This window comes from Streptomyces minutiscleroticus (genome assembly GCF_014650875.1).
GTDB classification, from domain to species: Bacteria; Actinomycetota; Actinomycetes; order Streptomycetales; family Streptomycetaceae; genus Streptomyces; species Streptomyces minutiscleroticus.
Map to the genome: position 1 here is coordinate 1 of NZ_BMVU01000055.1, position 42572 is coordinate 42572.

52 protein-coding genes and 2 pseudogenes are annotated in these 42572 nt (G+C 70.5%); 42 read left to right on the forward strand and 12 right to left on the reverse strand.

Translation table 11 applies throughout. From position 1 onward, the window contains the following. Positions 1-798 precede the first annotated feature (798 nt). From IE271_RS33160 to IE271_RS42520, 29 genes and pseudogenes are all read left to right on the forward strand, one after another. Positions 799-1170, forward strand: a complete 372-nt coding sequence (locus IE271_RS33160) for a hypothetical protein (protein ID WP_190194197.1) — start codon at positions 799-801, stop codon at positions 1168-1170. Between the two features lie 69 nt (positions 1171-1239). Beyond that, complete coding sequence (locus tag IE271_RS33165) at positions 1240-1815, forward strand: hypothetical protein (RefSeq protein ID WP_190194198.1); 576 nt, start codon at positions 1240-1242, stop codon at positions 1813-1815. Between the two features lie 170 nt (positions 1816-1985). Then, complete coding sequence (locus tag IE271_RS33170; RefSeq protein ID WP_190194199.1) at positions 1986-3164, forward strand: DUF932 domain-containing protein; 1179 nt, start codon at positions 1986-1988, stop codon at positions 3162-3164. Positions 3165-3440: 276 nt separating this feature from the next. Beyond that, positions 3441-3734, forward strand: coding sequence for a hypothetical protein (locus IE271_RS33175; RefSeq protein WP_190194200.1), 294 nt, complete (start codon positions 3441-3443; stop codon positions 3732-3734). 28 nt (positions 3735-3762) lie between these two features. Then, the gene (locus IE271_RS33180) at positions 3763-4248 is read left to right on the forward strand and encodes a hypothetical protein (protein WP_190194201.1); all 486 of its coding nucleotides are present in this window, start codon (positions 3763-3765) and stop codon (positions 4246-4248) included. Then, the gene (locus IE271_RS33185; protein ID WP_190194202.1) at positions 4241-4453 is read left to right on the forward strand and encodes a hypothetical protein; all 213 of its coding nucleotides are present in this window, start codon (positions 4241-4243) and stop codon (positions 4451-4453) included. The genes IE271_RS33180 and IE271_RS33185 overlap by 8 nt, the downstream gene beginning before the upstream one ends. Positions 4454-4630: 177 nt before the next feature. Further along, the gene (locus tag IE271_RS33190) at positions 4631-5452 is read left to right on the forward strand and encodes a hypothetical protein (RefSeq protein ID WP_190194203.1); all 822 of its coding nucleotides are present in this window, start codon (positions 4631-4633) and stop codon (positions 5450-5452) included. 420 nt (positions 5453-5872) lie between these two features. Next, positions 5873-6190 (forward strand): hypothetical protein, encoded by a 318-nt coding sequence (locus tag IE271_RS33195; protein ID WP_190194204.1) that lies wholly within the window; start codon positions 5873-5875, stop codon positions 6188-6190. Between the two features lie 46 nt (positions 6191-6236). Continuing rightward, entirely contained in the window at positions 6237-6827 is a 591-nt protein-coding gene (locus tag IE271_RS33200; protein WP_190194205.1) for a hypothetical protein, read from the forward strand. 57 nt (positions 6828-6884) lie between these two features. Further along, positions 6885-7175, forward strand: coding sequence for a hypothetical protein (locus IE271_RS33205; RefSeq protein WP_190194206.1), 291 nt, complete (start codon positions 6885-6887; stop codon positions 7173-7175). 226 nt (positions 7176-7401) lie between these two features. Next, positions 7402-8031: a hypothetical protein gene (locus tag IE271_RS33210; RefSeq protein WP_190194207.1), complete on the forward strand. Its 630-nt coding sequence runs from the start codon at positions 7402-7404 to the stop codon at positions 8029-8031. A 215-nt stretch (positions 8032-8246) separates the two neighbouring features. Beyond that, positions 8247-8579 (forward strand): hypothetical protein, encoded by a 333-nt coding sequence (locus IE271_RS33215; RefSeq protein ID WP_190194208.1) that lies wholly within the window; start codon positions 8247-8249, stop codon positions 8577-8579. Positions 8580-8599: 20 nt separating this feature from the next. Further along, the gene (locus IE271_RS33220) at positions 8600-8869 is read left to right on the forward strand and encodes a hypothetical protein (protein ID WP_190194209.1); all 270 of its coding nucleotides are present in this window, start codon (positions 8600-8602) and stop codon (positions 8867-8869) included. Positions 8870-8958: 89 nt separating this feature from the next. Continuing rightward, positions 8959-9687 carry a hypothetical protein gene (locus tag IE271_RS33225; protein WP_190194210.1) on the forward strand — a complete coding sequence of 243 codons (729 nt, stop codon included), beginning with the start codon at positions 8959-8961 and terminating at the stop codon, positions 9685-9687. A gap of 392 nt (positions 9688-10079) precedes the next feature. Continuing rightward, positions 10080-10250, forward strand: coding sequence for a hypothetical protein (locus IE271_RS42505; RefSeq protein ID WP_229919716.1), 171 nt, complete (start codon positions 10080-10082; stop codon positions 10248-10250). A 54-nt stretch (positions 10251-10304) separates the two neighbouring features. Continuing rightward, on the forward strand, positions 10305-10799 hold the full coding sequence (locus tag IE271_RS33235) for a hypothetical protein (RefSeq protein WP_190194242.1): 495 nt from the start codon (positions 10305-10307) through the stop codon (positions 10797-10799). Positions 10800-10838: 39 nt separating this feature from the next. Beyond that, complete coding sequence (locus IE271_RS33240; RefSeq protein WP_190194211.1) at positions 10839-11180, forward strand: hypothetical protein; 342 nt, start codon at positions 10839-10841, stop codon at positions 11178-11180. 212 nt (positions 11181-11392) lie between these two features. Further along, positions 11393-12877: a ParB/RepB/Spo0J family partition protein gene (locus IE271_RS33245; RefSeq protein WP_190194212.1), complete on the forward strand. Its 1485-nt coding sequence runs from the start codon at positions 11393-11395 to the stop codon at positions 12875-12877. Between the two features lie 86 nt (positions 12878-12963). Further along, positions 12964-13350, forward strand: coding sequence for a hypothetical protein (locus tag IE271_RS33250; RefSeq protein WP_190194213.1), 387 nt, complete (start codon positions 12964-12966; stop codon positions 13348-13350). 131 nt (positions 13351-13481) lie between these two features. Further along, positions 13482-14138: a hypothetical protein gene (locus tag IE271_RS33255; protein WP_229919717.1), complete on the forward strand. Its 657-nt coding sequence runs from the start codon at positions 13482-13484 to the stop codon at positions 14136-14138. Positions 14139-14156: 18 nt separating this feature from the next. Next, the gene (locus tag IE271_RS33260; protein ID WP_190194214.1) at positions 14157-14393 is read left to right on the forward strand and encodes a hypothetical protein; all 237 of its coding nucleotides are present in this window, start codon (positions 14157-14159) and stop codon (positions 14391-14393) included. 81 nt (positions 14394-14474) lie between these two features. Then, positions 14475-14816 (forward strand): hypothetical protein, encoded by a 342-nt coding sequence (locus IE271_RS33265; RefSeq protein WP_190194215.1) that lies wholly within the window; start codon positions 14475-14477, stop codon positions 14814-14816. A 111-nt stretch (positions 14817-14927) separates the two neighbouring features. Next, complete coding sequence (locus IE271_RS33270; RefSeq protein WP_229919718.1) at positions 14928-15368, forward strand: CpaE-like family protein; 441 nt, start codon at positions 14928-14930, stop codon at positions 15366-15368. Continuing rightward, a complete protein-coding gene (locus IE271_RS42510) occupies positions 15365-15538 on the forward strand; it encodes a hypothetical protein (protein WP_229919719.1) in 174 nt (57 codons plus the stop codon). The genes IE271_RS33270 and IE271_RS42510 overlap by 4 nt, the downstream gene beginning before the upstream one ends. 106 nt (positions 15539-15644) lie before the next feature. Beyond that, positions 15645-16034 (forward strand): hypothetical protein, encoded by a 390-nt coding sequence (locus IE271_RS42515; protein ID WP_229919720.1) that lies wholly within the window; start codon positions 15645-15647, stop codon positions 16032-16034. Beyond that, the gene (locus tag IE271_RS33280; RefSeq protein ID WP_190194216.1) at positions 16031-16768 is read left to right on the forward strand and encodes a hypothetical protein; all 738 of its coding nucleotides are present in this window, start codon (positions 16031-16033) and stop codon (positions 16766-16768) included. The genes IE271_RS42515 and IE271_RS33280 overlap by 4 nt, the downstream gene beginning before the upstream one ends. Further along, positions 16765-17367 carry a hypothetical protein gene (locus IE271_RS33285; RefSeq protein ID WP_190194217.1) on the forward strand — a complete coding sequence of 201 codons (603 nt, stop codon included), beginning with the start codon at positions 16765-16767 and terminating at the stop codon, positions 17365-17367. The genes IE271_RS33280 and IE271_RS33285 overlap by 4 nt, the downstream gene beginning before the upstream one ends. 57 nt (positions 17368-17424) lie before the next feature. Then, positions 17425-17973 carry a single-stranded DNA-binding protein gene (locus tag IE271_RS33290; RefSeq protein ID WP_190194218.1) on the forward strand — a complete coding sequence of 183 codons (549 nt, stop codon included), beginning with the start codon at positions 17425-17427 and terminating at the stop codon, positions 17971-17973. Positions 17974-18129: 156 nt separating this feature from the next. Beyond that, positions 18130-18837 (forward strand): annotated as a pseudogene (locus IE271_RS42520) (DNA-processing protein DprA); the annotation flags it as partial. A 27-nt stretch (positions 18838-18864) separates the two neighbouring features. On the opposite strand, the gene IE271_RS33295 reads toward IE271_RS42520, so the two are convergent. Both IE271_RS33295 and IE271_RS33300 read right to left on the reverse strand, forming a co-directional pair. Further along, positions 18865-19806 carry an alpha/beta hydrolase gene (locus tag IE271_RS33295; protein ID WP_190194219.1) on the reverse strand — a complete coding sequence of 314 codons (942 nt, stop codon included), beginning with the start codon at positions 19804-19806 and terminating at the stop codon, positions 18865-18867. A gap of 346 nt (positions 19807-20152) precedes the next feature. Next, positions 20153-21439, reverse strand: a complete 1287-nt coding sequence (locus IE271_RS33300; RefSeq protein ID WP_190194220.1) for a PucR family transcriptional regulator — start codon at positions 21437-21439, stop codon at positions 20153-20155. A gap of 268 nt (positions 21440-21707) precedes the next feature. On the opposite strand from IE271_RS33300, the gene IE271_RS33305 reads away from it, so the two are divergent. From IE271_RS33305 to IE271_RS33320, 4 genes are all read left to right on the forward strand, one after another. After that, positions 21708-23546: a DUF3556 domain-containing protein gene (locus IE271_RS33305; RefSeq protein ID WP_190194221.1), complete on the forward strand. Its 1839-nt coding sequence runs from the start codon at positions 21708-21710 to the stop codon at positions 23544-23546. Between the two features lie 41 nt (positions 23547-23587). After that, on the forward strand, positions 23588-25084 hold the full coding sequence (locus IE271_RS33310; RefSeq protein WP_190194222.1) for a class I adenylate-forming enzyme family protein: 1497 nt from the start codon (positions 23588-23590) through the stop codon (positions 25082-25084). Beyond that, positions 25081-26505: a phytoene desaturase family protein gene (locus tag IE271_RS33315; protein ID WP_190194223.1), complete on the forward strand. Its 1425-nt coding sequence runs from the start codon at positions 25081-25083 to the stop codon at positions 26503-26505. Before IE271_RS33310 ends, IE271_RS33315 begins: the two co-directional genes overlap by 4 nt. A gap of 595 nt (positions 26506-27100) precedes the next feature. After that, positions 27101-27274, forward strand: coding sequence for a hypothetical protein (locus IE271_RS33320; RefSeq protein WP_190194224.1), 174 nt, complete (start codon positions 27101-27103; stop codon positions 27272-27274). Positions 27275-27864: 590 nt separating this feature from the next. Here the strand turns inward: IE271_RS33320 and IE271_RS33325 are convergent. Beyond that, positions 27865-28335, reverse strand: coding sequence for a p23/wos2 family protein (locus IE271_RS33325; protein ID WP_190194225.1), 471 nt, complete (start codon positions 28333-28335; stop codon positions 27865-27867). A 272-nt stretch (positions 28336-28607) separates the two neighbouring features. Between IE271_RS33325 and IE271_RS33330 the strand changes: the two genes are divergently transcribed. Next, the gene (locus IE271_RS33330) at positions 28608-29477 is read left to right on the forward strand and encodes a site-specific integrase (RefSeq protein ID WP_190194226.1); all 870 of its coding nucleotides are present in this window, start codon (positions 28608-28610) and stop codon (positions 29475-29477) included. Positions 29478-29562: 85 nt separating this feature from the next. Here IE271_RS33330 and IE271_RS33335 read toward each other — a convergent pair whose 3' ends face one another. The 4 genes from IE271_RS33335 to IE271_RS33350 all read right to left on the reverse strand — a co-directional run bounded on the left by IE271_RS33335 (position 29563) and on the right by IE271_RS33350 (position 32237). Then, positions 29563-30330, reverse strand: coding sequence for a VOC family protein (locus IE271_RS33335; protein ID WP_190194227.1), 768 nt, complete (start codon positions 30328-30330; stop codon positions 29563-29565). Between the two features lie 327 nt (positions 30331-30657). Continuing rightward, positions 30658-31158 carry a thiol peroxidase gene (gene tpx, locus IE271_RS33340; RefSeq protein WP_190194228.1) on the reverse strand — a complete coding sequence of 167 codons (501 nt, stop codon included), beginning with the start codon at positions 31156-31158 and terminating at the stop codon, positions 30658-30660. Between the two features lie 198 nt (positions 31159-31356). Beyond that, positions 31357-31716, reverse strand: coding sequence for an ML domain-containing protein (locus IE271_RS33345; protein WP_190194229.1), 360 nt, complete (start codon positions 31714-31716; stop codon positions 31357-31359). Between the two features lie 47 nt (positions 31717-31763). Beyond that, positions 31764-32237 carry a hypothetical protein gene (locus tag IE271_RS33350; RefSeq protein WP_190194230.1) on the reverse strand — a complete coding sequence of 158 codons (474 nt, stop codon included), beginning with the start codon at positions 32235-32237 and terminating at the stop codon, positions 31764-31766. A gap of 383 nt (positions 32238-32620) precedes the next feature. Between IE271_RS33350 and IE271_RS33355 the strand changes: the two genes are divergently transcribed. Next, the gene (locus tag IE271_RS33355) at positions 32621-32803 is read left to right on the forward strand and encodes a hypothetical protein (protein WP_190194231.1); all 183 of its coding nucleotides are present in this window, start codon (positions 32621-32623) and stop codon (positions 32801-32803) included. A gap of 70 nt (positions 32804-32873) precedes the next feature. Here IE271_RS33355 and trxB read toward each other — a convergent pair whose 3' ends face one another. Further along, on the reverse strand, positions 32874-33848 hold the full coding sequence (gene trxB / locus IE271_RS33360) for a thioredoxin-disulfide reductase (RefSeq protein WP_190194232.1): 975 nt from the start codon (positions 33846-33848) through the stop codon (positions 32874-32876). After that, on the reverse strand, positions 33845-34279 hold the full coding sequence (locus tag IE271_RS33365; protein WP_190194233.1) for an arsenate reductase ArsC: 435 nt from the start codon (positions 34277-34279) through the stop codon (positions 33845-33847). Before IE271_RS33365 ends, trxB begins: the two co-directional genes overlap by 4 nt. Positions 34280-34370: 91 nt before the next feature. Between IE271_RS33365 and IE271_RS33370 the strand changes: the two genes are divergently transcribed. From IE271_RS33370 to IE271_RS33380, 3 genes are read left to right on the forward strand one after another with little or no spacing between them, the layout of a single operon-like run. After that, complete coding sequence (locus IE271_RS33370) at positions 34371-34679, forward strand: ArsR/SmtB family transcription factor (RefSeq protein ID WP_030931680.1); 309 nt, start codon at positions 34371-34373, stop codon at positions 34677-34679. After that, the gene (arsB, locus tag IE271_RS33375; RefSeq protein ID WP_190194234.1) at positions 34676-35794 is read left to right on the forward strand and encodes an ACR3 family arsenite efflux transporter; all 1119 of its coding nucleotides are present in this window, start codon (positions 34676-34678) and stop codon (positions 35792-35794) included. The genes IE271_RS33370 and arsB overlap by 4 nt, the downstream gene beginning before the upstream one ends. Continuing rightward, positions 35791-36849, forward strand: coding sequence for an ArsO family NAD(P)H-dependent flavin-containing monooxygenase (locus IE271_RS33380; RefSeq protein ID WP_190194235.1), 1059 nt, complete (start codon positions 35791-35793; stop codon positions 36847-36849). Before arsB ends, IE271_RS33380 begins: the two co-directional genes overlap by 4 nt. A gap of 4 nt (positions 36850-36853) precedes the next feature. Here IE271_RS33380 and IE271_RS33385 read toward each other — a convergent pair whose 3' ends face one another. From IE271_RS33385 to IE271_RS33395, 3 genes are read right to left on the reverse strand one after another with little or no spacing between them, the layout of a single operon-like run. Next, on the reverse strand, positions 36854-37363 hold the full coding sequence (locus IE271_RS33385; protein WP_229919721.1) for a GNAT family N-acetyltransferase: 510 nt from the start codon (positions 37361-37363) through the stop codon (positions 36854-36856). Positions 37364-37386: 23 nt separating this feature from the next. Then, positions 37387-37761: an ArsR/SmtB family transcription factor gene (locus IE271_RS33390; protein WP_085573763.1), complete on the reverse strand. Its 375-nt coding sequence runs from the start codon at positions 37759-37761 to the stop codon at positions 37387-37389. Positions 37762-37800: 39 nt separating this feature from the next. Then, positions 37801-38862 carry a flavin-containing monooxygenase gene (locus tag IE271_RS33395; protein WP_190194236.1) on the reverse strand — a complete coding sequence of 354 codons (1062 nt, stop codon included), beginning with the start codon at positions 38860-38862 and terminating at the stop codon, positions 37801-37803. Between the two features lie 109 nt (positions 38863-38971). On the opposite strand from IE271_RS33395, the gene IE271_RS33400 reads away from it, so the two are divergent. The 4 genes and pseudogenes from IE271_RS33400 to IE271_RS33415 all read left to right on the forward strand — a co-directional run. Continuing rightward, positions 38972-40363 carry an NAD(P)-binding domain-containing protein gene (locus tag IE271_RS33400; protein WP_190194237.1) on the forward strand — a complete coding sequence of 464 codons (1392 nt, stop codon included), beginning with the start codon at positions 38972-38974 and terminating at the stop codon, positions 40361-40363. Beyond that, on the forward strand, positions 40360-41607 hold the full coding sequence (locus tag IE271_RS33405) for an MFS transporter (RefSeq protein ID WP_190194238.1): 1248 nt from the start codon (positions 40360-40362) through the stop codon (positions 41605-41607). Before IE271_RS33400 ends, IE271_RS33405 begins: the two co-directional genes overlap by 4 nt. Positions 41608-41748: 141 nt before the next feature. Further along, positions 41749-42192: a DUF6884 domain-containing protein gene (locus IE271_RS33410; protein ID WP_190194239.1), complete on the forward strand. Its 444-nt coding sequence runs from the start codon at positions 41749-41751 to the stop codon at positions 42190-42192. 51 nt (positions 42193-42243) lie between these two features. Continuing rightward, a pseudogene (locus IE271_RS33415) lies at positions 42244-42572 on the forward strand (phosphoadenosine phosphosulfate reductase); the annotation flags it as partial.

Consider the following 42572-nt stretch of genomic DNA (forward strand, 5'->3'; position numbering starts at 1 on the left):
CGGTTCGCTGCGCTCACCGCCCGGCCCGGACTGCGTCCAGGCCGGTACTCCTACGCTGCGCGTAGGAGTACAAGTGCGGTGCTTCGCACCGCACTTGACAGCGCGTCCGCTGCGCTCCCGCACCTTGCCCGCTTACGCGGGCAGGCTGGCTACAGGGATGGCCGGTCGCCGTAGTGGCGGGGCGTGCTGGGTTGGCAGGCTTGATGCACTTCCGTGCGTGCTTCAAAAAGAGACTCAGACGGACTCTGGGATGAGTCACTCCCTGCGGTCCCGGATCACGTCTCCGTCTGATTCCTGCCCGGCATCCTCGATTTATCTGTCCGTCAAGCTGTGCGGTGAACCGGGAAAGCCGTCCGCAGAACGGCCAGGAGGCCGCCTAGCGCGTTTTTGTGGCGCCCCCCTGGAATCCCACGCCCGAGCGTCCCGCCGCCCCTCCAGTCAGCGCGCGGAGGCTTCGCCGACGCGCAAACAGCTATCAGTGCCGCCGATCCCCGAAGGCTCACTCCTGCCCGCCCGTCCCGCCATCCTTCCCACCACCCAGCACGGGCAGCAGGGGTCAGCCGAGGGGATGTCAGGATTCCAGGTGCGCCCGAAAACCCGGTCTGACCTGCTGTTTTGGCTGATCTGAGCACTAGGAGATCGCAACAGTAGTCGCAAGGCCGGGTGCAACACATGACGCAACAGAGATCGCAACAGAGATCGCAACAGGGGTTCCATATCTCACGGCTGGATACTATTATTGTAGATGCAGGGGGGAGGCGACCCCCGGCAAGCGCAATGATCAACGAAGGGGAGAAAGTGGAAATCAAGATTTCCGGCGGCATCGTTCGGCCCGCGCGCGCAAGTGAGGGTGTGCCCATGAGCGCTATGGCCATTCAGGCTCGCGCTATTGCCAACTTCCTGCCGCTTTCCTGCCGTCGAATCGGCGCGAAGGTCGTGCACAACACCGACGCGAATTACACCGGAATCCGGTTCGACACCAAGGTTGGCCCGGTCGTGCTGGAAATGCCGATGTATGACGAGCCGTACCGGGTGGTTCACGAGCTGATCGAGCCGGACAAGAAGGGGCGCACTGAGGTCGAGATGCGCCGTATCCCGCAGATCTACAAGCCGCAGGGCATCGCGCACATGACGGCTGAGTACCTGCGTTCGCGCGGGTTCCTGGGCTAGAGCCCGCCCGGGGGCGCCCGACCGGGCGCCCCCGGCCATCCGGCACCATACGGACCGAGAAGGGGAAGCATGGACGAGACGCGCATGGCAGGGCAGAACGAGGAGATCCGCGCGGCCGAGGAGACCGGCGCGCCGGTGACGCAGGCCGAGCGGGAGCAGTCCGGGCACGCGCTGTGGGAGCTGGCCTACGGCGAGGTGGGCCGGGCGCTGGGCATCCCGAGCGAGCACGTGGAGACGGCACGGCCGTTCTTCGAGCTGGGTTGGGCGATGGGGGTGCGCACCGGGCACGGTGCCCCCGCCGTGGCCGGGGTGCCGGTCGACCGCGCCGCCGTCGCGCGAGCGTTCGCCCTGCTGTCGCCGGAACAGGTGGCGGACGGCATGTTGCTGGCCGTGGCCCGGACCCTGGACCCCGAGCGCAACGGGCCGATCCTGTGGCAGAAGGTCGACTATCACGGCAGCCACACCGGCAAGCACGGCACCTACTGGGTAACCGCTATCCACGCGCACGCCGACCCGTTCGGCGACGGACCCGAAGTCCGCTACGACATCAGCGAGCAGCGCGGAGCCGCATTCGTGGTGAAGCTGCGGAGCGTACGGCGCGAGAGCATCACCCCGCTGCCCTACTTCCAACGCATCTTCGCCTAGGCCCGGAAGGGTATAAGCGCAGGTCAAGGGGTGGGTTTACGCATTCCCTTCCGATACTAGTATTGGAGTTGTTCGGGCGGCGGTGGCCCCGCCGCCCAGCCCGCAGAAATCAACACAAGGTCCGGGGGCGGTGGCCCCGCCCCCGGACCGCAGCGAAGGGGAAACACCGCATGACTCAGCAGTTCGCAGAGCGCGTCACCGCCGTTGCGCCCACCGGTGCCCGTAACGCCGGTGTCGAGGACCTGGCCCGCATCCTGGAGGACCAGCAGGGGCGGAAGCTGGACGTGATCGCCGCCGCCTCCGCCCTGAAGTTCCACGCGGGCAACCTGCACGTCGAGGGCGTGGAGCCGCTGTTCACCGAGGACGGCGTGACCACCGTGGACGGCATCTACCGGCCCACCGCCGTCGCCGACGAAGGCGTGGCCGACAAGCTGCGCATCCCGCTGGCCTACCTGCGCCGGATGCGCGCCGACAACGTCCCGCTGCTGGACGAGAACGTCAACGCGTGGCTCCGTCAGGAGCCCGAGCGCCGTTTCATGCTGCGTGCGTTCCGGGGCGACGGCGCCCCCGGCATGACGCCGGGTGAGGGCGTGGCCCGCGCGCTGCTGTCCGACAGCTACAAGCGCATGGACAACCTGGATCTGCTGTTCGCCGCGCTGGAGGGCGTGAAGGAGTCCGGCCACCCCGTGCGGATCACCGGCTGTGACCTGACCGACCGGCGCATGTACGTGCGCGTGGAGTCCGAGGCGGTCGCCGTGCAGGCGCGCGAGTTGCTGCGCGGCTACCGCTCCCCGTTCGACGAGCGCAGCGGGGACGAACTGCCGATGGTGTCGGCAGGGTTCGTCATCACCAACTCCGAGGTCGGGGCGGGTGCCTACACCCTCACGCCGCGCGCCGTCATCCGGGTGTGCTGCAACGGCCTGACCATGGCCAAGGACGTAATGCGCGCCGTGCACCTGGGAGGCAAGCAGGACGATGGCGTCATTTCCTGGTCGGCGGAGACGCAGCGCCGCATGTTGCAGGTGATCACGTCGAAGACCACCGACGCCGTGCGGCAGTTCCTCTCGCGTGAGTACCTGGGTGCGAAGGTGGCGGAGATGGAGGAGGCCGCCGGGAAGCGGATCGCCGACCCGACGAAGACCATCGAGCACGTGACCAAGACCCTCAGCATCGGTGCCGAGGCCCGGGAAAGCATCCTCGCGCACTTCGTGCGCGGCGGGCAGATGACGGCCGGTGGCGTCATGCAGGCCGTCACGTCGACCGCGCAGACGCTCGCCGACGCCGACCAGGCCGCCGCCCTGGAGGCCGCCGCGCTGCCCGCGCTCGCGGCCGCAGCCTCGCACGGCTGACAGACCCCCGTGCGGGCCGGGAACCCCGAGCCCGGCCCGCACGGGCCCCACACCCCGGCAGGGGCGGGGGCCGCACCCCGGCAAGGGGGTGCGGCCCCGGCCCCGCCGGCCGCCACGGCCGCCGCCAGACCGGCCGGCGCCGCGCCATGCCGTGCAGCAGACCGCCCGTCGACAGGACCGGCCGCAGCGGCCGGGATGCCCGCGCCCGATGAGGCGCGCCCCGGACCGCGCCGCCCACCGCCGCCGCCCACCGTCGTGGAGAGGACGTACCGCCCCATGCCCACCAGCTTCCTGCAACAGCCCGAAGAGCCCGTGTCCCCCTTCGAGGTCGCCAGGGCCGCCCTTGTTCTGCTGGGGGACCAGTGGGGCGTACTGCCGGGCCCCATGGGCACGACCGGGCACCTGCACAACGGCGACGGCACCCCGTTCACGGTCGGAGTCTGCGAGGCCGGACACCTCTACGTCCGCAACGACAGCCAGGGCGACGCCGCCCATCTGCCCGTGCCGCCTACGGCCGATCTGGCCGCGCTCGCCCACGCGGTCGCCCGCATCCTCCCCGAACTGTTCTGACCACCCCCACCGCCAAGGAGCACGCGTCATGACGTCCGAACTCCCGCGCCCCGACGACGTCGACGTTGTGGCCGCCGCGAGCCGCGCTGAGACGGCACTCGCGACCCTGGTGGCCGCCCTCGGTGAAGGCGCCCATCAGCTCAGCCTCGCGCTCGACCGCATCGACGGCGTGTTCCTGACCGCCGACGTCTCGCTCAAGCTCACCCCCGACGCCCTGTATCTGCCGGAGGAAGGGGGCGAGGACGAGTTCGTGAAGCTGCGCATGCTGCTGGTGTACGCGCTGGAGGGCAGCACCGCGCGCAGCGCCGTGCTGATAGCGACGACCCTTTCCGATCTGGTGCCGCGCGTGCGCGGCTGGAGTGCGCGGGATGGATGGCTGCACCCCATGGACCCCGCCGAGCTGAAGCGCTCGCAGGCTCCGTGCGCGGACGGCCCCGCGCCGCTGCGCCAGTTCGTCCCCGCCCCCGTCCTGGACCGCTACGCCGCTCTGCTGGAGGACAACCCCCATGGCTGACACTGCGACCGCCGTTGCCGCCAACGGCTACTGCACCAACACCGCGCCCGTACCCGGGTCGGTGCGCAGCACCAACACCACCGCGCTGGGCAGCAAGTTCGCCCGCCTGAACAACCGGCCCTACGCCGACTGCCCGTGCGGCCGGACCGGGGTCGGCGTGACCGCGCGCGGCAAGCTGCACCGCCACAAGCCGCCGCAGGAGTAGCACCCCCTAGCGTGCCGCATCCCGCCGTCTCCCCTTCCGGCGGGGTACGGCCGACCCGGCCATGTTCGCCGCTGGCCGCCGACCAGCCACCCCGAGCCCGCACCACCCCTTCGACGGGCGCGGGGCGCCGGTCCCCCCTTCTATCCGCCGTACAAGCCCGCCAGGGAGCAGCCCACCGTGACCACCAGCCCGGAACTGACCATCCCCACCCCGTCCGGCCCCGTGTTCGCCACCGCCCAGGACCACCAGGACGGCCGCGCCGTGCTGTACACACTGCGCGGTGCCGTGCGCGGGCAGGTCTGCGTGACCGGCACCCACGACCGCTATCACTGGGACCAGTTCACCGCGCTGCGCGTCAGCTTCGGATCGTGCGACGTCATGGCCGAGCTGGCGCCGCAGGAGAGCCTGCCGCACCTGCGCAGCGCCACCACCCGCTATGTGGGCAGCGTGATCCGCAGCACCGGCGAGGGCGAGCCGTACCAGCAGGTGCAGTCGCTGGAGTCGACCGCCGGCCGCGAGCCGTCGGAGAAGACCGCCCAGACGCTCACCGCCGTCCTGCACGCCTGCGGGGAGGACACCGCCTGCCGGCCGGACCTGCCGCGGCTGCTGGACGCCGCCCGCGAAGGCGACACCCCCGCCCTGCTCCGATTCCTCACCTCCGTACTCACCCAGTGCGAGAAGGACGCGGCCCGCTACGAGAAGGAAGCCGCGGAACACCTGCGCGACGGACGCGCGGCCGCTGCCCTGTGGTGGGCCCTGGCCCGCCAGCTCACCGCCGCCTACGCGCCCCTGCCCGTACTGGCATGGTGGCTTGCCGACTACACCGGCTCACAGGCCCGCCGCGCCCTGGTGGCCCCCGACCTGGCCCGCATCAGCCAGCAGGCCGCCGCCAACCAACGCCAGGACCACGCCCGCTTTACCGCCGAAGTGGCCTCACTGCGTGCCCAGCAGCGCACCCGCCGCCCCCGCTGGACGACACCGGCCGCCGAACGTCGGTAAAAGAGCAGGTCACAGGGTGGGTTCACACTTATCCCAAAGGGACTATTATTGGTGTTGTGCGAGGGGGCAAGCCCTCCAGTCCCCCCGGCCCCCTCGCGCACCCCCTGCCGCGCCGCCCACCGGACGCGAGCCCTGCGCCCAGCCGCGCCCGCCCCGCAACGTCCCCGCCCGGCATAAGAGGACGGCATGTTCCCGGAGACCGAACCGAATCACCTTCACTTGGACCCGCACCCCGCCTGTATCTGCACGCCGCTGCCCTGCGGCGCATACGCGCTGGCGCCCGGTTGCCCACAGCACGGCATGAACAGCGGCACCCGCGCCACGTGGCATTTCCCCAACCGCTGCCCCAGCCGCCAGCTCCGGCTCCGGCTCCGGCGCTGACCCAGGCACCCTCAAACCGCACAGAGGAGAAGTGACCGCGTGAGCGCCAAGCGCCCGTTTTTCGTCGTCGGCAGGTCCAACGGCAGCCAGTTCGACGTCTGGCACACCGAGGAAGCACCGGCCGACCCGATGGAGCGCAACGAGCTGCACGAGGAGTACCGGATCGACGCGCTGGAGGAGTCCGCCAGCGTCACCCTCGTGTACGCGCACAGCGAGGAGGAGGCGCGCCGCACCGTGCGGGCCGAGGTACGCGAGGCAGCGATCCGGGGCCACATCGACATCGCCGCCGGCCGCGCGGGGCGGGCGGCACGCCGCCGGATCCAGTCCCGCAGGACCGTGCAGCACTACCGCCGATAAGGCACCGCCCCGCCACCGACCGCCCCCACGCAGAAGGACATCCGCTATGGCTATAACCAGCCAGCCCGTGATTCCCGACAAGGCACGCGACCTGTGGGAGCGAGCCAGCGCCTGGCGCGCCCGACTGCCCGATATCCACGCCGGTCGCCTCGAGCTGAAGGGCAACGCTCTCAACCGCTCCTGGCGGTCCGACGAGACTGCGGCAGCGATGAGAGGCCGCGCATGCCGCACCTCCGCCGTCGCCATCATCCTGGATGCCAACGGCCTCAACGCCTCTTACGGAGGAGGCGGCCTTCTGCACAGCCCGCACATCATCGGTTTCTGCGCAGGCTTTCCCGCCGACAAGGACACCCTTGCCGTCCCTGCCATCAATGGCTTCCTTATCTTCACCACGCTGGGCGCTCTCCTGCCCGTTGACGTGGACCATGCCGCTCCGCTCATTCTCGATACCGCCCGCTCCGCCGTCGCGGCCTGCTGCGCGGTGACACGGCCTGCCGAGCGCTACCCCGGCGATCGCAGTTTCGTCACCGTGAACACCGATGCCGTCTGCTCGGCCTGTCAGCACTGGCTCGATAACGCGGACGCCCGGCAGGAACGCCGCCACGCGAAACCCCACACGACCGGCACTCCCGGCTGACCACCCCGACTCCGCGCGCCGACAACCGTCCGCACCCTTGCGAGGAGGAGATGCGTCATGGCCACGTTCGGCCACATCACCCGCGAGCGCTGTACCCAGCTCGCCGCCGCTCTGACCGCCGCCGGCCTGCCGTGGGAGGACAACGGCCACCAGGACGACCCGCAGTTCCTCACCTACACCGTCACCGACCCCCACGGCCGCCGGTGGAGCATCAGCCCGGCCACCGGCAACCAGACCACGCCGTCCAAGCCCGGCCACGTCTGGCAGGCATCCTGCGCCAGCACCCTGCACCGCACCGCCATCACCACCGCCCAGGGCGCGGCCGCCATCTGCGAGCACCCGGCATGACCGGCCAGCCGCGCCCCTGGCGCCCGGAGGACTTCGACGACTGTTGCGAGACGTGCGGCGCCCCGCCCGGCCAACTGTGCAAGCCGTGGTGCGACACCGGATACACCGCCGAGGACGCCCGCCGCGAGGCCGTACGCCGCCAGGAGACAGCCGACCGCACCGCCACCTCCCTCGCAGCCCGCAACGCCCCTGACCTGTGCCCACCACACCGTGAAACGGAAGCGCCATGCCCACCGACCCGCCACCGCAGCTGACCGCGCAGGAGCAGTTCGACGTCTTCACCGACGCCGTGGCCCGCGCGCTGGGGACGCGCTGCCAAACCGTGCCGCTGCCCGGACTCGCACACGAACTGGCCCGCACCATCATCGACGGCGACGGCCGCACTCTGGACTTGCACCAGTACAACCGTCACCGCCCGGAGAAGCTCAGGGTGTATGCCGCATTGCGCGACACCAGCCAGGTAGCGGAACCGTCGATCGGGGTGAGCGCCATCAGCGCCGATCACGTGGCCCGCGAGATCCGCCAGCGCCTGTATCCGCTGCACGCTGCAGCCGTCAGCCGGGCAGCCCAGTTCGCTGCACTGCACCAGGCCGAGGCAAACGCCCGCCGGACCGTAGTCGACCTACTGGCCGCCTCGCTGCCCGGTGTCAGCGTGCACGAGGACCATCGCCATACACGACTGCTGTGGGAGCGCGAGCCCACTTCGCCCGAGGCGCGCGGCGAGAGGGAGTGGGACAGCGTCAGTGTGCGCGTGGGTCCGTCCGGCAGCTGGTTGCGCGTGGAGGCGTCCGGCCGCGCCCCAGTCATCGCCCGTATGCTCGCCGCCTTCGCCCAGGACGATCCCCCGGAGAGGTAAAGTTGCAGGTCACGGGGGGGGTTCACATCGCCCCGGTAGGCACTATTATTAGATGTGTTGAGCGGCGGAAGTCATCCGCCTCGAGTCTTCAGGACCAGTCGGCCGCCCTTGCCACCTGCCATCACGCGGCAGGCGCGGGCGCCGCCCCGCCGCTCCCCAGTTCAGGTTTCCGTTCCGTGCATCCCGTATCTACCTGCCTGCCCAGGAGATCCCTCATGCTGCGTTCCCTGCGCCCGTCCCGGCTCCGCCTGCCCGCCCGTCGCTTCACCGCCGGTATCGCGGCGCTGCCACCCACCGCGCGCGAGGCGTTCGGGACCGACATCGACGGGGCCGGAGCCGTCGCCTACAACCGCAGCCGTGCCGCCACGGCAACCGCCATCGCCCTGTACCGCAGCGGCTACCGCCTGCCCCTGCGCGACGACGAGCTCGACGACGCCGTGCATGCGCTGGACTTCCCCTACTCCCGCCCCAGCGTCGAGACCCGCTCCGCCATCCGCGCCGCGCTGGCGGTGCTGGAGGCCGACTACACCGTGACCGTCACCCACTGACCACAGCAGGAGACCGCACCATGTTCCTGGTCGTACTCGACCTTAACCAGGGCTTAGTGGCCGCCCCCGCGTCCGGCGACGACCTCACCCACGACACGCAGCAGGTGCTCACCGTCGAGGGGTTCGCCTGGAGCAGCGAGATCCAGGCGTTCGTCCGGCAGGACGACGCCACCCCCGCCGACGTGAACAACACCGCCGACATGCTGCGCGAGCTGGGCCACCAGGTGGAAACCGCGTGGGCGACCCTGCCGCCCGCCGTGGCGCCCTTGCCGCCCACCGTCACCCCGTAAGGCGCACCCCGGCCCGGCCCGTTCACCGGCCGGGCCCCCGCCGCCCGCTCGCCCCCTGCATCTGCCGCTTCACGCCAGGAGAGTCCGCCATGTCCCGCCACCGCACGCAGCCGCCCGCCCCCTACGCCGTTGCCGAACTGGACGGCGCGCATCAAGTCGTGGACCAGCGCCACGGATACGCGCTCAGCAGCCACACCACCCGCGCGGACGCAGAGGAGGCCGCGCGGGAGCTGACCGGCAATCCGACCGCCGCCATCGCGGCCGTGCAGGACCTGGACGCCGCGCAGACGGGGCCGGCCGCCGCCGAGCGCCGCCTGCTGCGCCGGTACGGGTACGCCTGGAGCCTGCGCCAGAGCGACATGCTCGACCTGTTGGGCGACTTCATCTACTACTACCGTCTTAAAGAGCTGACCACCGCCGGTCGTCTGGCCATGGTGTTCAGCCCGGCCGGCCTGCCGTTCTACACCACCCCCGAGCAGTTCCAGCAACTGGCACCCCGGCCCGTGCGTGACGGCAAGGAGACGTTCCCAGCCGTGGACCTGGCCCACCTGGAACGCTCGCACTTCGCCCTGTCGGCCATCCCTCAGCACAAGCGGTACAAGCCGTGCCAGATGCACGGCATCGCGCTGCACCGGTGCATGCTGTGCGGCCCGCGCGAGCAGTGGGAATGCCAGTGGGGCGCGTGCACCGCCAACGCGGTGACCACCTACTGCGAGCGGTGCGAGCGCAGCAACCCCCACCGCGCCTTCCCGCTGCCGCCACGCCCCGGACGACGACTAGCGTTCCCGCAGGTCAAGGGGTGGGTTCACATCACATAATAAGCAACTATTATTAGACGTGTTGAGGCGCCCCGCGCCTCGACCCCCCGCCCCAGAAGGAAGGTCGCAGGCACGGCCCCGTCCGAACTGGCCGCCGCACTCGCCGACCCGACGCAGCCGGTGGTACGCCAGGCGCTGCGCCGTCTGCACAGGCCCGCCCTGCACGCACTGTCACAGGAGGTCATCAAGGCCGCCGCGCGCGAGTGGCAGGAGATCGTGGTCGACCGGGTCGAAGCCTTCCTGGCCGATGAGACCGAGGACGCCCCGCCCGTGGTGGCCGCCTACTTCACCGCGACCGAGCGCCCGGCGAGCGAGGGCCTGACCTGGAATCCGTTCATCGCCGCCCTGCCCCCACCGAGGACATTCCGGACCTGCGGGCCACCCGCACCACCGTGCGAGCGGTCGCCGTCGACGAGGCCGAGAAGACCGTGGAGCAGTTCGCCGACGACCAGCTGGCCGCAGCGCTCGACCGGGGTGCGGCGCTGGACCCACCGGACCACAACGACGTCCTGCGCGTCCATCTGCCCACCCGCACCGTCACGCTCCTTTCCCTGGACCTCTGACCGCCCTACCGTGCGGATACCTCCCCGGGGGTGCCCGCGCCCAGGAGGCGCATCGTGCCCACTCCGATCCTGTGCCACGTCTGCCACGAAGGCCGGTACCGGCCGCGCGGCCCGCAGACGTACGCCTGCTGGTCCTGCAGGAGCACCGCCACCGCGGCAGCCTTCCCCGTACAGGGCGACGAACGGCTCATCGTGCACGAGGGCATCGTGCAGGTCCTGACCGTGCCGGAGGGCCATCAGGTCATCACGCCCACCCGGCGCGTCCACGCCCCGCACCTGGGCGCCGGGCTGGCGCTCGCCCTGCGGCTCCACCCGCACCGCCCCGTCTTCGCGCGCCCCGAGGACGCCACCACCGCCGCCGAACTGCTGACGCTGCTGGACGAGGACGAGCGGGGCCCCTGGGTACTGTCCCGCGCGCAACTACAGGTCCTCGTCCGTGCGATGGAATTGCGCCACGCGCTGCTGCCGTTCAGCGCCCGCCAGTACCCCGAGTTCGACGCCGAGATCCGCGCCGCCTACGCCCACACACAGTGCGCAGATGAGGTCTGACCGGCACTCACCGCGCCCACGCACGAGAAGAGCGACATCATGCCCGCCCATTCAGTGTTCGCTGTCTACGGCGTGCGCATTGAGGCCGCCCCCGACGCCCGGGAGGCACTGGAACACGCCGTGGAGGCACTGAACATCAGCGCTCGCGAGGCAGGGAACGTTGACCCGCCGCTCGGACTATTCGCCGTCGGCGGGGAGAGCGAGTGGGACCACGTCCTGTTGGGCGTCGCCCACCAGTCACTGGGAATCGGCAGCTGCACGGCCCTGCCGGCGTTCCCGGCCGATCCCCGCTGGGACAGCATCCTGCGCAGTGCCGCCGAACGCTTGGGACTCCAGGTCCCGTCCGGGCCGTGCGGGTTCATCGCACACGACCTCAGCTGACCAACCGCAGTACCGCGTCAGCACACCGCCCCGGCTACACCCGCTTCCCGATGCCGAACGGGAACCGCACCTTCGCCGCGTGAACCAAGTTTTCGCAGGTCACAGGGTATCTAGACCTCTACAAAATCGATACTAGTATTTGCAGTGCGGCGAGGGGGTCACCCCTTTCAACCGCGCTCATCCGCAGACCCGGCAAGGAGAAGGAGAGCCCCATGGCCACCGCCGTTTCGACCCCCGACACCACCACTGCCGAGCCCGTCCCGGCCGACGACGCCGCCGTGCAGGTGGTCCTGCTGGACGCAGCGCTGCTGGTGCGCGACGAGTGCAACGCCCGCGAGACCGACACCGAGCCGGACGAGAAGCTGATCAACTCCGTCAAGGCGCTGGGCGTGGAGGAGCCCGTCAGCGTCCGTCCCCGCGAGGACGGCACCTATGGGGTGTTCAAGGGCTGGCGGCGCTCCCAGGCGCAGCAGATCGCGAACGCCAGCGCCGAGCAGGATGGTCGTCCGGTGCGTCAGGTGCGGGCGTATGTGCGCACCGATCTGGTGGGCAATGACGCGTGGACGCGGTTTCTGTCGCTGGTGGAGAACGACCACCGTCAGGACATGGACGCCCGCGACACGCTGAAGGCGCAGGAGCTGGCGCTGATCGGTATGGACGAGGCCGATCTGAAGCGGGCGACGAAGGCGCTGGGGGTCAAGCACGGGGCCGCCAAGCAGGCGCGTGCCGCGCAGAGGCTCGATGACGCCACGCTGCGGCGTGCGGCGGCCGGGGGCATGGATCTGGAGCAGACCGCGCAGCTCGCCGAGGTCGAGTCCGTCCCGGGCGCCGAGCGCCGTCTGCTGGATGCGCTGCGCAAGGACCAGGAGGCGGGCCAGGGCGGGCGCGGCCACTGGGACCAGACGATGGCCCTGCTGCGCACCGAGCAGGCCCACGCCGCCGAGCGCGAGAAGATCACCGCCGAGCTGGCCATGGCCGAGATCCCGCTCCTGCCGACACCGTCGCCCTACAGCTACGGGCCCAAGGACACCGCCCAGCCGCTGGACCAGCTCACCACCGGGCTGGGCAACCCGCTGACCGAGGACATGCACCGCAACTGCCCCGGCCACAGCGCCCGGCTGGACGAGGACAACAAGCCCGTCTGGCACTGCACCGACCCCGCCGCGCACGGCCACAAGGTGCGTCCGCAGCCCAAGAAGCCGCGCACCGAGGCCGACGAGCAGGCGGCCGAGGAGCGGCGCAAGGTCATCGCCTGCAACCGGGCGTGGAAGGCGGCCGTGGGCCCGCGTCAGGAGTTCGTCGCCCGGCTGGTGCGGATGAAGACCCTGCCCGAGGAGGCCCGCGTCTTCGCGCAGGAGATCCTGCTGACCCTGCCCTACTTCTACCGGTCGTGGACGGACAAGCCGGAGAGCGAGACCGTCGCGCGGTTCCTGGTCATCAAGGACGCCGAGCACGCCGACCTGACCCAGACCGCCGCCCAACTGCCCAAGGCGCGGCTGGCCAGCGCCCTGTTCGCACACATCGCCGCCGCGTGCGAGTACGGCATCCGCGAGCCCAAGACGTGGGCGCACCTCTACCCGTGGCAGGCCCGCTACCTGCTGCTGCTCGAAGCGCTCGGCCAGGCCGACAACGGCAGCTACCAGCTCTCCGAGGTCGAGAACCAGGCCGTGGCCGACCACCGGCCCGCCACCGACTGACCGGCCCCCGCTCCCCTCTCCAAGCTCCGGCCGGGCACACCCCCGTGCCCGGCCGGTCCTCCCCCTCTCCCAGAAAGGGACACGCCATGTCGATCGACTCGATCAGCATGAAGGACGTGCGCGAGTTCATCGCGACGCTGCCGGATGCCGCCGCCATCGCCGAAGTCCAAGAGGCCTCCGCCGAAAGGTTGCAGGAACTGACCCAGGCCGCCTACGCAGCTCTCGTGGCGGGCAGCACCGCTCGAATCACCGACGACCTGAACCGAGCCTGCCTGCGTGGACTGACCGGCACCGTGCAGGAGCGCAACCGCACCAAGACCCGCGCAGGCTTCCTGCTGGACGAGGAGTCCACCCAGCGGCTGCGCACCGACCCGCGCAACACCCGCTTCAAGGTTCCCGAGGGCGTCAAGCGCTTCCGACTGCGCGGCGGCATCCCGATCGCCTGCCTGGAACTGATCGAGGACGAGGACTGACCGTCCCCTGACCGCCGCCGGGCAGGGCGACCCGACCCAGACCCGCCCTGCCCGGCGGCACCCGGCGGCCGCAGAACCGGCCGCACTTGCCGATCCGTGCCGACCGCCCATGTGAGGAGCCAGAGGCAACCATGGTCATCACCCCCATCACCGTTGTGGCCGCCCGCGCCTACGCGCGCGAGATGAGCGGCTGCACTCTGCCCCAGCCGTCGCCCGCAAACGTCGACGACGGCGTGCTGACGCCAGCGCACGAGACGGCCTTCTTCCTGGGCATGGCCGAGACGTTCCGCATCCTCATCCGACCCGGCATCCAGCCCTGGCCGGGCATCACAGAGCTGAGCGCGGCCGCGCAGGCCGCGTCCGGAGGCGGCCTGTGGTACCGCCGGGGCGACGAGGCCGCGCGCCGCATCGTCACCTCCGACCGGCAGATCCGCACCCTGCCCCAGGACCCCGACCAGCTGTGGGCGCTGCTGGCCGACGTCCTCCAGGCCCTGGAGATCCTCGGCCAGGCACCGCAGCTGGACGGCAGCAACCAGCGGCGCAGCAACCTGCCCGGCCGCCCACCGGCCATCCGCAGCACCCCGGCCACCGGGAACTGGGAAAAGCGCGTGGAGTGGAACCCGGACGGTGCCTGCCGCTGGAGCGCCACCCGGAGCGTCACCTGGCAGTGGCCCGGTCGCACGCCCGAGCAAGCGCAGCCCGACGTGCCCGACGGGCAGACCCGGGCCCGGGACGTGCTGGAGCAGGTGCTGCGCAAGGAGGGGTACCGCACGGGGCGGCGCAGCTGACTGGGGGCGGGTGCGGAAGTGGTCACCGTCCTGCTGCCGGGCGGCGCCGAGATATGGATCAGCGACGCCGGCGCCCGCGTCGACCACCCCGCCCATCAGCACACCGGCTGGACCGCCTACCTGCACACCGGCCCCGACGACGAGATCGGCCAGCAGATCTACGAGCAGCCCAGCACCGGCATCGGGCTGGCCGCCGACACCGTGTCCTTGCTGGCCTTCCTCATCCGCTACGTCGACACCTACCGGCCCGCCTGACCAGGCCGACCACCCCGCCGGGGCGGGCCCGCCAAGCGGCCGCCCCGGCATTCCTTCCCGGCTCACGTTTGAGAGGTAGTCATGTCCCAGAAGGCGAATCCGCCCGCCGCGTCGGCTCCCGAGGAGGACGGCCGCGACAAGCCCGTGACCCTGGCCCTGCTGCGCCAGCTGGTCAACCGCGACTGGCGCGGCCTGCCCGGGAATCTGCTGATCGTCATGTCCGGCGACCCCGAGGGCAACCGCTACTCCCCCTTTGCCACCTACGGCCACGGCCGGTACGAAGCGCTCGGCCCGCACGACGCCGTCGGCGAGGCCCACCCCACGCCCGGGCAGTTGGCGAAGAGCCCGTCGCTGCGGGAGCTGTACCCCGACGGCGTCCCCGACAAGGTGGTCCCGGCGCTGGTGCTCTACCCGCTGGGCTGATCTCCCCTACGCGGTGGTGGCAGGCGCCCGCCAGCGCCTGCCCCCGCCATCCGCACGGCCGCGCCCCGCGGCCGGCCACCTCTCCCCCATTTCTCAAGAAGGAGGTCCGACGTGCCCACGTCCATGCCCCGCGTCGAGGAGCCGCACGCCACGGGCAGCCGGGTGCTGGTCATCAGCGACCGGCTCGACGACGACCCGGTCCGCTTGCAGCCCTGCACCGTGCCTCTGCGGCACACCCCGTCCGCGCACTTCACCACCGCCGAGTACCAGGCCGCACCGCTGGTCATCCTGGACGACCGCAGCTACACCGCGTTCACGCTGCGGCACATGCCCCACCGCCCGGGCCTGATCCTCGTGCTGGCCGCACCCGACGACGCCGGCGTCTACCTGCGCGCGGCCGCCATCGGAGCCGAGGCTGTCATCCCCATCGACCGCAGCATGGACTGGCTGCATCTGCGCCTGCACGACGCCACCGACTGCCGCCACACCGACTGGAACGCCCCCTTCAACACCGGTCCCGTCGACGGGCCCACGCCAGGAGGCGACGCATGAGCCGCGCCATTCCCCAGCGGTGCGCGGGCCGCCCCCTGTCCGGTGGCCTGGTGGTGCCGTGGATCTCCCTGGTCCACGGCGGGCACGCGGTCTTCGGCAGCATGGACGCCGCACGGGCTCCGGCCGCCTTCCACCGGCGGGCTGTGCCAGCTGTGCGGGCAGCAGCTTGACGAGCGGTGCTATCTCCTCGTGCGCCCCGCGGATGTGGCCACCGGCTGCGCACCAGAACCGGCCGTACACCCCGAATGTCTGCCGTATGCGGCCGCGCATTGCCCCATGTTGAATGGCGCCGCCACGCACTACCGCAGCCGTCCCGTCACAGCCGGCCACCCTGCCGGACGCCCCTGCGCCGACCCGGCCTGCCCCTGCCCGGCCCGCACGCCCGACGCCGGGCACGCCGCCCGCAGCGGCCGCCCGGCCGACCGGTACGAGGCCTGGATGATCCACACCCGCCACTACCGCCTCGTGCCCCTGCCCGACGCCCCGGAGACGGCCGTCGGCATCAGCCTCGCCGTACCCGTCCTGCGAAAACGCCTCCTGCGCACCGCCGCACTCACGCCCCGGCAGCAGGAGCTGAAAGGGCTGCTGACCGGCCTGCTGCAACAGCTGCCGCCCGCACCGCCCGTCCCCGACCGGTCCAACCAGAACGAAGGAGAGACGCCGTGAGCGAGCCGCACCTGCCCGTCCCCGACGGCGGCACCCTGACGTGGCTGCCCTTGAAGCCCATCGGGCACCAGTTCACCCGCGATGAGGTCGCCGTGCTCGACCTGCACGGAGAAGCGCACGTCATGGACGCGCCGTACAGCTGCGACGTCTGCGACATGGCGCCGCGCTGGCAGATCACCGAGCACGCCGTCCATGTCCAGGACCCCTGCCCCTACCCGGACGGCATCACCACCACGATCACCCTCAACGTGCCCTCCGGGCGCATCCTCGTCACCGACGACCTGCGCCCCGTCTACCGGTGGGAGCGCAAAGGGCGCGCCGACTACAGCACCGCCCTGGGGCAGGCGCAGGTGGTGCGGGCCATGGCCGCCATCGGCTGCGCCTTCGGCCCTGTGGGCAACACCTGCCCCGGCCTGTACCGCACGGGCGAGGACAGCTTCGTCATCGCCCGCCCCCGCTACAGCGAGGACGAGAACGGCGACCCCGACCTGCCCGAAGACACCTGCCTGGCCAACATCTGCACCGCCCTGTGGGCGTACTCCATCGCCGACGTCGAGCACTGGAAGGCCCGCGGCGGCGACCCCGGCAGCCTCGGCTGGACCGACACGATCGTCGACATCACGCCGGGGACCTACCAGTTCACCCACCACAGCGGAGAACGCGGCTTCGACTCGGACACCGCCGACGCCGTGATCTTCGCCCACATCCAGCGCATCGGAGAGGCGCAGTCATGATCACACCGAACCGCGCGACGCCCGAGGGCGCTGCCATCGTCGACCTGCATCAGGAAATGCTCGGCCTGCGCGAGCGGTACGACGAGCTGCCCGGAGCAGAAGTCGTCCCCGTCCTCGAACACTGGCTGACCCGCTTCGACTTCACCACGCCCGCCGACTTCCACATGCACCCCCCGCAGGAGACGTGGGGCCTGCCCCTGGCCGACCCGCCCGAAGAAGCGCACGCCGGCACACTCGGCACGGACACGGCCGCCCGCCCCTTCCCCTCCCGGCAGGAGTGCATCCTGGCCAACACCACGGCCGTCTTCCACGAACTGGACGGCCCCCGCGGTGAAGGCCTGCCCTGCCTCGAAGTGGCCGGCGTCCTGGTCTTCCTCTACCTCGACCCCCGCTGGAAGACCGTGCGGGTGTCGGTGCATCTGGACTCCACCGCCGAGCGCCTGGTGCGCCCCGACGGCACGGTCCCGCTGCACGTCGAGGTCGAGGACACCGTGGTGTTCAGCGCCGGAGCCGCGCGGCCAGCAAGCCGGTGGAGGCGGAGCCTGCGAGGCTTGGTTCGCCGGTCCCAGCGCAGGGGCCGTACCGGACCCAGGGCGTGACGGAGAGGGTTGACCTATCCCTAAACCCTACTATTATGGAAGTCAGGAGGTGTTCGCATGGCTCAGTCCGACACGCATGTGTCCGGAACCGTCACCGGCGATGCCGAGTGCCGGTTCACCGAATCCGGGATCGCCGTCGCCCGCTTCCGCCTGGTCCACGTGCCCGTCCAGTGGGACGCCGCCACGCGCCAGTGGCGGGACGGTACGCCGGTCCGCTACGTGTGCACTGTCTGGCGGGACCTGGCCCGTACCGCCACGGAATCCCTGGTCGACGGCGTGCGCGTGATGGTCTCCGGTCGCGTCACCGAGATCCGGGACAACTGCATCCACCTGAGCGTGGACGAGGTCGGGCTGAGCCTGCGCCAGCGCATCGCCTACACCGAGGCCAGCCTGCCCAGCCCGGCCGCTGCCGCGCCCATGTCCCCCGCAGCGCCGGTCGCTTCGGTCGCTGCCCCTGCCCCGGCCGAGCCCGCCGAGGGGCGTGCTGTGCGTCCGGCCGCTCGCCGGGCGAGCGGCCCGCCCGGCTGGTGGAAGCAGGAGCGGGCCGCCGGGTGGCACCGTCCCGCCCGCAGCACGGCCGCCGACGTCTCCCCTTCGCGCCGGTAGCCGACCGCTCTTCGCGCTTCCCCCCTTCGCGCACCACCTGCGGGGCGCTGGTTCGCCTGCCAGCGCTCCGCCCCCCTTCGCCCTGTCCTTGTTCACCGTCTTCTGGGCGCGGTGCCGGTTTCGCCTGCCGGTGCTGCGCCCGTTGGGAGGTTCGTCATGCCTGCATCCCGTGTCCCGTCCGAGCGCGCCGCCCGGGCCGCGCTGGCCGCCCACTTCACTCCCGAGGAGGTCGCCGCCGACCTTGCCGACCGCAGCGCCGCCGAGGTGTGGCAGCGGAGGGTGAGCGCCGATCCGGCCGGGCGTCTGGCCCGCTACCGGCCCGAGGAGGAGCTGCGCACCGCCACCGGCGGCGGGCAGTTCGTCATCCCCTCCGATCCGGAGTGGCCCGCCGCGCTGGAGGACCTGGGCGAGCAGTGCCCGCTGGGGCTGTGGGTGATCGGCCGCGAGTATCTGCCGCGGCTCACCGCGAGTGCGGTCGCCGTGATCGGCAACCGCAACCCCACCGACCACGCCCTGACCACCGCCCGCCTCTACGCTGGTGCCCTGGCCGCGGCCGGGCACACGGTCACGGCCACGCTGTCCTACGGCGTGGAGGCCACCGCGCACCGCACCGCTGCCGTCAGCGGCCAGGCCAGCCTGGCCGTCCTGCCGCGCGGCCTGGACCACTGCCACCCGCACGCCCACGGCTCCCTCATGCGCGACATCCGTGACAGCGGCGGCGCGGTGGCCAGCCTGTACCGGCCGGGCACCCCGGCCAGCGGCCTGACCATGCAGGCCACCGCCGCCGCGCTCACCGCCCTTTCCCGGGCCGTGGTCCTGGTGGAGGCGCTGGACCACAGCCAGACCATGCACACCGCCGACGCCGCGCTCGCCCTGAGTTCGAGACGGAACTCATACGCGCTTCTTTGGCAGAGAAGGGACGTGGCGGTGCAAGAACTCGATCTGGTCCGCGATGACGGTGTCGAACAGGGGCTCGACATAGGGATCGAAGTGGCCACCCTCGTAGACGCGAACGGTGGAGTGCCGCATCTTGCCTGCTGCGTGCTCGGCGACGCGCCGGGGAGTGATCGCGTCCTGCGCGACGATCTGGACCAAGACCGGGCACTCGATGTTCCCGGCCCAACGCTGGGGTGAGTAGAAGCCGATCCTCAGCGCGATGCGGGCTGCCACGGTGTGGGGGTAGGCGTCCTCCTTCAGCCCCGACTCACGGAGGAGCGTGTGCATGCCTGGATAGGCGTCAGGCGAGGTCATCATCGCGGTGCGGCCGGGAAGGTCGACGCTCTTGATGTACACAGGTTCACGACCGAGCCGGGCGGCGATCGCGTCACGAATTCCCGGCACGGCCACCCTGAGAGCGGCTCGCAGGCCGGTCGACCTCACCGCTGCCGGGCCGCTGACGTGCGGGACCTGAGCGATGACGGCGGCGAGAGGCTCTCCTTGGCCGGCGATGGTGATGACGTGGCCGCCGGCGAACGACGTCCCCCACGCCACGACTCGGGTATGGTCGACCCCCTCGAGCGACTTGGCGTAGCGAAGGGCGGCGCGCCAGTCCTCGTGCTGCATCGCGATGTCCAGGACCTGGCGCGGCTCACCCTCGCTCTCCCCGAAGTTTCGGTAGTCGAAGACCACGACGATGTACCCGGCAGCGGCGAAGCGCTCGGCGTAGGCGTAGAGCCGCAGCGCACGCACCGAGCCGAAGCCGTGCGCCATCACGACGACGGGCAGCGGCCGATCTGCAGCGGTGGGCCGGTAGACGCGCGCAGCGCAGCGGGTGCCGCTGGAGTCGAACCACTCCTCCGACGTCGTGAACGTGCCGTTGAACGGCTCGGCCATGGTGCACTCCTCGTCTCAGTAAATCGTCTTGTATGACATTCAAGCCGGTAAATGGTTCTTAAACCGCGGACAGCGGTCCACGCGGTCGCGCGCCGCTTCCGCAGTCGCCGCGCCGTCACCGCGTCATAGACGGTGTGACGATCGTCCCGGAGGGGCCAGGGGCCCCGCGAAGCACGCCGGTGTGCTGGTGATCCTCGTGGTGCTCGCAGCGTGACCTCCGTCATGGCGAGGCGCCCAGACTCGCTCGTGCCGACAGAGAAGTCCTCGTTCGGACACACCAAAAAGAGCGACTCGTGCCGTAGTCGTAGACCAATCCGTTCTCAGCTGTACGGGGATCTGGTCGAGATCACGGAGATCGGGAGAGCACGGCAGGTCCGAGCCAGCGACATGCGGCGAGTGCGAGCTCGAGGTCGAACCGGTCCTCCTCGATCGGCCGCCCCCGCAGCTGCACTGCTTTGTCCACCCGGTACTTGACCGTGTTCTTGTGAAGGTGGACCTTCGCGGCGGTCGCGACAAAGCTCTGGTTCTCTTGGAGGAAGACGGTGAGGGTCTCACGCAGCCGCTCGACGCCTTCGTCGTCCTGCGCCAGGCCCCCGAGCATCGATGCGACGAGGTCGCGGGCGATGGTGAGGTCGCCTGCGAGGACCGCGGCTGCCCTGACTCCGGGGGCGGTGAACGACGTGATCTGGTGGGCCCGATCGGCGCCGATGACGGCGACCTGGTGAGCTCGCAGCGCCTGGCGGTGTGTCGCACGGAAGCCCGCGAGTCCCGTCCCGACCGCGCCGATCGCCGCCTTCACCTCATCCCCTGCCTCACCAAGGACTCGGGCCAAGCGGTCGAGGTCGATGCTCGCCCCTGCTTGCAGCGGCACCCAGCCCCAGCCGAGCGAGCGGTCCTGCGGGACGAATAGCGGCGACGACTCCGAACCAACCTCCTGGGCTATCGCGCTGGTTAGCTGCCCGAGACGCTCCAGCGGGCCCGTCGAGGCCATCCGCTCGTCCGCCCAGAGGACGAGTCCAAGGTGTTCCTGGCGGAGTCGGTAGCCAAGTACCTGCTCTGCCGCGGCCACGTCCACCTCGTCTCCGGCGAGGAGCGCGCTCAGCGTGGCCGTGCGGATCGTGTTGCGATTCGCCAGCCACCGCTCCCGCTCGGTCTCGTACTCCTCCACGACCTGCTCGGAAACCCGGTCGATGTAGGCGAAGGCGGTGTCCTGGAGTACCTGCAAGGCCGCGAACGAGACCCTGCCGTCCGGCTCGGCGCCGGCCAGCTCCCTGGCCACCCAGTCAAGGACGCGCCGGTGACCGAGGCGGTATGCGCGCAGCAGGGCGTTCGAGGAGATCTCGCGCTGCGCAAGACGTCGCGCGTACTCGACGGCCGGCCACGGCGCCTCCACCGCGTCGACCGGGACCCCGTACTGCGCGACGTGGAAGAAGGTCTTCACGTTGCTCTCCACACTCGCGTAGAGGAGGTCGAGCATCAGCTGGTCTCCGCGAAGCTCCGAGATCGACTCGGCGAGTTCGACCTGCAGCACGCGCGCGACGTCGTCGAGCTGCGCGCTCGTGGCCGCGGCGATGTCCGCGACGCGGGCGGCCGCGCGGCGGGCGATCTCCTCGCGGTCCGCCGAGGGATCCATGGTCGGCCTTTCCTCCTGCGTCGGTCCCCGGGCACAGGTGCGCGGTGGGCTCTTGGATTGTCACTACTCGAACCGCAGCTAGAAGTCCGTACGGAGACCAATCCCTACCAACTCTTTTGGTTCGCGAGCACAGTGTTCCAGGTCTCACCGACTCCTTACAGTCCGTGCGTCCGGATCGCCTGACGCGGCCTCGGAAGCCGACGGCGCGCCACCCTGGCGCGGCAGCGACCGATGCGTGCCGCCCGGACCACCACCACGAGGAGCACCCATGGGATTCATCAAACCGTCGCCGCAGCCGGTCGAGCCGGCGGCCTTCCTGAGGCTTCCCCTGCGCGAGCGCGTTCGCATCCTTTGCACCCACTGGGTCGACGACGGGTTCGGCACACCGCGTGTGCTGCACGTCGTCTACATCATCAAGATGCTCGGCCTCTACTTCGGTGTCGGCATCTGGATCGCGTCGGCGACGTCTGGGATCGAGTTCACCGACGTCGGCTCCTGGTACCGCAACATCGTCGTGTACCAGAAGCTGGCCGTGTGGCTGATGCTGCTCGAGGTGATCGGACTCGGCGGCGCATTCGGTCCCTTGTGCGGCCACTTCCGCCCGATGATCGGCAACATTCGGTACTGGATCCGTCCCGGCACCATTCGCATGGCGCCCTGGGGCAGCCGCGTGCCGCTCACTGGCGGCGACGAGCGCACCTGGTTCGACGTCGCGCTCTTCGTCGGCGTGCTCACCAGCCTCGTCTACCCGCTGGCCGCGCCGGCCGAGGCCGTGCCGGGCGAGTTCCTTCCGGCGGGCACCGGCACGCAGGAGCTCATCGCGCCGCACTACTTCATCCCGGTTCTCGTCCTCATGCCCCTGATGGGCCTGCGTGACAAGGTCGTCTTCCTGGCCGGCCGGTCCGAGCAGTACCTGCCGATCATGCTGTTCTCGGCGCTGCTGGGGACCATCAGCAGCACCGCGGACTTCATCGACCTCGTCGTGGTGTTCAAAATCGTCATCTGCGTCGTGTGGATCGGCGCCGGCGTGTCCAAGTTCGGTACCCACTTCGAGAACGTCGTGCCGCCGATGGTCTCCAACAGCCCGGCCATGCCAGGACGAGCCGTCAAGCGTCTGCACTACCGAGACGCCCCGAATGATCTGCGCCCCTCCCGCGTCGCCTACTTCATGGCGCACGTCGGCGGCACCGCGGTCGAGATCATCGTCCCGATCACCCTGCTGCTCACGACGAGCGCGACCGTGGCCCTGATCGGCGCGCTCTGCATGCTGGCCTTCCACATCTTCATCACCTCGACCTTCCCGCTTGCCGTCCCACTGGAGTGGAATGTCTTCTTCGGGTTCATCGCGATCGTCCTGTGGGTCGGGTTCGATCCCGGCACGTACAACATCTGGAACTTCTCCGAGTCGCTGCTGCTCGTCCCGGTCTTCGCGCTGCTGATGTTCGGGCCGGTCCTGGGCAACCTGCGTCCCGACCTCGTCTCCTTCCTGCCCTCCATGCGCCAGTACGCAGGGAACTGGGCCTCGGCCGTGTGGGCGATGAAGCCCGGCGTGGAGGAGCGACTCAACGAGCTGCCCGGCGTGGAGAACCAGATCGACCAGCTGCAGCGCATGGTCCCGACTCCGTACGAGCGCGACGATGCCGAGATGACGTTGCAGAAGGCGCTCGCCTGGCGCTCGATGCACAGCCAGGGGCGCGGCTTGTTCTCGCTTCTGTACACGCACCTCGCCGACATCGAGACACGCATCGTCCGCGAGGGCGAGTTCGTGTGCAACACCATCCTCGGCTTCAACTTCGGCGACGGCCACATGCACGACGCCCGCCTCGTCGCGGCCGTGCAAAAGCGCCTCGGCCTCGAGCCCGGCGACCTGGTCGTGGTCTGGGTCGAGTCCCAGCCCATCCACCGGCGCACCCAGCAGTATCAGGTGATCGACGCCGCCCTGGGCGTCGTCGAGCGTGGGACGTGGAAGGTCGCCGACTGCGTGGCGGAGCAGCCTTGGCTGCCCAACGGCCCCGTCCCGCTGAACGTCACCTGGACCGCCGCCGGCTACCACCGTCGGCAGCCCCTCGGCGCAAACCCGAACCGTCCCGATGAGACACCCGCCTGACCCCTCGTTGGCTGCCTCCCTCTCTCCTCGAAGGACGCCCTATGCACCTCGCATCTCTTCCCTCAAGGCGGGCCGGCGCCCGACCCGACAGCCCGTGCCTCTCCGACGAGACCGTCGGCACGCTCACCAATGAGGCCTTCGCAGCACGGGTTGAGGCCGCGTCCTGCGTGTTCGCGACCCACGGGGTGGCTCGCGGCGCGGTGGTCGCGGTCCGATTGCCGAACCGGACGGACCTCGTGGTCGCGCTCTTCGCCGCCTGGCGCCTCGGTGCCGCCGTCACACCGGTGAACCCCGCCCTGGCCGGCGCTGAGGTCGAGTATCAGGTCGCCGACTCCGGCTCGCGCGTGCTCGTCACCCACGACGGCCTTTCGCTGGAGGGCGTCACGACACTCGCGCCCGAGGACCTCACCGCGACCGATGCAGGAGTCGACGTGGACCCGGCCGAGCCGGACCTCGACGACCTAGCCCTGCTCGTCTACACGAGCGGCACCACCGGACGCCCCAAGGGCGTCGAGCTCACCCACGCCAACCTCGACGCGATGACGGGAGCAATGGTCGAGGCGCTGTCGCTCGACGAGCGCGACCACAGCCTGCTGATCCTGCCGCTGTTCCACGTGAACGGTATCGTGGTCAGCGTGCTGGCGCCCCTGCGCGCGGGTGGGCAGGCGACCATCACCGGGCGCTTCAACCCTCAGACCTTCTTCGCGACCCTCGAGACCGCGCGTCCCACCTACTTCTCGGGAGTTCCGGCGATCTACACGATGCTCGCGAACCTGCCCTTGGAGGTCGAGCCGGACACCAGCTCGCTGCGCTTCGTCGCCTGCGGAGCGGCTCCGATGCCGGCTGCGCTCATCGGTCGGATCGAGGAACGCTTCGGCGTGGTGCTGGTCGAGGGCTACGGGCTCTCCGAGGGCACCTGCGCCTCGACGAGCAACCCGCTCGACGGTGTCCGCAAGCCCGGCACGGTCGGCGTCGCCCTCCCCGGCCAGACGGTCGCCGTCATGGCCCCGGACGGCACCCTGGTGCCGCTGGGCGAGCGCGGCGAGGTCGTCATCCAGGGCCCCACGGTGATGCGCGGCTACCTCAACAGGCCCGAGGAGACCGCCCAGGCCCTCAAAGACGGCTGGCTGCACACCGGCGACGTCGGCGTCCTCGACGAGGACGGCTACCTGCGGATCGTTGACCGGGTGAAGGACATGATCATCCGCGGTGGCGAGAACATCTATCCCCAGGAGATCGAGCACGCCATCCACGCACACCCAGCCGTCCTCGAGGCCGCGGTAGTCGGCCGCCCCCACCCCGTCATGGGCGAGGAGCCCGTCGCGTTCGTCGCCCTGAAGGAGGGCGCGTCCCTCGACGAGGACGAGCTCGTCGCGTTCCTGACGGAGCGGATCGCAAAGTTCAAGCTGCCGACTTCGGTGACCTTCATCGACGAGGTGCCCAAGAACCCCGTCGGCAAGTTCGACAAGCCGCGTCTGCGCACCGCCGTCGCGCCGACGAGCGCATCAGCCGTGAGCTCGGACGAGGAGACATCGTGACGACCGCTGTCGTCGTCGGCAGCGGCCCCAACGGCCTCGCGGCCGCGCTCGTACTGGCCGACGCCGGGGTCCGGGTGCGCGTCATCGAGGCTGCCGACACCCTGGGGGGCGGCACGCGCTCGGCGGAACTGACCCTTCCGGGACTCGTGCACGACGTGTGCGCGGCGATCCACCCACTGGCGATCGCCACGCGGTTCTCAAAGGCGTTCGACCTCGCCGAGCACGGCTTGTCGTGGGTGGAGCCGCAGGTGCAGTACTCCCACCCGCTTGACCACGGACGCGGCGCCGCCGCCTACCGCTCGGTCGAGGAGACCGGCCGCGACCTCGGCGGGCGCGACGGCCGCACCTGGACCCGCGTGTTCGGCTCGCTGAACGACCGTTTCGACACGATCGCCGACGAGTTCCTGCAGCCGGTGCTCCACATCCCAAGGCATCCGCTCCACCTCGGCCGTTTCGGACTGTACGCCGGGCAACCCGCCTCGCTCCTGGCCCGACGCTGGCACGAGGACGAGGCCCGCGCTCTGCTCGCCGGGCTCGCCGCGCACGCCTTCCGCCCGCTCGACGCCCTCGCGTCCTCGGCCATCGGCGTGGCGCTCGGCACCGCCGCCCACCGGTACGGCTGGGGTGCCGCCGTCGGCGGCTCGGCCGCCATCTCCACGGCGATGATCGCCGCAGCGAAGCAGCGGGGCGTGCTGTTCGAGACCGGACACACGGTCACCAGCCTCGAAGAGCTCGGCCCCGCCGACCTTGTCATGCTCGACACTGCCCCCGGCGCCGCGGCCGACATCATCGGCGACCGACTCCCACGGCACACCGCACGCGCGTACCGCACCTACCGCCACGGCCCGGGCGCCTTCAAGGTCGACTTCGCCGTCGAGGGCGGTGTGCCGTGGACGCACGAGCCGAGCCGACACGCCGGCACGGTGCACGTCGGCGGGACGTTCGAGGAGATCGCGTCAGCCGAGGCGAGCGTCGCCCGCGGCCGCATGCCGGACCGGCCATTCGTCCTGGCAGCGCAGCAGTACCTCGCTGACCCCTCGCGGTCCGCCGACGGTGTGCACCCGTTCTACACCTACGCCCACGTGCCGGCCGGCTACACCGGGGACGCGACGGAGGCAATCGTCGCCCAGATCGAGCGCTTCGCGCCCGGCTTCCGCGACCGCATCCGCAGCACGGCCGTGTGCAGCACCACCGAAATGTCCCGCAAGAACGCCAACTACGTCGGCGGCGACATCGTGTCCGGCTCTAACCACCCGCTTCAGCTCGTGTTCCGTCCCCGCGTCACGCTGCACCCCTACGCCACCGGGGTCGACGGGGTCTTCATCTGCTCGGCCGCCACGCCTCCCGGAGCCGGTGCACACGGCATGTCGGGCTACTGGGCCGCACAGGCCGCCCTCCGAAAGGTCACCGCCGCCAAGTAGAGGCACCGCTGTGGGCCGCGAGGTTACTGGCGCTCCTACCACCTGCCATTGCGGGCACTGCCCGACCAGGGTCGCCTTCGTGGCCCGCTGTCTTGAAATCAATCGAGCTTCAACTGGACGGTGTCCTGAGAGACCATCCATGGCTCACGATCGGGTCGACTTGGGGTCCCAGCTTGGATCAGAATGTCCAGGCCGAAAGGCAGATCGAACCGAGCATCGGCACGAGTACCTTTCTTCAGGCGACGTCCTGAGGTGAGGTCCTTGGTCTCCCGTAAGCAATCGCCCGGCAACCCGGACACATCGACAACTCGTACGTCGTAAAGCGAAAGGTCACAGACCGAAGGATGTGCTCGGACTGTCTGCTGCCGAAGAGCCCCTCTTAGAGGGTGCCCGACTCGGAACCCACACGGCGAGGGCGTAGACGCACACCTCCTCATATGGGTTCGCCCGCAGGCAGCGTCGGGATTCTGCGAACCCGCGCGCTTCCGAGCGGGCCGCCCAGAAGATCGGCCGCCAGGAGCAGGGCTGCAAGTACGCCACCGCCAAGCTCGTGGCCCTGGGGGCGCCTGCTCCGCGGGCCGGCTGCGATCCGGCCGTGTGGCTGCGCGAGGCCCTGGCCGCCGTCGGCGCCCGCAATCTACGTCACCGGGGCATGCACCGTTTCATCTACCGGCTCGGCCGCAACCGACGCGAGCGCGAGCAGATCCGGCTCGGTCTCCCCTCCGTTCAGTCCTACCCCAAGCGCCCCGATCCCGAGCCGGCGGGCTGACAAGAGGCCACCCGCCACCTGGCCGCCACCACCGTGTGCGACCGGGGCGGCCGTGCCCCTGCCCCGTCCCTGTTCACCGCCCGGCCGCATGCTCCGGCCAAGCTTCCCGAAAGGCCTTCCCATGCACTCATCCCTGCCCGCTTCCACCACCGAACCGGTTCTGCCAAGGCTCCCCGCGGCGCAGCACGAGGCGATCGTGACCGCGGCCGGGCGTCCCGACCAGCGTGTGCCCGGCCGCGGGGAGCCTGTGGCCCGGCCGGAGGGGGCGCCGTTTGCGCCTCGGCCCGGTCCTGGAGCCGGCCGACGGCGCGGGGCAGCGGCGGCGCCCGGCCGTCCAGGCCCTTCGGGCACACGCCGCGCGTAGCGCTGGCACGGTGACGGCCCGGGGCCCTGCCCCGCACGCGTGGCACTCCCTGCCCCTTCGCGGCGCACCCCTCCGGTTCCGCCGGAGGCTTTCGGGCAGCTTTGGTGTGACCGTGAGTGATGACCGCGCGGTCGTCCTTGCCCGGTGTCAGGCCAGGGCCGGCGGGCTTGCGGACGGCTGTGTGCACGGCGGGCGGACCGCCGTCCTCGCCGTTCTCAGGGAGGACCTACTGCCTGCGCATCTCGTCGATGTCCGCCTCGGCCATGCTTCCCAGACCGCCCATGGAGTCGAAGTCGTCCGTGAAGTCGCTGTCCTGGCCGTCTTGCTCGTCCTGGTCCACCCACTTGTCGAAGTCGATCTTGACGTGGGAGGTCTTGTCCTTCGTCAGACGAGGCCAGTACTCCTCCTTCGTCTCGCTCTTGCGCAGAACCAGGGACAGAGCGCGTGAGGTGAGCCGCCGGGAGGACTTCTGCGGATCGATCTCGGCGTAGAAGTCGAGGTCGGCCGCGTAGTCGGCTGCCGTTCCGCCCGTGCCGGCGGTGGCGCTGAAGTGCAGTGACGTGGACGTCAGCTCGCAGACGAGCGTGCCCTCCTGAATGTCACGCAGATTGACGGTCACATACAGGATGTTTTTCGCCGGGTCCGACGCACTGCTTCGCTGTGCCCACACGATCTCGGGCTTGCTGATGTCACCCATCACGCCTCAATCACCTAGAGCGATCTTTGCATCTCTCACAGTAACCAAACTTTGGTGGCGAGGTCACCGCAAGGCAGTCTCTGAGGTCCGGTGTCAGCCCGACGACGCGGCCGGTCGGAGTCGCGAACAAGGCACAGTGCCCAGCGCCGCGCGCCCGCCGCTACCGGCTCCGCCGGCGAACGCCGCCAGATCGAAGCCCGGGGATGCAGGACGGGACCCGGGGGCTGCTAATCCCAGATGCCGAGTTTCGCCGAGACGCGCACCAGAAGCGCTTGGAGGCCGAGCTCGCCGCAGTGCCTGCGACGATCGCACAGGAACTCGCAGTCTGGATCAAGGCCGTGCGCGGAGAGGGCAAGTGGGAGCACGCCGGCCGCAGCTACCGCAGCCTCGCCCGCTACTGGCATGTCCTGGACCCGATCCTCAAGAAGTGGATCGCAGACGGCGTCGAGAGCCTGCGCGAGATCACCAAGGACGACGTCAAACGAGCCATCGCCACCCGCAAGGGGACGCCGGCCCGCTCCATCCACATCGTCCTGCGGAACGTCTTCCGTGCCCTGCGGCAGGAAAACGTGATCTTCCGCGATCCCACCCGCGGGCTCGTCTTCGCCGGAATCAACAAGACCCCGCCCTCCGTTCCCTCGGACCGGCTGGCCGGCGTCCTCAGCCACGCACGCAACGACTTCCAGCGCTTGGTGATGGTGCTGGTCTGCGTCCACGCACTCAGCGGCACCGACATGCGCCACCTGCTACTCACCGACCTCGACCTGCCCCGTGAACGCCTCATCATCCGACGCCCCGGCAAACGCCACATCATCTACCTGGACGAGCTCACCTACCGCTGCGCCTCCGAATGGCTGCGCGAACGTCACCGCCGCTGGCCGGCGACCACCAACCCGCATCTACTGATCAACCGATGGACCGCGGTAGACACCACCCACTCGCCCATCGGCACCACATTCACCGCCATCTTCCGGCCCACCGGACTCACGATGCCGACGCTGCGGCAGGACCGGATCCGTGACGAGGCGTTCGAGGTCAACGACCCGCTCCACCTGATGCGCCTGTTCGGCATCTCCCCGCAGACCGCCATGCGGTACATCACCGCAGCCCACCCGGAACGCACAGCGAAGCTGCCCCGGTGAGTGCGAGCGGCATCCACCGACTCGCACTCATCAGGGGCCTGGTTAGGCGGTGCCGCCAAACAAGGCAGGCGATACGGGGAAGGGCCTACTCCGTGAGGCTGATCACCGTGAAGACGGCGCCCTGTGGGTCCGCCACGACGGCCGTCCGGCCCTGCGGGCCGTCGGACGCCGGGGTGATCACCCTGCCGCCCGCCCTCAGCAGCGCGTCCACCGTGCTGTCGGTGTCGGTCACCGCGAAGTACGGCAGCCAGTGTGAGGCCGCCCCTGAGGGGGTGCCCTCCATGTTGGTGATGCCACCGGCGGGGAGGTCGTCGACGGTGAGCACGTAGTAGTCGCTCTCCGTCTCACTGGAGCCGAGGCTGAACGCCTCTTTGTAGAAGGACACGGCGCTGTCGATGTCCGAGGTGCGCAGCTCGTTCCAGGCGAGCGCGCCGGGTTCGTTGACCACCTGGGCGCCGTAGAATTCGATGGGCTGCCAGACGCCGATGGCGGCGCCAGTCGGGTCCAGGGCCACCAGCATCCGGCCGAGGGTAGCGACGTCCATCGCCGGGGCCGTCACAGAGCCGCCCGCCCTGGTGATCGCGGCTTGGGTGGCGTCCACCTTGGTGCTGGCCAGGTAGGTGGTCCACGCCGGGAGACCGCCCCCGTTCATCGGCTGGGCCTTCATGATGCCGGCCACCGGCTTGCCGTTCAGGGTGCACGTCGCGTACCCGCCAACCTCCGGCGGGCCGATCTCACCCTGCCAGCCGAACAGGTCCCGGTAGAAGTCGATGGCCGCCTGCTGGTCAGGGACCATCAGGTCGACCCAGCAGGGCATGCCGGGCCGGTAGTGCGAAGCGGTCACTTCGGGCATCTGCGGTCTCTCCCATGCGATGCTGCCCCGGCCAGGCCGGGGCGTGTGGTGGCCCCCGGACTCACCCTCACCGGCTCGGGCATCGTCCGCCACCTGAGACAGCTCTGGGCGACGTGCCGCGGCACCATGATCCACAACCGTGATCAGGTGAAGACACCGTCTGAGATTCCGGAGTCTCTCGTACGAGTTACTGCGACCTGGTCTACGAGAATCCTGGGCCCTCGCGCCTTCGGCCGCGGGAGGGCCCAGCAAGACCGCCCGCCCCACCTGGCCCCCGACCACCGCATGTGACCCCAGGCGTCACGCACTCGGCCGGCCGGACAGGTGCTACTTCAGGACCGCGAAGGCAGCGTCGTAGTCGGGCTCGGCGGCGACATCAGCAGCGAATTGCGAATGCAGCACCACGTCGCGTTCGTCCAGCACCACCACGGCGGTGGCGGCCACCCCGGCAAGCGGGCCGCCGGCGATCTGCACGCCGTACTGTTGCAGGAAGTGGGGTGCACGCAGGGTCGACAGGGTGATCACGTTGTCCAGGCCCTCGGCGCTGCAGAACCGGGAGTGCGTGAAGGGCAGATCGGCGGAGACGCACAGCACTGCGGTGTTGGCCAGATCGCCGGCCCTGCCGTTGAGCTTGCGCACAGAGGCCGCGCACGTGGCGTCGTCGACGCTCGGAAAGAAGCTGAGGAGCTTGCGCTTGCCCGCCAGGTCACGCAGCGACAGGTCCTGCAGACTCTTGTCGACCAGCCTGAAGTCAGGCGCCTTCTCGCCCTTCGAGAGCAGTGGGCCCTCGACCTGAACGGGGCGTCCTTGGAGTGTGATCTGAGCCATGGAAAACCTTTCTGAAGCGTTAGCACTGGGACGCCTTCGCCCGCCATTACCGGTGAAGACGCCTGACGGAGTTTCGGGTGTGTCGCTCACGAGCCGCGAGGGGTCACGTTCCCGGTGGTCATTCAGTCCGCGCCACCCCGTCGCACGCCCGTAAAGGGTGCGGCTGAGGCTTGTTCACCGGCTCTGGGTGCCGGGCACTCAGGAAAGGGAGAAGGCGATGTCAACGCGGCCGATCTCCGTGCTGTCCTGGTCCATGAACGACAAAATCCCCCTGTATTTACCTGCGGGCCAGTTCTCGTCGACGGTGAACGTGGCCTGCGGGGCGTAAGGGCCCGCTTCGGTCGCGGGGAGAGCCTCCTCTGCGCTCACCAGATGCACCACCCCGAACTTGACCTTCGTCTGCACCGTGCCGCTGGTGATGGGGACACGAAGGGCACCGACCGCGGTCACGGTGACGGACTGTCCTTTGGCAGGGGTCTGCGGGTCGAACCGCACGAAGTCGACCACGAAGTCGTGGTCGGCGGTCCCGGCGTCGTCCCAGGTGAAGGTGCTCGTCATGTGGTGCTCCATTCCGGTAGGTGAACCGAGAGGTCGGCAGGTCCGCTCTAGGCGGGCACGGTCGCGTCGCTCGTACCGATCACGTTGTCGTCGCAGACGACACGGAGCTGTACGCCGGTGACGTCGTCGGTGGTCGTGTCCTTGAACTGGTGCTCGAATGCCGACGTTCCCGGCGGGTTGATGGTCGCGCCGATCTCCTGGAAGGTCACGGCCGGCAGATCACCGACGTGCAGGAGACAGGCTTCGCCCTCGTAAAACCCCTCGTTGAACTGGCCGGTCATCAGGACCGTGCGGGAATCGATCTGGGTGAACGTCACCTGGCCGCCCAGGAAGCCGGTGTAGGCGCTGTCGCCGATGTCCCTGTACGGAACCGCTCGGGTGGCTTGCGCGGCCCCTGCCGCTTCCCCGATCGTGGTCCTCCCCGCAGCGGACGCCGTCGGCGAGGCGGCGACCGAAATGAGCCCCGCCGCCACCACGGCTGCGGTCACCGCGGATCGCCAGGCAGTCCTTCCGAACCTCATGCACTGCTCCTTCGACATCGAGGCGGAATGCCCCATACGCGGCTGCGCCGCCGGACACCCTTCCTCAACGGTGACAGATAGTAATAGAAAGATCACGCACTGACACCGGGGGGCATTGCGCTGATGCTTGTGCCGGGCCCTAACCTTCGGGAAACCCAGGTCGCAACCGAGCGGCTGGAATAGGGAAAGAGCTAACGGTGCTCGCGTGGGGCCTGGCCGAGCGGCTAGCGCCCCGTCGCCCGGCAACGACACGATCGCGTCCCTCCCCACGCCGATCGACAACATCCGCCAAGCAGGGAACTGACGCGAAGCTCACATCAGAACTCCTATTGACGTCCGAGTTGCGGCACTGCGGCGTCCAGGAATCCGCGAACCCACGCGCTTTGCACCGGCACCTGCTTAAGGGATTCACGCTGGACGGCCTGCGACAGGACCGGACCCTGAACGAGGCGTTCGAGACCGGCGATCCGCTGAAGCTGATGCGCCTGTTCGGCATCACGGAGAAGACCGCCATGCACTACGTCGGGGTGGCCCACCCGGAGAAGACCTCCCAGCTTCCCCGGTGACGGCCAGCGGCGGGAACGACAGTGGCGGGGCCGCCCGGAGCTTCCGGACGACCCCGCCTGCCAGTACCGCTCAGGCCGGGACGGCAGCGGTCTCCGGCTCGGTCTCGGACGTGCCGCGGGCGGCGAGGTAGCGCTCTGCGTCCAGGGCAGCGGCCGCGCCGGTTCCGGCGGCGGTGATGGCTTGGCGGTAGGTGTGATCGACGACGTCGCCGGCCGCGAACACTCCTGGCAGGCTCGTACGCGTCGTCGGGGAGGCCACCTGGATGTAGCCCTCGCTGTCCAGCTCGAGCTGGCCGGTGAACAGCTCGGTGCGCGGGTCGTGGCCGATGGCGATGAACAGGCCCGTCACGTCCAGGTCGCGCGTGGCGCCGGTGAAGACGTCGCGCAGGACGACGCCGCCGAGCATGCCGTTCGTCTCCTTGATCTGGGCGATCTCGCTGTCGAAAGCGAAGGAGATCTTGTCGTCGGCGAAGGCCCGGTTCTGCATGACCTTGGAGGCGCGCAGGGTGGAGCGGCGGTGGACGACGGTGACGGAGCGGGCGAAGCGGGTGAGGAAGGTGGCTTCCTCCATGGCGGTGTCGCCGCCGCCGACCACGACGATGTCGCGGTCGCGGAAGAAGAAGCCGTCACAGGTCGCGCACCAGGAGACACCGCGGCCGGAGAGTGCGTCCTCGTTCGGCAGGCCGAGCTTGCGGTAACCGGAACCGGTCGCGATGATCACGGTCTTCGCGCGGTGGACGGTGCCGGCGGAGTCGGTGAGGAGCTTGATGTCGCCGGTGAGGTTCACCTCGACGATGTCGTCGTCGACCATCTCGGCGCCGAACTTCTCGGCCTGGGCCCGCATGTTCTCCATCAGCACCGGGCCGTCGACGCCTTGGGGGAAGCCCGGGAAGTTCTCGACCTCGGTGGTGGTCGTGAGCGATCCGCCGACGAAGATGCTGCTGCCGAACAGCAGGGGTTGCAGCTGGGCGCGGGCGGTGTAGAGGGCGGCGGTGTAGCCGGCCGGGCCGGAGCCGATGATGACGACGTGGCGTATCTCGCTCACGCCGTCGCCTCCGGCTTCGCCGGGGCGATCTCGGCGATCAGTCCCTCGACCAGGGTCCTGATCTCGTCGCGGATCGGGCGGACGGCCTCGACGCCCTGGCCGGCCGGATCGTCCAGCTTCCAGTCCAGGTAGCGCTTGCCGGGGAAGACGGGGCAGGTGTCGCCGCAGCCCATGGTGATGCAGACGTCCGACTCGCGGACCGCGTCGACGGTGAGGATCTTCGGGACCTCGGCGGAGATGTCGATGCCGACCTCGGCCATGGCCTCGACGGCGGCCGGGTTGACCTGGTCGCCGGGGTTGGAGCCGGCGGAGCGGACCTCGACGCGGTCGCCGGCCAGGTGGGTCAGCCAGGCGGCGGCCATCTGGGAGCGGCCGGCGTTGTGGACGCAGACGAACAGGACGGACGGCTTCGTGCCGGGGCTCTCGGGCATGAGGGGCTCTCTCGTCTCGCGGCGGCTGCACGCCACCCATGACATCAGCATCCGCTGGTATCAGCGAACGGTGATGTGAGAGTATCAGCGCATGCTGACTTCAGTCGATCCTGATGTGATCCGGGCGCTGGGCGATCCGCTCCGGCTGCAGATCGTGACCCTGCTGGCGCGCGAGACGCTGTGCACCACGCACCTGGTGGAGGAGACCGGGGCCAAGCAGACCAACCTGTCCAACCACATGAAGGTGCTGCGCGAGGCCGGGCTGGTGGAGACCGAGCCGTGCGGCCGGTTCACCTACTACAAGCTCAAGCCCGACGTTCTGGCCGGTTTGTCCGGACAGTTCGCCGAGCTCGCCGAATCCGCCCGCACCGCCGCCGAAAACAAGAGGGCCTGCCCGTGACCTCCACCGAGCCCACCACCGCCCGCGCCACGAACGCCGAGGCGGCTGGGGACGACTCGATCGTCAAGAAGCTCTCCACCCTCGACCGCTACCTCGCAGTGTGGATCCTCATCGCCATGGCGGTCGGCCTCGGGCTCGGCCGGCTCATCCCGGGACTGAACGACGCCCTGGCGAAGGTGGAGATCGGCGGGATCTCCCTGCCGATCGCGCTCGGCCTGCTGATCATGATGTATCCCGTGCTGGCGAAGGTCCGCTACGACCGGCTCGACGCCGTCACCGGCGACCGGAAGCTGATGATTTCCTCGCTGGTCATCAACTGGATCGTCGGCCCGGCGGTCATGTTCGCGCTGGCATGGATCTTCCTGCCGGACCTGCCCGAGTACCGCACCGGCCTGATCATCGTCGGTCTGGCCCGCTGCATCGCCATGGTCATCATCTGGAACGACCTGGCCTGTGGCGACCGCGAGGCCGCCGCCGTCCTCGTCGCTTTGAACTCGGTCTTCCAGGTCCTCGCGTTCGGCCTGCTGGGCTGGTTCTACCTCGACCTGCTGCCCGGCTGGCTGGGCCTCGGCGACGGCGAGCACCTCGACATCTCCATGGGGAAGATCGCGCTCAACGTCGTCATCTTCCTCGGCATCCCGCTCGCCGCCGGGTTCCTCACCCGCCGCCTGGGCGAGAAGAAGCTCGGCCGCGCCGACTACGAGTCGAAGTTCCTGCCGAAGATCGGCCCCTGGGCGCTGTACGGGCTGCTGTTCACGATCGTCATCCTCTTCGCCCTCCAGGGCAAGACCATCACCTCACAGCCCCTCGACGTCGCCCGGATCGCGCTGCCGCTGCTGGTCTACTTCGCGGTCATGTTCTTCGGCACCTTCCTCCTGGGCAAGGGCCTGGGTCTGGCCTACGACCGCACCGCGACCCTCGCCTTCACCGCGGCGGGCAACAACTTCGAGCTGGCCATCGCGGTCGCCATCGCCACCTTCGGCGTCACCTCCGGCCAAGCCCTGTCCGGCGTTGTCGGCCCGCTCATCGAAGTCCCAGTGCTGATCGGCCTGGTCTACGTCGCGCTTGCCTGGCGAAGGAAGTTCGCCCCGGGCGCGGTAACGACGGCCCCGTGACCCAGCAGACGGATGTGGTGGTGGTCGGCGGCGGCCAGGCAGGGCTCGCCGCCGGCTACCACCTGCGCCGCCAAGGTCTCGACTTCGTGATCCTGGACGCGGAGGCGGCGCCGGGCGGGTCGTGGCAGCACATGTGGGACTCGCTGCACCTGTTCTCCCCGGCGGAGCACTCCTCGCTCCCCGGCCGCCTCATGCCCGCCCAAGGAGGCGAGACGTACCCGGGCGCCGGGCACGTGGTGGACTACCTCGCCGACTACGAGAAGCGCTACGACCTGCCCGTCCAGCGCGGCACCCGCGTGGACGCCGTACGCCGCGACGCAGACCGGCTCCTGGTCGAAGCGGACTCCGGCACGTGGCGGGCCCGCGCGGTCATCAGCGCCACCGGTATCTGGTCGCGGCCGTTCCTGCCCGCCGTCCCTGGCAGATCGGTCTTCACCGGGCGGCAGCTACACACGGTGAACTACCGCTGTCCGGCCGACTTCGCCGACCAGCGCGTCATCGTGGTCGGCGGCGGCAACTCCGGCGCCCAGATCGCCGCCGACCTCGCCCTCGACGGCCGAGTCGAGGTGACGTGGGTGACCCAACGCCCGCCGCGGTTCCTGCCGGACGACATCGACGGCCGGGCCCTGTTCGATGTCGCCACCGCCCGCCGCCGCGCCCTGGACGTCGGCCGCACCGACACCGGCGGGGTCGCCTCCCTCGGCGACATCGTGGCCGTGCCGCCCGTCCGCGCCGCCCGCGACGCCGGACTCCTGACCGCGAAGCCGATGTTCGCGCAGCTCGCCCCTACCGGTCTCCGGTGGGCTGACGGCAACCAGAGCGACGCGGACGCGGTGATCTGGTGCACCGGCTTCCGCCCGGCCCTGTCCCACCTTGCCCCGCTGAACCTGCGCGGCCCGCGCGGCCACATCCCCACCGACGGCACGCGCGCTCTGGGCGAGCCGCGGCTGCATCTGCTCGGCTACGGCGACTGGACCGGCCCGGCCTCGGCCACCCTCATCGGCGTCGGCCGCACCGCCCGCGACGCTGTCCGCGCGATCGCCCAGCTGTCGTGACCGGTCAGGTGATGGCGGGGCTGCGGCGCTCGACGAGGACGACGTCGCGCCAGACGCCGTGATGGCGCCCGATCCGCTCCCGTGTGCCGAGGACACGGAAGCCGGCCCGCTCATGGACAGCGAGGCTGGCGGTGTTCTCGGGGAAGATCCCCGACTGGATCGTCCAGATCCCGGCCCGTTCGGTGGAATCCACTAGAGTTTTCAGCAGGGCGGAGGCGACGCCGCGGCCGCGGGCGTCCGGGTGGACGTAGACGGAGTGCTCGACCACCCCCGCGTACGCGCACCGGTCGGAGACCCGGCTCGCGGCCACCCAGCCCAGCACCGCCCCGTCCGCGTCCAGGGCGGCGAAGCGGTGCTCGGGCAGTTTCGCCGCGTCGAACGCCTCCCAGGTCGGTGCGACGGTCTCGAAGGTGGCGTTCCCCTCGTCGATCCCCGCCTGATAGATGGCGAGCACCTGCCCCGCGTGCTTCGGCGCCAGCGGCACGATCACCGCGCTCGCCAATCCGCTCCCCACGACGTTCCCCCCTCCCGTACCGGTCAGGCCGCGGCCGGCAGGGCCAGCAGCTTGCCCATCGCCGCCAGCACGGACGGCTCAACCCGGTAATAGACCCAGGTGCCGCGCCGCTCGGAGGTGAGCAGCCCAGCCTCCTTCAGCTTCTTCAGGTGATGGGACACCGTCGGCTGGGAGACACCGACGTCGGAGATGTCGCACACGCACGCCTCCCCGCCCTCGTGCGAGGCCACAGCGGAGAACAGCCGCAGGCGGACCGGGTCGCCGAGCGCCTTGAACATCCGCGCGGCGGTCTCGGCCTCCTCGGCGGTCATCGGCCGCTCGGTCAGCGGCGGGCAGCACGGCGCCACGCCCTGACCGTCGGCGGGCTCGAGCAGCGGCAGCACCTTCGCATTCGACATGCGTCTATGTTGACACATGTCGAACCAAGCGGGCGAGGGTCACTGAGTCCGTAGATGCGCGGCAAGGTGGCGGGCGATGCGGTCGGCGTCCCGGCCGACCCCGCGCAGGGAGTTGGAGGACAGGGAGCGCTGCCACTCCAGCCCGGTGAACGCCAGGCCCGACACGGTAGCCGAGACGCCGCCGCGTTGCCGGGGGTGCCCGGCGGCGTCGAGCGCGCGGTCCAAGCCGTCCAGGTATGGCAGGTCGGGCCGGTAGCCGGTGGCCAGCACGATCGCGTCGACTTCCTCGCGGCTCCCGTCCGTCCAGCAGACCTTCGCGCCGTCGATGCCGGTGAAGACCGGCCGCCGGTCCGGGGCGCCCTGGTTGAGGGCGGCGCGGTAGCGGCCGTCGTCGATGACGAGCTGTGTGGGCGGCTGACGCAGCAGGCCGCCGAGCGGGGCGGCGTCCAGGCCGGTGCGCCGCAGCCAGAAGTGCAGGTCGCGTCCGGCGATCTTCTGGCGGGCGAACTTCACCGGCGCGCGGCTGGCGAGCGTGACCCGCGCGGTCGTGGCGAGCTCGGCGGCGATCTGCACGGCGGAATTTCCCGCGCCCACCACCACGACCCGCTGGCCGGCGAAGGGTTTCGGGCGGCGGTACTCGGCTGTGTGCAGCACTGTGCCGGTGGAGCCTTCCAGACCGGGAAGGGCGGGTCGATGAGGGTGGCCGAACGTGCCGGACGCCGCGACCACGGCCCGCGCGGCCAGTGCACGGTTGCCGTCGGCCACCTCCACCTCGAAGCCTGCATCGCCTCGCCGTACGCCGGTGACTCGGTGGCCGGTACGGATGTCCACGTCCAGGCGTGTGGCGTACGCCGCCAGGTAGGCGGCGACCTCGTCCCGGTGCGGGTAGTGGTCCGGATCACCGGGGAACGGCATGCCAGGCAGGGAGCTGTACCGGGCCGGGGAGAACAGGGTGAGGCTGTCGTAGTACCGCGGCCACGACCCGGCCGCGGCGCCGGACGCCTCCAGCACCACCGGCCGAAGGCCCTCGCGCAGCAGGGCGTGGGCGGCGGCAAGGCCGGACTGCCCGCCCCCGATCACCGCGACGTCAACGTACTCCATGAACGAACCTCCTGGATTCGATGAATGTCTATGTTGACGTCTATCGATACAGGTGCCATGCTGGGCCGCGCAAGCCATCGACAGATGTCGAAACACGCAAGGAGTCGCCGTGAACGCGCCCGCCACCACCGAGCTGCCCGTCATCGTGATCGGCGCCGGACCCGCCGGTCTGGCCGCCGCCGCCCACCTGCTCGAGCGCGGCATCGAGCCCCTGGTCCTCGAAGCCGGGCCTGCCGCCGGCGCAGCGGTGCGCGAGTGGTCGCACGTGCGGCTGTTCTCCACCTGGGGCGAGGTCGTCGACCCGGCCGCCGAGAAGCTGCTCGCCCCCACCGGCTGGACCCGCCCCGACCCGGCGACCTACCCCTCCGGCGGCGACTGGTGCGAGCAGTACCTGCAGCCGCTCGCCGAGGCCCTCGGCGAGCGCGTACGCACTGGTGCCGAGGTCACCGGGGTCTCCCGGGCCGGCCGGGACCGGATCGTCGACGCCGACCGCGACGTCCAGCCCTTCGTCGTCCACGTCACCTACACCGACGGCTGCGAGGAACGGCTGTTTGCCCGCGCGGTCATCGACGCCTCCGGCACGTGGACCACGCCGTCTCCGGCCGGCGGCAGCGGTCTGTCCGCGCTCGGCGAGAAGGCCGCCGCGGACCGGATCACCTACCGCGTCCCGGACCTGAAGGACCCCGCCGTCCGGGCCCGGTACGCGGGCAAGCGCACCGCCGTGATCGGCTCGGGCGCCTCCGCCTTCACCGCTCTCGCCTACCTCGCCGACCTCGCCAAGTCCGACGACGGTGCGGGAACGAAGGGCGTGTGGATCCTGCGCCGCGGCATCTCCGGCTCCACCTTCGGCGGCGGCGAAGCCGACCAGCTCCCCGCCCGCGGCGCCCTGGGCCTGGCGGCGAAGGCCGCCGTCGACGAGGGCCACGCGGACGCGGTCACCGGTTTCCGCACAGAAGCGATCGAGCGGGCAGACGACGGCCGCCTGATCCTGGTCGGCGAGGACGGCCGCCGCCTGGACCCGGTCGACGAGGTCATCGTCCTGACCGGCTTCCGCCCCGACCTGTCCTTCCTCGACGAGCTGCGCCTCGGGCTCGACGAGCGCCTCCAGGCGCCCGTCGCCCTGGCACCGCTGATCGACCCCAACCAGCACTCCTGCGGCACCGTCTACCCCCACGGCCACCGCGAGCTCTCCCACCCCGAACAGGGCATCTACCTGGTCGGCATGAAGTCCTACGGCCGCGCCCCCACGTTCCTCGCCATGACCGGCTACGAGCAGGTCCGCTCCGTCGCCGCCGCGATCGCCGGCGACCTCGACGCCGCCGACCGCGTCGAACTGACCCTGCCCGAGACCGGAGTCTGCGGCGGCGCCGGCCTTTTCGACGCCCCCGAATCCGACCAGAGCGGCGGCTGCTGCGCCCCGGCGCCCCAGCTCGGCACCCCGGTGGCCGTCGGTGCCACCGCAGCCGAGGAGGCTCCGGCGGGCGGCTGTTGCGGCTCGTGACCGACCTCAACACCTCAGCCCGCGGGGCCGCGACCGGATCGGGGGACCGGTCGCGGCCCCGCGCCGCCCTGCCCGCACTCTGCCTGACGCAGATCACCAGCTGGGGCATCGTCTACTACGCCTTCCCCGTCCTGAACCCCGAGATCACGCACGCGACTGGCTGGTCGGCGGGCGCGACCACCGCGGCCTTCTCGCTCGCCCTCGTCGTCTCGGCCCTCGCAGGAATCCGCGTCGGCCGGGTCCTGGACCGGCGCGGCCCGCGCGCCGTCATGACCGCCGGCTCCGTCCTCGGCACCGTCAGCCTGCTACTCGTGGCCTTGGCCCCCAACCTGCCTGTCTTCTTCGCCGGTTGGGCCCTCGCCGGACTCGCAATGGCGACCACGTTCTACCAGCCCGCCTTCGCCGCCCTCACCCGCTGGTGGGCCCCCGACCACGTCCGCGCGCTCACCATCGTCACACTCGCCGGCGGACTCGCCTCCACCGTCTTCGCACCCCTGACCGCCCTGCTCGCCGAGCACCTCTCCTGGCGGCACACCTACCTGGCCCTCGCCGGACTGCTCGCCGCCCTGACCATCCCCGCGCACACCCTGGCGCTGCGTGCACCCTGGCCGCCCGCCCCACCTGCCGCGCGGGGCATCACCGACGGGGCCACGCCCGTCGTCAGAAGCCGCCCGTTCTGGCTTCTGGCCGCTGCGTTCACCGTGTCGGCGTTCGCGATGTACGCCGTGGTCGTCGCCCTCGTCCCGCTGCTGCTCGAACGCGGCTACTCAACCGCCCAGGCCGCCTGGGTCCTCGGCATCGGCGGCGCCGGACAGACGCTGGGACGCACCCTGTACGCGGGCCTCGCCCGGCGTACGACCGCGACCACGCGCACCACGGTCCTCATCACCCTGGGCGGCTTCACCACCATCGCCTTCGCCGTGACGCCAGGCCCATACGTCCTGCTGATCGCCGTATCGGTCGCGGCCGGCATGGTGCGCGGCAACCTCACCCTGCTCCAGGCCACCGCGGTCACCGACCGCTGGGGCCACACCCACTACGGCCGTCTCTCCGGCCTCCTCGCGGCCCCGGCTACCACCGCCGCGGCACTCGCTCCCTTCGCCGGCGCCGCACTCGCGCCCCTCCTCGGCGGCTATCCCCACCTCTTCGGGCTGCTGGCCACCGCATCGCTCCTTGCCGCGCTCATCGCCACCTGCTCAGACCCCACCGGGATGCGCAAGGAGCCACGCTCCTCGTCAAGCTGACGGGGACCACCGCCCCCGCGAACTCGCTCCTGGATCCCTCTCCACGACGATCTGGCGAGCGGGTTCTCCGTTCCACCACTCCGGGAATCCGCGAACCCGCGCGCTTCCGCCTGTGGGGACAAGAAACGGCCCCATCCGGGCGTGAACGAGTACGGCAACGCGCATGCGGGCTACCCCGCCGGCGAGCTGTACATCGGCGACTACCACCTCTCGCTGCGCCGGGCGGCAGACGCCCTCACCGACTTGTCGCTGATCCGGATCCTGTCCGCGCTGCACGGGCTGGTGGACCTCAAGCGGCCGCTGCTCCCCTACAACGTGCGCCCCGGCGACCCGAAGGCCATCACCCCCGAGAAGGTCGCCGTGCACGCCGCCCGCCTCGGAGTCCACGACGCCGACGTGATCTTCCTCGGGGGCCAGGACTACATCAGGCTGCTGCGCCCGTGCGTCCCGCACCTGTTCACGCCGCTGTCGGGCGGCATGCACCACCAGCGCGGCCAGTGCCGGCAGGCCCGCGAACAATCCGAGCTCCGCCGGCAGTGGTGGCAGGCGGCCGCCGACCTGCATGCCGCCCACCACCCGGCCTGAGGCCGTCCGTCCCCGCCCCAACGTTTCGTTCTCGCTCTCCTTGGAGGAGCCGTGTCCGTACATTCCACCGTCTGCCCGGCCAGCCGCCCCGATCTGGCCGCCTACGACCTCCTTGCCCTGCAGCTGTCCGGCGGCAAGGACAGCAACCTCACGGCCTGGGCGTTCATGCAGGACGCCGCGGCGGCCGGCGTCACCGACCGGGTGATCAGCTACCACGCCACACTCGGACCGCTGGAGTGGCCCGCCGTCTCCTACCGGGGCACCCTCTATCCGTCGATGTCCTCGCTCGCCGCCGCCCAGAGCGCGGCCTACGGCATCCCCGCCCACCGGCACGTGGAGGTCGCCCGGCCCGCGTTCCTGCTCACCGAGATCGCCGCCTA

Excerpts from the sequence above, each read along its gene's own strand:
- IE271_RS33165 (WP_190194198.1), top strand. The coding sequence starts at position 1,240 with ATGGACGAGACGCGCATGGCAGGGCAGAACGAGGAGATCCGCGCGGCC.
- IE271_RS33170 (WP_190194199.1), top strand. The coding sequence starts at position 1,986 with ATGACTCAGCAGTTCGCAGAGCGCGTCACCGCCGTTGCGCCCACCGGT.
- IE271_RS33175 (WP_190194200.1), top strand. The coding sequence starts at position 3,441 with ATGCCCACCAGCTTCCTGCAACAGCCCGAAGAGCCCGTGTCCCCCTTC.
- IE271_RS33180 (WP_190194201.1), top strand. The coding sequence starts at position 3,763 with ATGACGTCCGAACTCCCGCGCCCCGACGACGTCGACGTTGTGGCCGCC.
- IE271_RS33185 (WP_190194202.1), top strand. The coding sequence starts at position 4,241 with ATGGCTGACACTGCGACCGCCGTTGCCGCCAACGGCTACTGCACCAAC.
- IE271_RS33200 (WP_190194205.1), top strand. The coding sequence starts at position 6,237 with ATGGCTATAACCAGCCAGCCCGTGATTCCCGACAAGGCACGCGACCTG.
- IE271_RS33205 (WP_190194206.1), top strand. The coding sequence starts at position 6,885 with ATGGCCACGTTCGGCCACATCACCCGCGAGCGCTGTACCCAGCTCGCC.
- IE271_RS33210 (WP_190194207.1), top strand. The coding sequence starts at position 7,402 with ATGCCCACCGACCCGCCACCGCAGCTGACCGCGCAGGAGCAGTTCGAC.
- IE271_RS33215 (WP_190194208.1), top strand. The coding sequence starts at position 8,247 with ATGCTGCGTTCCCTGCGCCCGTCCCGGCTCCGCCTGCCCGCCCGTCGC.
- IE271_RS33220 (WP_190194209.1), top strand. The coding sequence starts at position 8,600 with ATGTTCCTGGTCGTACTCGACCTTAACCAGGGCTTAGTGGCCGCCCCC.
- IE271_RS33225 (WP_190194210.1), top strand. The coding sequence starts at position 8,959 with ATGTCCCGCCACCGCACGCAGCCGCCCGCCCCCTACGCCGTTGCCGAA.
- IE271_RS33240 (WP_190194211.1), top strand. The coding sequence starts at position 10,839 with ATGCCCGCCCATTCAGTGTTCGCTGTCTACGGCGTGCGCATTGAGGCC.
- IE271_RS33245 (WP_190194212.1), top strand. The coding sequence starts at position 11,393 with ATGGCCACCGCCGTTTCGACCCCCGACACCACCACTGCCGAGCCCGTC.
- IE271_RS33250 (WP_190194213.1), top strand. The coding sequence starts at position 12,964 with ATGTCGATCGACTCGATCAGCATGAAGGACGTGCGCGAGTTCATCGCG.
- IE271_RS33255 (WP_229919717.1), top strand. The coding sequence starts at position 13,482 with ATGGTCATCACCCCCATCACCGTTGTGGCCGCCCGCGCCTACGCGCGC.
- IE271_RS33265 (WP_190194215.1), top strand. The coding sequence starts at position 14,475 with ATGTCCCAGAAGGCGAATCCGCCCGCCGCGTCGGCTCCCGAGGAGGAC.
- IE271_RS42510 (WP_229919719.1), top strand. The coding sequence starts at position 15,365 with ATGAGCCGCGCCATTCCCCAGCGGTGCGCGGGCCGCCCCCTGTCCGGT.
- IE271_RS42515 (WP_229919720.1), top strand. The coding sequence starts at position 15,645 with ATGTTGAATGGCGCCGCCACGCACTACCGCAGCCGTCCCGTCACAGCC.
- IE271_RS33285 (WP_190194217.1), top strand. The coding sequence starts at position 16,765 with ATGATCACACCGAACCGCGCGACGCCCGAGGGCGCTGCCATCGTCGAC.
- IE271_RS33290 (WP_190194218.1), top strand. The coding sequence starts at position 17,425 with ATGGCTCAGTCCGACACGCATGTGTCCGGAACCGTCACCGGCGATGCC.
- IE271_RS33295 (WP_190194219.1), bottom strand. The coding sequence starts at position 19,806 with ATGGCCGAGCCGTTCAACGGCACGTTCACGACGTCGGAGGAGTGGTTC.
- IE271_RS33300 (WP_190194220.1), bottom strand. The coding sequence starts at position 21,439 with ATGGATCCCTCGGCGGACCGCGAGGAGATCGCCCGCCGCGCGGCCGCC.
- IE271_RS33305 (WP_190194221.1), top strand. The coding sequence starts at position 21,708 with ATGGGATTCATCAAACCGTCGCCGCAGCCGGTCGAGCCGGCGGCCTTC.
- IE271_RS33310 (WP_190194222.1), top strand. The coding sequence starts at position 23,588 with ATGCACCTCGCATCTCTTCCCTCAAGGCGGGCCGGCGCCCGACCCGAC.
- IE271_RS33325 (WP_190194225.1), bottom strand. The coding sequence starts at position 28,335 with ATGGGTGACATCAGCAAGCCCGAGATCGTGTGGGCACAGCGAAGCAGT.
- IE271_RS33335 (WP_190194227.1), bottom strand. The coding sequence starts at position 30,330 with ATGCCCGAAGTGACCGCTTCGCACTACCGGCCCGGCATGCCCTGCTGG.
- tpx (WP_190194228.1), bottom strand. The coding sequence starts at position 31,158 with ATGGCTCAGATCACACTCCAAGGACGCCCCGTTCAGGTCGAGGGCCCA.
- IE271_RS33345 (WP_190194229.1), bottom strand. The coding sequence starts at position 31,716 with ATGACGAGCACCTTCACCTGGGACGACGCCGGGACCGCCGACCACGAC.
- IE271_RS33350 (WP_190194230.1), bottom strand. The coding sequence starts at position 32,237 with ATGAGGTTCGGAAGGACTGCCTGGCGATCCGCGGTGACCGCAGCCGTG.
- IE271_RS33365 (WP_190194233.1), bottom strand. The coding sequence starts at position 34,279 with ATGCCCGAGAGCCCCGGCACGAAGCCGTCCGTCCTGTTCGTCTGCGTC.
- IE271_RS33370 (WP_030931680.1), top strand. The coding sequence starts at position 34,371 with ATGCTGACTTCAGTCGATCCTGATGTGATCCGGGCGCTGGGCGATCCG.
- IE271_RS33390 (WP_085573763.1), bottom strand. The coding sequence starts at position 37,761 with ATGTCGAATGCGAAGGTGCTGCCGCTGCTCGAGCCCGCCGACGGTCAG.
- IE271_RS33395 (WP_190194236.1), bottom strand. The coding sequence starts at position 38,862 with ATGGAGTACGTTGACGTCGCGGTGATCGGGGGCGGGCAGTCCGGCCTT.